Annotated in this window: 59 protein-coding genes (2 of these 59 running past the window's edge); 29 read left to right on the top strand and 30 right to left on the bottom strand. The window is 71.3% G+C overall.

Annotated features, from left to right (window positions below; all coding sequences use genetic code 11):
- Positions 1-856, bottom strand: the 5' portion of a protein-coding gene (locus DFH01_RS09165) for a hydantoinase/oxoprolinase family protein (protein WP_109870148.1). Its footprint begins 1,190 nt before the window's first position; only the first 856 of its 2,046 coding nucleotides appear in the window; it begins with the start codon at positions 854-856; its stop codon lies beyond the left edge, outside the window.
- A 128-nt stretch (positions 857-984) separates the two neighbouring features.
- Here DFH01_RS09165 and DFH01_RS09160 point away from each other — a divergent pair, with 128 nt between their 5' ends.
- The gene (locus DFH01_RS09160) at positions 985-1,890 is read left to right on the top strand and encodes a dienelactone hydrolase family protein (RefSeq protein ID WP_109870147.1); all 906 of its coding nucleotides are present in this window, start codon (positions 985-987) and stop codon (positions 1,888-1,890) included.
- 10 nt (positions 1,891-1,900) lie between these two features.
- Here the strand turns inward: DFH01_RS09160 and DFH01_RS09155 are convergent, their stop codons facing one another.
- Positions 1,901-2,623, bottom strand: coding sequence for an aspartate/glutamate racemase family protein (locus DFH01_RS09155; protein WP_109870146.1), 723 nt, complete (start codon positions 2,621-2,623; stop codon positions 1,901-1,903).
- Between the two features lie 109 nt (positions 2,624-2,732).
- Between DFH01_RS09155 and DFH01_RS09150 the strand changes: the two genes are divergently transcribed.
- Positions 2,733-3,845 (top strand): S-(hydroxymethyl)glutathione dehydrogenase/class III alcohol dehydrogenase, encoded by a 1,113-nt coding sequence (locus DFH01_RS09150; RefSeq protein WP_109870145.1) that lies wholly within the window; start codon positions 2,733-2,735, stop codon positions 3,843-3,845.
- A 14-nt stretch (positions 3,846-3,859) separates the two neighbouring features.
- Entirely contained in the window at positions 3,860-5,284 is a 1,425-nt protein-coding gene (locus DFH01_RS09145; RefSeq protein WP_109870144.1) for a M20 family metallopeptidase, read from the top strand.
- A 47-nt stretch (positions 5,285-5,331) separates the two neighbouring features.
- On the opposite strand, the gene DFH01_RS09140 is transcribed toward DFH01_RS09145, so the two are convergent.
- Genes DFH01_RS09140 through xylF form a run of 3 tightly spaced genes read right to left on the bottom strand, consistent with a single transcriptional unit; the run spans position 5,332 to position 8,425 of the window.
- Positions 5,332-6,099: an ATP-binding cassette domain-containing protein gene (locus DFH01_RS09140; RefSeq protein WP_442899693.1), complete on the bottom strand. Its 768-nt coding sequence runs from the start codon at positions 6,097-6,099 to the stop codon at positions 5,332-5,334.
- Positions 6,096-7,367 carry a sugar ABC transporter permease gene (locus tag DFH01_RS09135; protein WP_233256046.1) on the bottom strand — a complete coding sequence of 424 codons (1,272 nt, stop codon included), beginning with the start codon at positions 7,365-7,367 and terminating at the stop codon, positions 6,096-6,098. The genes DFH01_RS09140 and DFH01_RS09135 overlap by 4 nt, the downstream gene beginning before the upstream one ends.
- Before the next feature lie 11 nt (positions 7,368-7,378).
- Positions 7,379-8,425 (bottom strand): D-xylose ABC transporter substrate-binding protein, encoded by a 1,047-nt coding sequence (xylF, locus tag DFH01_RS09130; protein WP_109870141.1) that lies wholly within the window; start codon positions 8,423-8,425, stop codon positions 7,379-7,381.
- Between the two features lie 176 nt (positions 8,426-8,601).
- On the opposite strand from xylF, the gene DFH01_RS09125 reads away from it, so the two are divergent.
- Complete coding sequence (locus DFH01_RS09125) at positions 8,602-9,141, top strand: DUF1003 domain-containing protein (protein WP_109870140.1); 540 nt, start codon at positions 8,602-8,604, stop codon at positions 9,139-9,141.
- Positions 9,128-10,081 (top strand): glycosyltransferase family protein, encoded by a 954-nt coding sequence (locus DFH01_RS09120; protein ID WP_199231183.1) that lies wholly within the window; start codon positions 9,128-9,130, stop codon positions 10,079-10,081. Before DFH01_RS09125 ends, DFH01_RS09120 begins: the two co-directional genes overlap by 14 nt.
- Here the strand turns inward: DFH01_RS09120 and DFH01_RS09115 are convergent.
- Genes DFH01_RS09115 through DFH01_RS09085 form a run of 8 tightly spaced genes read right to left on the bottom strand, consistent with a single transcriptional unit; the run spans position 10,039 to position 18,917 of the window.
- Entirely contained in the window at positions 10,039-11,055 is a 1,017-nt protein-coding gene (locus tag DFH01_RS09115) for a UDP-glucuronic acid decarboxylase family protein (protein ID WP_233256045.1), read from the bottom strand. The two genes, DFH01_RS09120 and DFH01_RS09115, sit on opposite strands and share 43 nt — an antisense overlap.
- A 26-nt stretch (positions 11,056-11,081) precedes the next feature.
- Positions 11,082-12,167, bottom strand: coding sequence for a CgeB family protein (locus DFH01_RS28470; protein WP_199231181.1), 1,086 nt, complete (start codon positions 12,165-12,167; stop codon positions 11,082-11,084).
- Complete coding sequence (locus DFH01_RS09110; protein ID WP_109870139.1) at positions 12,164-13,258, bottom strand: CgeB family protein; 1,095 nt, start codon at positions 13,256-13,258, stop codon at positions 12,164-12,166. The genes DFH01_RS28470 and DFH01_RS09110 overlap by 4 nt, the downstream gene beginning before the upstream one ends.
- On the bottom strand, positions 13,255-14,361 hold the full coding sequence (locus DFH01_RS09105) for a CgeB family protein (protein WP_109870138.1): 1,107 nt from the start codon (positions 14,359-14,361) through the stop codon (positions 13,255-13,257). Before DFH01_RS09105 ends, DFH01_RS09110 begins: the two co-directional genes overlap by 4 nt.
- Positions 14,358-15,464, bottom strand: a complete 1,107-nt coding sequence (locus DFH01_RS09100; protein ID WP_233256044.1) for a glycosyltransferase family 4 protein — start codon at positions 15,462-15,464, stop codon at positions 14,358-14,360. The genes DFH01_RS09105 and DFH01_RS09100 overlap by 4 nt, the downstream gene beginning before the upstream one ends.
- Positions 15,461-16,750, bottom strand: coding sequence for a TIGR04295 family B12-binding domain-containing radical SAM protein (locus DFH01_RS09095; protein ID WP_109870137.1), 1,290 nt, complete (start codon positions 16,748-16,750; stop codon positions 15,461-15,463). Before DFH01_RS09095 ends, DFH01_RS09100 begins: the two co-directional genes overlap by 4 nt.
- Complete coding sequence (locus tag DFH01_RS09090) at positions 16,747-17,808, bottom strand: SDR family NAD(P)-dependent oxidoreductase (RefSeq protein WP_233256043.1); 1,062 nt, start codon at positions 17,806-17,808, stop codon at positions 16,747-16,749. The genes DFH01_RS09095 and DFH01_RS09090 overlap by 4 nt, the downstream gene beginning before the upstream one ends.
- A complete protein-coding gene (locus DFH01_RS09085; RefSeq protein ID WP_109870135.1) occupies positions 17,805-18,917 on the bottom strand; it encodes an NAD-dependent epimerase/dehydratase family protein in 1,113 nt (370 codons plus the stop codon). The genes DFH01_RS09090 and DFH01_RS09085 overlap by 4 nt, the downstream gene beginning before the upstream one ends.
- A gap of 203 nt (positions 18,918-19,120) precedes the next feature.
- On the opposite strand from DFH01_RS09085, the gene DFH01_RS09080 reads away from it, so the two are divergent.
- From DFH01_RS09080 to DFH01_RS09065, 4 genes are read left to right on the top strand one after another with little or no spacing between them, the layout of a single operon-like run.
- The gene (locus tag DFH01_RS09080) at positions 19,121-20,191 is read left to right on the top strand and encodes an inositol-3-phosphate synthase (RefSeq protein WP_109870134.1); all 1,071 of its coding nucleotides are present in this window, start codon (positions 19,121-19,123) and stop codon (positions 20,189-20,191) included.
- Positions 20,191-20,799 (top strand): histidine phosphatase family protein, encoded by a 609-nt coding sequence (locus DFH01_RS09075; protein WP_109870133.1) that lies wholly within the window; start codon positions 20,191-20,193, stop codon positions 20,797-20,799. The genes DFH01_RS09080 and DFH01_RS09075 overlap by 1 nt, the downstream gene beginning before the upstream one ends.
- Complete coding sequence (locus tag DFH01_RS09070; RefSeq protein ID WP_109870132.1) at positions 20,796-21,566, top strand: TIGR04290 family methyltransferase; 771 nt, start codon at positions 20,796-20,798, stop codon at positions 21,564-21,566. Before DFH01_RS09075 ends, DFH01_RS09070 begins: the two co-directional genes overlap by 4 nt.
- Positions 21,563-22,447 carry a glycoside hydrolase 5 family protein gene (locus DFH01_RS09065; protein ID WP_109870131.1) on the top strand — a complete coding sequence of 295 codons (885 nt, stop codon included), beginning with the start codon at positions 21,563-21,565 and terminating at the stop codon, positions 22,445-22,447. Before DFH01_RS09070 ends, DFH01_RS09065 begins: the two co-directional genes overlap by 4 nt.
- Positions 22,448-22,468: 21 nt before the next feature.
- On the opposite strand, the gene DFH01_RS09060 is transcribed toward DFH01_RS09065, so the two are convergent.
- Positions 22,469-22,771: a hypothetical protein gene (locus DFH01_RS09060; RefSeq protein WP_109870130.1), complete on the bottom strand. Its 303-nt coding sequence runs from the start codon at positions 22,769-22,771 to the stop codon at positions 22,469-22,471.
- A 61-nt stretch (positions 22,772-22,832) separates the two neighbouring features.
- Here DFH01_RS09060 and DFH01_RS09055 point away from each other — a divergent pair, with 61 nt between their 5' ends.
- The 12 genes from DFH01_RS09055 to DFH01_RS09000 all read left to right on the top strand — a co-directional run bounded on the left by DFH01_RS09055 (position 22,833) and on the right by DFH01_RS09000 (position 34,416).
- Positions 22,833-23,942 (top strand): DNA topoisomerase IB, encoded by a 1,110-nt coding sequence (locus DFH01_RS09055; RefSeq protein WP_109870129.1) that lies wholly within the window; start codon positions 22,833-22,835, stop codon positions 23,940-23,942.
- A 39-nt stretch (positions 23,943-23,981) separates the two neighbouring features.
- Positions 23,982-25,067, top strand: a complete 1,086-nt coding sequence (locus DFH01_RS09050; protein WP_109870128.1) for a CgeB family protein — start codon at positions 23,982-23,984, stop codon at positions 25,065-25,067.
- A gap of 2 nt (positions 25,068-25,069) precedes the next feature.
- Positions 25,070-25,849: a sugar phosphate nucleotidyltransferase gene (locus tag DFH01_RS09045; protein WP_109870127.1), complete on the top strand. Its 780-nt coding sequence runs from the start codon at positions 25,070-25,072 to the stop codon at positions 25,847-25,849.
- A gap of 17 nt (positions 25,850-25,866) precedes the next feature.
- On the top strand, positions 25,867-26,916 hold the full coding sequence (locus tag DFH01_RS09040) for a glycosyltransferase (protein ID WP_199231180.1): 1,050 nt from the start codon (positions 25,867-25,869) through the stop codon (positions 26,914-26,916).
- Positions 26,900-27,904: a GNAT family N-acetyltransferase gene (locus DFH01_RS09035; protein WP_109870125.1), complete on the top strand. Its 1,005-nt coding sequence runs from the start codon at positions 26,900-26,902 to the stop codon at positions 27,902-27,904. The genes DFH01_RS09040 and DFH01_RS09035 overlap by 17 nt, the downstream gene beginning before the upstream one ends.
- Positions 27,901-29,034, top strand: a complete 1,134-nt coding sequence (locus DFH01_RS09030) for a phosphopentomutase (RefSeq protein ID WP_109870124.1) — start codon at positions 27,901-27,903, stop codon at positions 29,032-29,034. The genes DFH01_RS09035 and DFH01_RS09030 overlap by 4 nt, the downstream gene beginning before the upstream one ends.
- Positions 29,004-29,882, top strand: a complete 879-nt coding sequence (locus DFH01_RS09025; RefSeq protein WP_109870123.1) for a class I SAM-dependent methyltransferase — start codon at positions 29,004-29,006, stop codon at positions 29,880-29,882. The genes DFH01_RS09030 and DFH01_RS09025 overlap by 31 nt, the downstream gene beginning before the upstream one ends.
- Positions 29,883-29,924: 42 nt before the next feature.
- On the top strand, positions 29,925-31,007 hold the full coding sequence (locus DFH01_RS09020) for a hypothetical protein (RefSeq protein WP_109870122.1): 1,083 nt from the start codon (positions 29,925-29,927) through the stop codon (positions 31,005-31,007).
- 32 nt (positions 31,008-31,039) lie between these two features.
- Positions 31,040-31,966, top strand: a complete 927-nt coding sequence (locus DFH01_RS09015) for an FkbM family methyltransferase (RefSeq protein ID WP_109870121.1) — start codon at positions 31,040-31,042, stop codon at positions 31,964-31,966.
- Between the two features lie 86 nt (positions 31,967-32,052).
- Complete coding sequence (locus tag DFH01_RS09010; protein ID WP_233256042.1) at positions 32,053-33,261, top strand: MFS transporter; 1,209 nt, start codon at positions 32,053-32,055, stop codon at positions 33,259-33,261.
- Positions 33,262-33,296: 35 nt separating this feature from the next.
- Complete coding sequence (locus DFH01_RS09005) at positions 33,297-33,779, top strand: hypothetical protein (protein ID WP_233256041.1); 483 nt, start codon at positions 33,297-33,299, stop codon at positions 33,777-33,779.
- A gap of 4 nt (positions 33,780-33,783) precedes the next feature.
- Positions 33,784-34,416: an aspartate/glutamate racemase family protein gene (locus DFH01_RS09000; protein WP_109870119.1), complete on the top strand. Its 633-nt coding sequence runs from the start codon at positions 33,784-33,786 to the stop codon at positions 34,414-34,416.
- Here DFH01_RS09000 and DFH01_RS08995 read toward each other — a convergent pair.
- The 5 genes from DFH01_RS08995 to DFH01_RS08975 form a co-directional block, all read right to left on the bottom strand.
- The gene (locus DFH01_RS08995; RefSeq protein ID WP_109870118.1) at positions 34,310-35,479 is read right to left on the bottom strand and encodes a M48 family metalloprotease; all 1,170 of its coding nucleotides are present in this window, start codon (positions 35,477-35,479) and stop codon (positions 34,310-34,312) included. The two genes, DFH01_RS09000 and DFH01_RS08995, sit on opposite strands and share 107 nt — an antisense overlap.
- Before the next feature lie 4 nt (positions 35,480-35,483).
- Entirely contained in the window at positions 35,484-36,041 is a 558-nt protein-coding gene (locus DFH01_RS08990; RefSeq protein ID WP_109870117.1) for a LemA family protein, read from the bottom strand.
- 153 nt (positions 36,042-36,194) lie between these two features.
- Positions 36,195-36,848 carry a DsbA family oxidoreductase gene (locus tag DFH01_RS08985; RefSeq protein WP_109870116.1) on the bottom strand — a complete coding sequence of 218 codons (654 nt, stop codon included), beginning with the start codon at positions 36,846-36,848 and terminating at the stop codon, positions 36,195-36,197.
- 11 nt (positions 36,849-36,859) lie between these two features.
- Positions 36,860-38,026: an aminotransferase gene (locus tag DFH01_RS08980; protein WP_109870115.1), complete on the bottom strand. Its 1,167-nt coding sequence runs from the start codon at positions 38,024-38,026 to the stop codon at positions 36,860-36,862.
- Positions 38,023-38,616 carry a DNA-3-methyladenine glycosylase family protein gene (locus tag DFH01_RS08975; protein ID WP_158287678.1) on the bottom strand — a complete coding sequence of 198 codons (594 nt, stop codon included), beginning with the start codon at positions 38,614-38,616 and terminating at the stop codon, positions 38,023-38,025. The genes DFH01_RS08980 and DFH01_RS08975 overlap by 4 nt, the downstream gene beginning before the upstream one ends.
- Positions 38,617-38,938: 322 nt before the next feature.
- Here DFH01_RS08975 and DFH01_RS08970 point away from each other — a divergent pair, with 322 nt between their 5' ends.
- Together DFH01_RS08970 and DFH01_RS08965 are read left to right on the top strand one after the other, a co-directional pair.
- Positions 38,939-39,673, top strand: a complete 735-nt coding sequence (locus DFH01_RS08970; protein ID WP_109870113.1) for a response regulator — start codon at positions 38,939-38,941, stop codon at positions 39,671-39,673.
- 6 nt (positions 39,674-39,679) lie between these two features.
- Positions 39,680-41,014, top strand: a complete 1,335-nt coding sequence (locus tag DFH01_RS08965; protein ID WP_109870112.1) for an ATP-binding protein — start codon at positions 39,680-39,682, stop codon at positions 41,012-41,014.
- Positions 41,015-41,053: 39 nt separating this feature from the next.
- On the opposite strand, the gene DFH01_RS08960 is transcribed toward DFH01_RS08965, so the two are convergent.
- The gene (locus DFH01_RS08960) at positions 41,054-41,257 is read right to left on the bottom strand and encodes a hypothetical protein (RefSeq protein ID WP_109870111.1); all 204 of its coding nucleotides are present in this window, start codon (positions 41,255-41,257) and stop codon (positions 41,054-41,056) included.
- Positions 41,258-41,412: 155 nt separating this feature from the next.
- On the opposite strand from DFH01_RS08960, the gene DFH01_RS08955 reads away from it, so the two are divergent.
- Entirely contained in the window at positions 41,413-42,135 is a 723-nt protein-coding gene (locus tag DFH01_RS08955; protein WP_109870110.1) for a hypothetical protein, read from the top strand.
- 25 nt (positions 42,136-42,160) lie between these two features.
- Here the strand turns inward: DFH01_RS08955 and DFH01_RS08950 are convergent, their stop codons facing one another.
- The 6 genes from DFH01_RS08950 to DFH01_RS08925 are packed head-to-tail and all read right to left on the bottom strand — an operon-like array spanning position 42,161 to position 48,345.
- Positions 42,161-42,754 (bottom strand): cysteine peptidase family C39 domain-containing protein, encoded by a 594-nt coding sequence (locus tag DFH01_RS08950; RefSeq protein ID WP_109870109.1) that lies wholly within the window; start codon positions 42,752-42,754, stop codon positions 42,161-42,163.
- Between the two features lie 44 nt (positions 42,755-42,798).
- The gene (locus tag DFH01_RS08945) at positions 42,799-43,842 is read right to left on the bottom strand and encodes an ABC transporter ATP-binding protein (RefSeq protein ID WP_109870108.1); all 1,044 of its coding nucleotides are present in this window, start codon (positions 43,840-43,842) and stop codon (positions 42,799-42,801) included.
- Complete coding sequence (locus tag DFH01_RS08940) at positions 43,839-44,828, bottom strand: ABC transporter ATP-binding protein (RefSeq protein WP_109870107.1); 990 nt, start codon at positions 44,826-44,828, stop codon at positions 43,839-43,841. Before DFH01_RS08940 ends, DFH01_RS08945 begins: the two co-directional genes overlap by 4 nt.
- Positions 44,829-44,833: 5 nt before the next feature.
- The gene (locus tag DFH01_RS08935) at positions 44,834-45,754 is read right to left on the bottom strand and encodes an ABC transporter permease (RefSeq protein WP_109870106.1); all 921 of its coding nucleotides are present in this window, start codon (positions 45,752-45,754) and stop codon (positions 44,834-44,836) included.
- A gap of 1 nt (position 45,755) precedes the next feature.
- On the bottom strand, positions 45,756-46,727 hold the full coding sequence (locus DFH01_RS08930) for an ABC transporter permease (protein WP_109870105.1): 972 nt from the start codon (positions 46,725-46,727) through the stop codon (positions 45,756-45,758).
- A gap of 19 nt (positions 46,728-46,746) precedes the next feature.
- Positions 46,747-48,345, bottom strand: coding sequence for an ABC transporter substrate-binding protein (locus DFH01_RS08925; protein ID WP_109870104.1), 1,599 nt, complete (start codon positions 48,343-48,345; stop codon positions 46,747-46,749).
- Positions 48,346-48,493: 148 nt separating this feature from the next.
- Between DFH01_RS08925 and DFH01_RS08920 the strand changes: the two genes are divergently transcribed.
- Positions 48,494-50,059, top strand: coding sequence for an ABC transporter substrate-binding protein (locus DFH01_RS08920; protein ID WP_109870103.1), 1,566 nt, complete (start codon positions 48,494-48,496; stop codon positions 50,057-50,059).
- Between the two features lie 33 nt (positions 50,060-50,092).
- Here DFH01_RS08920 and DFH01_RS08915 read toward each other — a convergent pair whose 3' ends face one another.
- Positions 50,093-50,557, bottom strand: coding sequence for an Lrp/AsnC family transcriptional regulator (locus tag DFH01_RS08915; RefSeq protein ID WP_109870102.1), 465 nt, complete (start codon positions 50,555-50,557; stop codon positions 50,093-50,095).
- Positions 50,558-50,746: 189 nt separating this feature from the next.
- Here DFH01_RS08915 and DFH01_RS08910 point away from each other — a divergent pair, with 189 nt between their 5' ends.
- Entirely contained in the window at positions 50,747-50,929 is a 183-nt protein-coding gene (locus DFH01_RS08910) for a hypothetical protein (RefSeq protein WP_109870101.1), read from the top strand.
- 58 nt (positions 50,930-50,987) lie between these two features.
- Here the strand turns inward: DFH01_RS08910 and DFH01_RS08905 are convergent, their stop codons facing one another.
- The 3 genes from DFH01_RS08905 to thiS all read right to left on the bottom strand — a co-directional run bounded on the left by DFH01_RS08905 (position 50,988) and on the right by thiS (position 53,624).
- A complete protein-coding gene (locus tag DFH01_RS08905) occupies positions 50,988-52,118 on the bottom strand; it encodes a type III PLP-dependent enzyme (RefSeq protein WP_109870100.1) in 1,131 nt (376 codons plus the stop codon).
- A gap of 488 nt (positions 52,119-52,606) precedes the next feature.
- Complete coding sequence (locus tag DFH01_RS08900) at positions 52,607-53,401, bottom strand: thiazole synthase (RefSeq protein ID WP_109870099.1); 795 nt, start codon at positions 53,399-53,401, stop codon at positions 52,607-52,609.
- Positions 53,402-53,405: 4 nt separating this feature from the next.
- Positions 53,406-53,624: a sulfur carrier protein ThiS gene (gene thiS, locus DFH01_RS29110; protein ID WP_233256040.1), complete on the bottom strand. Its 219-nt coding sequence runs from the start codon at positions 53,622-53,624 to the stop codon at positions 53,406-53,408.
- A gap of 118 nt (positions 53,625-53,742) precedes the next feature.
- On the opposite strand from thiS, the gene aroQ reads away from it, so the two are divergent.
- The 3 genes in view from aroQ to accC are tightly spaced (at most 1 nt apart) and all read left to right on the top strand, a layout consistent with a single transcriptional unit that may run on beyond the window.
- Positions 53,743-54,198, top strand: coding sequence for a type II 3-dehydroquinate dehydratase (gene aroQ / locus DFH01_RS08890; RefSeq protein ID WP_109870097.1), 456 nt, complete (start codon positions 53,743-53,745; stop codon positions 54,196-54,198).
- On the top strand, positions 54,198-54,656 hold the full coding sequence (accB, locus tag DFH01_RS08885) for an acetyl-CoA carboxylase biotin carboxyl carrier protein (protein WP_109870096.1): 459 nt from the start codon (positions 54,198-54,200) through the stop codon (positions 54,654-54,656). The genes aroQ and accB overlap by 1 nt, the downstream gene beginning before the upstream one ends.
- A 1-nt stretch (position 54,657) precedes the next feature.
- Positions 54,658-54,722, top strand: the 5' portion of a protein-coding gene (accC, locus tag DFH01_RS08880; RefSeq protein WP_109870095.1) for an acetyl-CoA carboxylase biotin carboxylase subunit. It continues 1,288 nt past the right edge of the window; only the first 65 of its 1,353 coding nucleotides appear in the window; it begins with the start codon at positions 54,658-54,660; its stop codon lies beyond the right edge, outside the window.

Raw genomic sequence — 54,722 nt, 5'->3', positions numbered from 1 at the left:
GGATCGGATCGAGCCCCAGATAGCCGCCCAGCGTCTGCGCGGCGGTGACGCCCGCCGCCGGGCCGGAGAGCAGCGTGTGGATCGGCAGGCGCCGCGCCTCCTCGGCCGACATCACGCCGCCATTCGACTTGGTGATGTAGAGCCGCGCACGCGGGAAGCGTTCGCGCAGGAAGCCGTCGATGCGGCCGATATAGTCCGCCATCAGCGGCTTCACATAGACGTTCAGCAGCGTCAGCACGGCGCGCTCGTATTCGGATTGCTGCGGCCAGACCTCGTGCGAGGCCATCACCTCGAGGCCGGGGAACTGTGCGCGGATCAGCGCCAGCGCCTCGCGCTCATGGGCGGAGTTGCGGTGGGCATGCAGGAAGCAGACGGCGATCGCGGTCGCGCCGCGCTCCAGCGCCGTGCGCGTCGCGGCCAGCAGCGCCGCCTCGTCCAGCGGCTGGTCGACGCTGCCGTCTGCCAGCATGCGCTCGCGCACGGGAAAGACGCGCTCGCGCGGCACCAGCGGCACGACGCGCCGGTTGAACAGGTCCACCGGCTTGTCGAGCCTGAGCCGCGCGATGCCCAGGATGTCCCGGAAGCCCTCCGTCGTGATCAGCGCCACCGGCGGCTGCGACCGCTCGATCACCGCATTGGTGCTGACCGTCGTGCCATGCACCACCAGGATCGGGTCATCCGCTCCAACCCCGGCCTCGGCCGCGATCTCGGCGATGCCGCGCGTCACTGCCTCCGACAGGTCGGGGCGGGAGGTCGGCGCCTTGCGGCTGCCGATCAGCACATAGCCATCGCCCTCGTTCCGCCAGATGGCGAAGTCGGTGAAGGTGCCGCCGATGTCCACGCCGATCCTGAGCATGCCCGCCCCGCCTCTGCCGGCCGGCAGCGAAAGGGCGACGCCCGTCGCTGTCAATATCGCAAGGCCGCTGGCAAGCCGCTGCGGCGCCGATTAGCCTTCTCGCCCGATCCCCTGACGAAAGGCCCAGCATGACCGACGGACTCGTCCCACCGCCCGCGCCGCCGCTGACCCAGGCCGACATCGACCAGCGGATCTTCGACCTCTATGACGAATACTGCCACGGCCGGATGGATCGCCGCGCCTTCCTCCAGGCCGCCGGCGCCATCGCAGGCGGACTCGCGATGGCCGAGGCGCTGATCCCGAACTACGCGCGCGCCCAGACCATCTCCTTCACCGATCCGCGCATGCGGGCGCGCTATGTCGAGTATCCCTCTCTGGGCGGCAATTCCGGCGCGATGCGGGGCTACCTGGTGCAGCCGAGCGGCAACGGCCCCTTCCCCGCCGTCCTCGTCATCCACGAGAACCGCGGCCTGAACCCCTACATCGAGGACGTGGCGCGGCGGCTGGCGGTGGAAGGCTTTCTCGCCCTGGCACCCGACGGGCTGGCGCCCCTCGGCGGCTATCCCGGCAACGACGACGACGGACGCGAGATGCAGACGCGGCTGGACCAGGCGAAGCTGCGCACGGACATGCTGAACGGCGCGCGCTTCCTGAAGGCGCATGCGCTGTCCTCGGGCAAGCTCGGCGTCACCGGCTTCTGCTGGGGCGGCGGCACCACGAACTGGTTGGCGACGGAACTCGGCGCGGAGATGCAGGCCGGCGTGCCCTTCTATGGCGCCGCGGCGCCGGCCGCCGCCGTGCCGGCGATCCGCGCCGCGCTGCAGATCCACTATGCCGAGAACGACCCGCGCATCAACGCGATGTGGCCCACCTTCGAAGCCGCGCTGAAGGCGAACAATGTCCGGCACGAGATGCACATCTATCCCGGCACGCAGCACGGTTTCCACAACAACTCCACGCCCCGCTACGAGGAGGCTGCGGCGAAGCTGGCCTGGGACCGCACGCTGGCCTTCTTCCGCCAGCACCTCGCGTGAAGCGACGCTGCTAGCCGAGCAGGCGCGCGAGCGCGGGCGAAAGGCCGACGGTCTCCACCGGCGTATGCGGCACCAGCCCGGCCGGCTTGCCGCCGAGGGCTGTGATCGCCTCCCGCACGCCCGCCTCCACGGAGCAGATCACCGGCACGGGTACACGGTCGGCCAGCCGTCCCGCCATGCCGGCGAGCCCTGCGCCGCCAAGGATCACGGCGCCGGCGCCATCCTGCTCGGCGCTGGCCCTGCAGGCCGCGGCGAGCATCGCCAGCGCACCCTCCGGGTCGCGCGCGATCTCCCCGCCAGAGGGCGCGACCGTGCGCACCCCGGCCAGCTGCGCCGCATGGCCGCGCGCGGCGAAGAACTCCTGCAGCATCGGGCCCCAGGCTACGCCGCCCGTCACCACGCCGAAGCGCGGCGCGAGGCGAAGCGCCGCCGCCGCCGAGGCATCCGCAAGCCCCAGCACCGGCACCGGCGCCACTTCGCGCAGCGCATCCAGGCCGGGATCCCCGAAGCAGCCGATCAGCACTGCATCCGCGCCCGCGCCGTGCTCGGCATAGGAATCGAGCACCGCGTGCGCCGCAACGGCGGAGGCGGCACGGGAGGCGATGTAGCGCGCGCCGAATCGGGCCGTGGCGCCCTCAAATGTCACGCCGGACGGCGCCAGACGCTGCGCGATGGCGACCAGCCTGGTGGTGATGGCCTCGGTGGTGTTGCCGTTGATCAGCAGGATCCGCATGCGCCCTGCATCGCGCCGCGCGCGTCCCGGCGCAAGCCGCAGCCCGGGTCAAGACCGTGACGGCGGGCGCGAAGCGGCGCAAACTGCGGCCAAGGCAAGGAGAATCCCCATGAAGACGCGCGCGGCGGTGGCCTGGGCGGCTGGCAAGCCCCTGGAGGTCACGGAGGTGGAGATCGCCGGCCCGAAGGCGGGCGAGGTGCTGGTGGAGGTGATGGCGACCGGCCTCTGCCACACCGATCTCTACACCCTGTCCGGCGCCGACCCCGAGGGCCTGTTCCCCGCCATCCTCGGCCATGAGGGCGCGGGCATCGTGCGCGAGGTCGGCACCGGCGTGACCAGTGTGAAGCCGGGCGACCATGTCATCCCGCTCTACACGCCCGAATGCCGGCAGTGCAAAACCTGCCTGTCCCGTCGCTCGAACCTGTGCACCGCGATCCGCGCGACGCAGGGCAAGGGCGTGATGCCGGACGGCACCAGCCGCTTCTCCTGCGACGGAGCGCAGGTCATGCACTACATGGGCTGCTCGACCTTCGCGAACTTCACCGTCCTGCCCGAGATCGCGGTGGCGAAAGTCCGCGAGGACGCTCCGTTCGAAAAAATCTGCTACATCGGCTGCGGCGTGACCACCGGCATCGGCGCGGTGATCAACACCGCGAAGGTCTGGCCCGGTGCGAATGTCGCGGTGTTCGGGCTCGGCGGCATCGGCCTCAACGTGATCCAGGGCGCGCGCATGGTCGGCGCCGACAAGATCATCGGCGTGGACATCAACCCCGCGCGGGAGGAGATGGCCCGGAAGTTCGGCATGACGCATTTCGTCAATCCGAAGGAGATCGGCGACGACAAGGTCGTGCAGGCCATCGTGGACCTGACCGGCGGCGGCGCCGATTTCAGCTTCGAATGCGTCGGCAACGTAAAGCTCATGCGCCAGGCGCTGGAATGCTGCCACCGCGGCTGGGGCGAGAGCATCATCATCGGCGTCGCCGGCGCCGGGCAGGAGATTGCGACGCGCCCCTTCCAGCTCGTCACCGGCCGCGTCTGGAAGGGCACCGCCTTCGGAGGGGCGCGCGGACGCACCGACGTGCCGAAGATCGTGGACTGGTACATGGAGGGCAAGATCGACATCGACAGCCTGATCACCCATGTGATGCCGCTGTCGGAGATCAACCACGGCTTCGAGCTGATGGAACGTGGCGAGAGCATCCGCTCCGTGGTCGTTTATTGAGCAAGGGAAACCCCATGCAGAACGAAGAAGAGATCTGGCGCCTGGTGGATGCAAAGCGCGCCGAGTACAACGCGCTCGCCGATCGCGTCTGGGCCACGCCTGAGCTCTGCTACGACGAACACCGCTCCGCCGCCGAGCACAAGGCGATGCTGGAGCGCGAAGGCTTTCGGGTCACCGACAAGGTCGCCGGCATCCCGACCGCGGTGATGGGCGAAGCCGGCGAGGGCGGGCCGGTCATCGCCATCCTCGGCGAGTACGACGCGTTGCCCGGCCTGTCGCAGGAGGCCGGCATCGCCGAGCCGAAGCCCATCCCCGGCGAGACGCGCGGGCATGGCTGCGGCCACAACCTGCTCGGCGCCGGCGCGATGCTCGCCGCCTCCGCCGTGAAGGACTGGCTGGCGGCGAACGGCATGAAAGGCCGCGTGCGCTACTATGGCTGCCCCGCCGAGGAAGGCGGCGCGGCCAAGGGCTTCATGGTGCGCGACGGCGCCTTCGACGACGTGGACATCGCCATCACCTGGCACCCGGACTATTTCGCCGGCGTGATCGAGGCGCTGAGCCTCGCCAACACGCGCATCGACTTCACCTTCACCGGCCGCGCCGCGCATGCCGCCGCCTCGCCGCATCTCGGCCGCTCGGCGCTGGACGCGGTGGAACTGATGAATGTCGGCGTGAACTACATGCGCGAGCACATGCCATCCGACGCCCGCATCCACTACGCCTATCTCGATGCCGGCGGCATTGCGCCCAACGTCGTGCAGGCCCGTGCCAAGGTGCGCTACCTGATCCGCGCCGCCAGCGTGCTGGAGCTGCGCGGCCTGGTCGAGCGCGTGCGCAAGATCGCCGACGGCGCCGCGCTGATGACCGAGACGCAGGTCGAAACCGAGGTGGTCTCGGCGGTCTGCGAGTTGCTCGGCAACACGCCGCTGGAGCAGGCAATGCAGCGCAACCTGGACCGGCTCGGCCCGCCCGTCTTCGCGGAATCCGACCGCGCCTTCGCGCAGGCGATCCAGGACACGCTGACGGATGCGGACATCGCCGCCGCCTATCGCCGCCACGGTTTGCCTGCCAAGCGGGGCAACCCGCTGCACGACGCGCTCGTGGCGCCGGCGGAGAAGAGCGTCGCGATGGTGGGCTCCACCGATGTCGGCGACGTCTCGCAGAAGGTGCCGACGGTGCAGGCCCGCGGCGCCACCTGGGCGGTCGGCACGCCCTTCCATTCCTGGCAGGCGGTGGCGCAGGGCAAGTCGCCGGCCGCGCATGCCGCAATGGCGCATGTGGCGAAGGTGATGGCCGGCACGGCGCTGGACGCCCTGCGCGACCCCGCGCTGATCGCCGCGGCGAAGGAGGACCTGCGCCGCCGCATGGGCGGCCGCCCCTATGAGAGCCCGTTGCCGGCGGATGCGAAGCCGGCGCTCGGCATGTCCACGGCATCGTAGGACACGCCCCCACCCCGACCCTCCCCCGAAAGCGGGGGAGGGAGAGGTCAGTTCATCGCCCCCGGCCCGGGAATCGCGCCGGGCGGGCATTTGCCCAGGATGATCATTCCCAGCGCCTCGTCCTTGGTGATGTCCGCGACGCGGGCGGTGCCGACCAGCCGGCCGTTCTTCATCACGCTGATCCGGTCGGCCAGGTCGAAGACGTCGTGGATGTCGTGGCTGATCAGGAAGATCCCGATCCCCTGCGCCTTGAGCTGCTTCACCAGCTCGCCCACTTGGCGCGTCTCGGCGGGGCCGAGTGCCGCCGTCGGCTCGTCCATGATGAGGATCCGCGCGTCGAAATGGATGGCGCGCGCTATGGCCACGGATTGCCGCTGCCCGCCTGACAGTGCGCGCACCGGTTCCTTGAAGCGCCGGAAATGCGGGTTGAGGCGTCCCATCACCTGGCGCGTCGCGGCCTCCATCGCCGCGTCGTCCAGCGTGCCCCAGGCGGTCAGCAGCTCGCGGCCGAGAAAGATGTTCGCCGCGGCGTCCAGATTGTCGGCGAGCGCCAGCGTCTGGTAGATCGTCTCGATGCCGTAGCGGCGGGCATCGCGCGGCGAGTGGATGTGCGCAGGCTCGCCGCGCACCCGGATATCGCCGGAATCCGCGCGATACGCACCCGACAGCACCTTGATCAGCGTGGACTTGCCGGCGCCGTTGTGGCCGAGCAGCCCGACCACCTCGCCTTCGTGCAGGTCCAGGCTGGCGCCATCCACGGCCTTGATGCCGCCGAAGGCCAGGTGGATGTCGCTCATCTCGACGAGGGGTGTCACCGCATGCGTCCCCGATAGACGGTGTCCAGCCAGACGGCGAGGACCAGCACGAGCCCGACTACGATGTTCTGCATCGGCGCATCCACGCCGAGCAGCACCATCCCCGACTGCAGGCTCTGCATCACGAGCGCGCCGAGCATCGCGCCCGCGATGGTCCCGGCCCCGCCCGCCAGCGAGGTGCCGCCGATCACCGCCGCGGCGATCACATAGAGCTCGTCAAGCGATCCCGCGGCATTCGTCGCCGCGTTCAGTCGCGCCGTGGCGATGCAGGCCGCGACGCCGCACAGCGCCCCCATCAGCCCGAAGACCAACATGATCGTCCGGCGCGTGTTGATGCCCGAAAGCTCCGCCGCCTCCGGGTTGCCGCCGATGGCGAAGACCGCGCGGCCGAAGCGGGTGCGCAACGCCAGCACCGTGATGACGATGCCCACCCCGATCGCCACCAGCACCGGCACGGCGAGGCCATGCGGAATGAAGGTGCCCGGCACCCAGGTGCCGCCTGCCTCCTCGATCACGCGCCGCGCGATGCCGGCGGGCAGCGGATAGGCATTCGCGACGGCGACCGTGCCCAGCACCGCGCCCACCGCGAGGATCGCCACGGTCGCCTCCGCCCAGAGCGGCCGCACCGGAAAGCCGAAGCGCAGGCGCCGACGCCGGGAGGCCAGCAGCGCCGCAAGGATCGCCGCGCAGGCAAGGCCGCCGAGGATCCAGGAGGCCGTCGCACCGATAGCGCCTTCGATGCCACCGCCGAGCATGCGGAAGCGCCCGTCCATCGGTGCGACCGTCTGCCCCTGCGTCACCCACCAGGCCGCGCCACGCCACACGAGCAGGCCGCCCAGCGTCACGATGAAGGAGGGAATGGCGAGCCAGGCGATCAGCGCGCCCTGCAGCAGGCCGATCGCCCCGCCCACCAGCACCGCCGCAAGCACGGCGATCAGCCAGGTGGCCGGGTGCTCCAGCCCGAGCAGTTCCGGCAGCAGCCGCGCCTGCAGCACGCCGATCACCATGCCGGTCACGCCCAGGATCGCGCCGACCGACAGGTCGATGTTGCGCGTGACGATCACCAGCACCATGCCGCACGCCATCACCGCGATGGAGGCGGTCTGCACCGACAGGTTCCACAGGTTGCGCGGCGTCAGGAAGGCGCCGCCGGAGAGCAGGTCGAAGCCGAGCCAAATCGCCAGCAAGGCACCCAGCATGCCGACCAGTCGCGGATCAACCTCGAGCGCGCGCAGCGCGGCCCCGGAGCCTTGCCCGAGGCCGCGCATCGCCGAGGCACTCATCCGCAGGCCGGCACGCGACCCGCGGGAACGCCCTGGCAGACCGCGCCGCGCGGTGCCCAGCCGCCTTCGATCACCAGGGCGAGGTTCTCGCGCGTGATCGGCTGCGGGCGCAGGAACAGCGCCGTCATGTTGGCGCGCGACGGCCCCTGGTTCCACTGCACGGCGCCGGGGACCTCGTTCAGCCGCGCGCCGCCCGCGAGCCGCACCGCGATCTCGCCGGCCGCCTTGCCGAGTTCCCGCGCATCCTTCCAGATCGTGACCGTCTGGGTGCCGAGAGCGATGCGGTTCAGCGCCGCGCGGTCGGCATCCTGGCCGGAGACCGGCACGCTGCCCGCCATGCCCTGCGCCGCCAGCGCGGCGATGGCGCCGCCCGCGGTGCCGTCATTGGCGGCGATCACCGCATCCACGCGGTTGTTGTTGCGTGTCAGGATCTGCTCCATGTTCCTCTGCGCGTTCGCTGGCAGCCAGCCATCGGTGAAGGCCTCGCCCACGTTGCGGATGCGCCCGGCATCGATGGCCGGCTTCAGCACCTCCATCGAGCCCTGGTAAAGGAAGTTGGCGTTCGGGTCAGCGCTGCTGCCCTTGATGAAGGCGTAGTTGCCCTCCGGCTTCGCCGCCTGGATCGCGCGCGCCATCATCCGGCCGACCTCGACATTGTCGAAGGTCAGGTAGAAGGCGCGCGGGTTCTCGATCAGGCGGTCATAGCCGATGACGGCGACGCCCTCGTTCAGCGCGCGCTCCACGGCCGGGCGCACCGCCTGCGCGTCCTGCGCCAGCACGATCAGCGCCTTCACGCCGCGGGCCAGAAGGCTCTCGATGTCGGCAAGCTGTTTCGTCGGGTTGGACTGCGCATCGGCCGAGAGATAGGTCGCGCCACCTGCGCGCAGCGCCGCCTGGATGGCCGCCTCGTCCGTCTTCCAACGCTCCTCCTGGAAGTTCGACCAGGAAACGCCCACCGCCGTGCCGCGCTGCGCGCGCGCGAGCCCCGGAAGGGCGAGGGCCGGCAGGCCCAGCCCAGCCGCCAGAAGGTTGCGACGATGCATCCGGATAGCTCCTCCCCAGGGCCGCGCAGCGACGTTCCGCGCTGCGTCCCGCAAATGGAGGCAAGAACCATTACTGCTCGTCAAGGTTTAATTGCGGCCGGGCTGGCTCACGTTTCGGCGTGACCCGGCGCCGCTCGGGCGCCCACCGCGTTGCCGCGCAGGACGCCGGAGGACGCATGCAGGGCGAGGTCTCGCCACGGCGCGTGGCGCGCAACATCGAGGAAGTGGTGCGGCTGGAGGAGGAGGAGAGGCGGCGCCGGCCGCCTTCATCCCGCATCGCGGATATCGTCGCGCGCGCGGCCGGAACGCCGCAATTCGTCCTGTTGCATGCGGCGGGGATCGCGCTGTATGTGGCGGCCAATGTCGGGCTGGTGCCGGGGGTGCCGGTGTTCGACCCCTTCCCCTTCGGGCTGCTCGGAGGCTTCTTCTCGCTGGAGGGGGTGCTGCTGGCGGCCTTCGTGCTGATGAAGCAGAACCGCGCCGATGCGCGCGACGAGGAGCGCGCGCATCTCGACCTGCAGGTCAGCCTGCTGGCCGAGCAGGAGGTGACCAAGGTGATCCAGATGCTGGAGCGCGTCAGCGCCGCGCTCGGCATCGAGCGCGAGGTGATGGACCGCGAGGCGCGCGAACTGGGCGAGACCACGGCCGTCGGCGACCTCGCGGCGACGCTGCACCGCCAGCTGCACCCGGAGGAGCGCCCGGGTGGACCTGCCTGAGGAGCCGGGCGAGCGCTGGATGGCATTGATGCGCCAGGGCGCCTGGGAGCAGGCGTGGCAGCTTTCCGATGCGGCGCTGGCGGCGCGCGGCAGGCATCGGGACTGGACACTGCCGCGCCACCTGCAGACGGTGTGGGACGGCACGCCGCTGGCCGGCCGGCGCGTGCTGGTGCGCTGCTACCACGGGCTCGGCGACACCATCCAGTTCATCCGTCTGGTGCCGCGGCTGCAGGCGATCGCGCGCGAGGTGATCGTCTGGGCACAGCCGGCGCTGATCCCGCTGCTCGCCACGCTTCGGCCGAGCCCGCGCCTGCTGCCCCTGCATGACGGCACGCCGGAGGCGCGCTTCGACACCGACATCGAGATCATGGAACTGGCGCATGCCTTGCGCATCACGCCGGCAGGACTGGACACCACGGTGCCCTACCTGCATCCGCCACGATTCCGGCGCACCACCGGCGAGGCATTGGAAGTCGGCCTCGTCTGGCGCGCAGGGGATTGGGATACGAGACGCTCGGTCCCGCTCTCCCTCCTGCAGCCGCTCGGCAGGAGGCCGGGTGTCGCGCTCCGCATCCTGCAGCGCGGGCCGGCCCTGGCCGAGCGCGACAGCGGCTTCGGCACGGATATCGGCAGCGACGACGCGCTGACGGCGGCGTCCCGAATCGCCGCGCTGGACCTGGTGATCAGCATCGATTCCATGCCGGCGCATCTCGCCGGCGCGCTGGGCGTGCCGGTCTGGCTGCTGCTGCCGGAGCCTGCCGACTGGCGCTGGATGGAAGGCCGCGACGACAGCCCCTGGTATCCCGGCATGCGCCTGTTCCGGCAGGACCGGCCCGGCGACTGGACGGCACCCGTGACGCACATGCTGCAGGCACTACGCCTGCTCATGCGGCGGCGTCAGTCGCGCGCGCGCAGCCCCGTCACCAGCACACGCCGCTGACCGGCATCGTCATTCGCGGCCGGTCGTTCCAACTCGGCCCAACGGCATTCGTCGGCGAACCAGGCGATCGTCGCCTTCAGCCCGTTCTCCAGCGGGGTCTGCGGCTCCCACGCAAGCAGGCGCCGGGCCAGCCCGATATCGGGCCGCCGCCGCTGCGGATCGTCAACGGGCAAGGGGCGGCGCACCAGGTTGGAGCGCGAGCCGGTGATCGCCAGCACGCGCCGCGCGAGCTCCGCCACCGTCATCTCCACCGGATTGCCGAGATTGACCGGCCCTGGCGGCCGCTGCTCCACCGCGGCAAGCCGCAGCAGGCCCGAGATCAGATCGTCCACGTAGCAGAAGGAGCGGGTCTGCCGCCCATCGCCGTAGAGCGTGATGTCCTGCCCCGTCAGCGCCTGCGTGACGACGTTGGAGACGACGCGCCCGTCATCGGCGCGCATCCGCGGACCATAGGTGTTGAAGATGCGCGCGACGCGCGCCTCCACGCGCCCGGCGCGCAGGAAGTCGAAGGCGAGCGCCTCTGCCGCCCGCTTGCCCTCGTCGTAGCAGGCGCGCGGGCCGGTCGGGTTCACGCAGCCGCGGTAGTCCTCGCGCTGGGGGTGCATCTCGGGATCGCCATAGACCTCGCTGGTGGAGGCCTGCAGGAAGCGCGCCCCGCTACGCTCAGCCAGGCGCAGCAGGTGCCGCGTGCCGAGCACGCACGTCATCAGCGTGTGCTCCGGATCCGCCTGGTAGTGCGGCGGGGAGGCGGCGCAGGCCAGGTTGAACACCGCATCCACGCGCGCGCGCTCCAGCGTCGTCGGCAGCGGATCGCACACATCCGCCTCCACCAGATCGAAGCGCGGATCGCGAGCCAGATGCTGGATGTTGCGCTGCCGGCCCGTCAGGAAGCTGTCCAGGCAGAGCACATGCGCGCCCTCGGCGATCAGTGCATCGCATAGATGCGAGCCGAGAAAGCCGGCGCCGCCGGCCACCAGCACCGTCCTGTGCCTGCCGTTCCTCACAACGCCATCTCGCGCTTGCCGGCCTCGCGTGCCGCGGCACCGAGATAAGCCTCGAGCTCTGCCGCCCGGTGCGCCGGCGTATGCGCCGCCAGCACGCGCGCGCGAGCCGCCGCCGCGATGGCGCGGCGCCGCGGGTCCGCCGTGCCCTGCAAGGCGGCCAAGACCTCTTCGCCGGTCTCCGCCTGCAGGATCTCCTCCCCGGGCCGGAACAGCGCGGTGAGGCCCGGCCAGGTGTCGGAGATCACCGGCGCGCCGCAGACCGCGGCCTCGAACAGGCGCACGCTCGGGCTCCAGCCGGCGCGGCGCATGTCCGCTCGTGTCAGGTTCAGCGTGAAGCGGCTGGCGGCGTAGAAGGCCGCGTGCTCCGAGGGCGGCACATGCTCGATGCGCTCGACATTCGAGGGCCAGGCAATGTCGGCCGGATACTGCGCGCCCGCCACGACGAAGCGCAGCCCCGGCGCGCGGCGCGCCGGCTGCAGCAGCAGACGGTCCAGACCGGGCTGCCGATCCTCGCTCCAGGTGCCGAGATAGGAGAGATCCCATCGCAGCGGCACGGCTTGCGGTACGCCGCCTGCCGGATCGGCCGAGCAGTACAGCACGCGCGCCATGCGCACGCCGTATTGCCGCTGCAGCAGGTCGAGCAACGGGCCGCCGGTGAAGGAGAGATAGAGATCGTAGCCGCGCATGACCTCCGGCGAGAGATAGTCGTGCTCGCCGCGCGCCAGCCGCGCCAGCGTCACCGGCGTGTCGATGTCGTAGAACGCCACCACGCCCCGCGCCCATTCCTGCACCAGCCGCCCGACCGCCACGCCATCCGGCACGAAGGAGCCGACGATGACCGCGTCCGCCGCCGCAATCTCGCGCCGCCAGTCGCGCAGATCGGCAAGATCGGCATACAGTTCGAGACGGCAGAAATCCGGATCCGCCAGGTCGCGATGGTCGGCATACCAGGGGACGTCGCGCTCCAGGAACAGGATCTCGTGGCCGCGCGCCGCCAGGGCCCGCAACAGCGCGCGCCAGGTCGTCGCATGCCCATTGCCCCAGGAGGAGGAGAGGCTGAGGCCGAGGACGACGACCCTCATGCGACGCGCGCCTCGCGCCGGCGTTCCTGCATCTCCGCCAGCAGCGCCGCGACCTGTGCACCGCGGCGGGCATAGGTGTGCGCCCCGCGGATGCGCGCGCAGGCGGCGGCACCGATCGCGCGCGCCCGCATGGGCGTCAGCGCCGCGACATGGTCGGCGACGTCGCGGCCGTCCCGCGCCACCAGGATCTCCTCGTCTGGCTTCAGGAACAGGTCGATGCCGCGCCAGGCATCGGTGATGAGGCACGCCCCGGCCCCGGCGGCCTCGAAGACGCGCGTCGCCGGCGAGAAGCCGACATCGGCCATGCTGTCGCGCGCCACGTTCAGCACGGCAAGCGACGAGCAATTGAAGGCGTTGTGGTCGGCTGTGCCGACATGCCCCAGCCTGGCCACGTTGGATGGCATCGGCTTGTCCTCCCAGCCGCTGCCGCCGAGCAGGAAGCGCCGGTCCGGCAGGTGATGCGCCGCATTCAGGAAGAATGCCTGCACGCGCGCCTCGCGATCCGGCAGCCGGTTGGCCAGGAAGTTCAGTGCCGATGTGAAGCGCGGCTCCGGAGAGACCGGATGATGCGTGTCCGGGTCGAGCGCGTTGTAGACCGGCACGCAGCGCCGCGCGCCGAGGGCCTCATACGCCGAAACCACCGGCGGCCCACCGCCATAGGTCAGCACCAGGTCGAGCCGCGGCAGCGCGCGACGCAGCGGATGCGCGGGGTCCTGGCGCAGCGTCGCAAGCGTCGCCGGCGCGTCCACGTCCCAGAAGACCCGGATCGCCTCCGGTCGCGCCGCGCGCATCACGCCACCCAGGAGTTCGTCGTCGAACACGCCGACGCCGCTGGCCTTCACGACGACATCCGCCTGCGCCGCCTCGGCCAGCGCCTCGCGCAGCCCGGTCTCGTCCGCCGTCCAGACGCGCACGCGCGCCCAGGGCGGCGGCTCCATGTCGCGGTTCTGCTGCCGGCCGAAGGCGTCGGGCTCGCAGAAGACAATGTCGTGGCCATGCGCGGCAAGCGCGCGCAGCATGCCGCGGTAGTAGGTCGCCGCGCCATTCCAGTAGGCGGAGAGCAGGCTCGATCCGTAGAAGGCGATCCTCATGCCGGCTGCTCCACCCGCGCGCCAAGCCGCGCGAGATGCGCCAGCAGTTCCGCCGCACGATGTTCGCAGCTGTGGCGCGCCCGGACCCTGGCGAGGCCGCTCGCCGCCAACGCCTCGCGCAGCCCAGCGTCGTCGCGCAGCGCACGGAGATGGCCCGCCATCGCTGTCTCGTCGCGCGCGACCAGGAAATCCTCGCCGGGTCGGAACAGGCCTTCGCGATCCTCCCAGGGCGCGGAGACCAGCGGGATGCCGCAGGCCAGCGCCTCGAAGACGCGGATCGTCGGGATGCCGGGCAGCAGCCGAACGTAATGCCGCCGCGGCACATGCACCGTCAGCAGATGCCTTGCGAACACCTCGGGCACCGCTGCATTCGCGACCCAGCCACGATAGACGGCGCGATGCGCCGCAAGGGCGCGCAACGCATCGGCCGGGTAGCGGACGCCATGCACATCCAGCGGCAGGCCGACCGCCGCCGCGGGCCGCAGGAGGAAGGATTCGAGTTCCGCGCTACGCTCGCCATCGCCCCAGTTGCCGATCCAGACGGCGCCGCGGCGCACGCCTTCGTCCTTTGGCGGCCGGAACAGCGTGGTGTCGGCCGCCTCATGCCAGGTGATGGCCCGCTCGCCCCAGCCCCAGCGCCGATAGACCTCCGACAGCGCCTCGCCGAAGGCGAGCACGCCATCATAGCCGGAGAGGTCGAAGGCACGGATCGCCTGAGGGTCGCTGACGGCGCGATGGTGCGTGTCATGGAACAGCAGCGTGAAGCGCGCACCGCGCCGGCGCAGCGTGCCGAGGAGCGCAACGAGCCAGGGATCGTTCCATTCGTGAACGACGACCGCATCCGCGCCCTGCACCAGCCGCTCCACATCGGCGGGGCCGGCATGGCTGGCCCAGTTCAGGTCGGGATAGCCGGCCTCGAACGCCGCGAGACCCGGCGCGCCCTGATCGCGCAACAGGTTCTCCAGGCTCCATCCCGCCGCCGGCTCGCAGGCGAGCGTGCGGTGTCCCTTCGCCTGCAACGCACGCAGCACGCCGCGCAGGAAATGCGCATTGCCATGGTTCCAGCAGGATCGCAGCGAGTGGGTGAACCAGACGACATTCAAGCGGCGGCGCTCCTTCCCGGACTTCCGGCCGACATCCCGCGGAGCCGCGCATGAATGGCCGCCATGCGCCGCGCCATCGCCTCGACCCCGTAGCGTCGGGACCGATGCAGGGCGGCAACGCGCACGCTTCTTCTTTGTTCCCCGTCGCGCGACAGCGTGCCGATCGCCGCCGCGAAGCCCGCATCATCACCCGGCGGCACGAACAGCGCCGCGCCGTCCCACAACTCGCGGAAGGTCGGAATATCCGAGAGCACCAGTGCGCAGCCCGCCTGCGCGGCTTCCAGCACTGCAAGCCCGAAGGGCTCGTATCGCGCGGCCGAAGCAAAGATCGGCCCGCGGGCCAGCCAGGCACGCAACGCCGCCTCGTTCAGCGAACCGAGCGCGCGCGCATGGCTCAGCGAGATGCCGTCACCATGTGGCCCGACCAGCGCCCCGGCGGCGAGAAGCGGCAGGTCGAGCCGCGCCGCCGCGCGGTCCAAGGTTGCAACGTCCTTGCCCTCGTCCCACAGGCGGCCCGCCGTGAAGACGAAGGCCGCCATGCCCTGCGCGCGCGCCCCCTTTGCCCGCCCGTTGTGGACAACCGATGGCGGCAGCCGCAGCGCATGAGCCTGTGCGGTCGCGACGGCGAAGGCATGACTCGGCGCGACCAGCACGTCGCAGCCCGCATATCCCTGCGTCAGCAGCGTGCTGCGCCAGGCGAAGTCCGGCGGCATCGGTCCGCTGCGCACGGCCCCCCACCAGGTCGCCAGGCAGGAATGGCAGGCGCCGAGCACCGGACAGGGCATGGCGACCACGGCAAGCGCCGGGCTGTTGAGATGGACGATCTCAGCCCCGCAATGCGCGGCCAGCGCCGCCACCGCCTCTCCGGCGCGCCGGAGCTCCGCCTCGCTGCCGGCCAACCAGTCGAGCGCCCCGCCGAGCTCCACGAGGTCGAGGCCCAGGCCCTCCGCCTGCTCGCGCTGCGCGCGATCCGGCGGCGGCCCCAGCACCGCGAGAGTCGTGGCGACACCGAGCGGCGCCATCGCCGCGGCAAGGTCGCAGGCGTAGGTCCAGACCCCGCCCACCGCATCCGTCGTCATCAGCACGCGGTGGGGTCGACTCACCCCGCGCAGGCCTCCTCGAGCGCCGAAAGCGGCAGCGGCCGCTCCTCCTGGATCTCGCTGAAGCCGTCGAACTGCGCGAGATAATGCGCATGCGCACGCTCCCAGGCCCGGTCGTCCGGCGCGCCCCACAGCCGGCGATAGTCGGGGGAGGACGGGTATGGATAGAGCGGCACCGGATCATTCGCCCAGACGCCCGCCTTCGCCAGCCGCTCCCGCCACGCAGCGACGCGCGCCGCGTCATCGCCGTCCATCCGGATCAGGTTCGCCTGCACGAAGGGCACGAAGCGCCGCGCATGCACAAGGCGTTCCGTCAGCGCCTCCGTGTCCAGCCGGCAATCCTTCTCCAGCGCGGCGCGGCCCTCCTCGGTCAGGCTCTCCACGCCAGCCTCGATCGAGACGCAGCCGGCGCGCCCGAGCAGTTCCAGCATCTCCGGCTTCCACAGATCGAGCCGCGTCTGCACGCCGAACTTCAGCCCGCGCCCCACCATCGCCTCCAGCAGCGCGCGGTTCGGCAGGAAGATCTCGTCGATGAAGTAGAGATAGGTGACGCCTTGCGCGCGCAGCGCGTCCACCTCCTCCAGCAGCGGCGCCAGGTCGCGCCGGCGGTAGCGGTCGCGGAAGTCGATCTTCGCGCAAAAGCTGCAGTGGTAGGGACACCCGCGCGAGGCCTCCACCTCGGCGCCGGGGCCGTCCGGCGGCGCGTCGAAGCGGTGATGGTGGTGGGTGTGGCGCCGTATCCATCCCGCCGGCCAGCGCAGCGCGGGCAGGTCGGTGAACCGTGTCGCCGCCGGCTCTCCGGTGATTCGGATCCCCCCAGCGGCGCGGTGGGCGACGGAGGGCACGCGGGAGAGATCGCATGCCTCGGCCAAAGCCGCGACCACTTCCTCGCACTCGCCGCGCACCACCACGTCGCAACCCAGCTTGCGCAGCGTGGCGCCCGGCGTGGCGGAGCCATGCGGCCCCACCGCAACAGTGCGACCGCCGCGGTCGCCGAGCGCCACCAGGAATTCCCGCGGCACGCGCAGTTCCGGCGGCGCACAGCGCCAGAACAGATAGGTGGGTGCGGTCGTGACCACGGTCATGGCGGGCGCGAAGCCTGCCACGTGATCGGCCGCCTGCGCCTGGTCGAGCCCGCAGAGATGCGCATCCAGCATCAGCACCTCGTGCCCGCCGCGCTCCAGCAGCAGTTGCATGCAGCCGAGTTCCAGCGGCAGATGCGGCTCGCGGCAGCCGAAATAGATGCTGCCGGCGTAGTCCCAGGCCGGGTTGACCAGCGCCACCCTCATGTCGCCGCCTCCAGCCTCCGTGGCGCCGTTGCGACCGCGCCGTCGCGCATCAGCCACGCCGCGAGATCGCGCAGCCCGTCCCGCCAAGCGATCGGCGCCGGCAGCTCCAACGCCTCGCGCGCGCGGCGCGCATCCGCGACGAACCAGCGCTGGTCGCCGCTGCGCAGGGCTTCGTGCGCGATCTTCACGGGGCGCCCGGTGATGGCACCGATCTCCTCCAGCATGCGCAGCAGGCTGACCGCGTTGCGCGGCCCGCCCCCGAGGTTGAAGGCCTGCCCGGCGACGGCGCCGATGCGCTGCCACGCCGCGATCCAGGCCGCCACCGCATCATCCACATGCAGCACGTCGCGCACCTGATACCCGTCGCCGAAGATCGTCACGGCTTCGTCGCGCAGCGCGCGAATCAGGAAATGCGCGACCCAGCCCTGGTCCTCCGTGCCCATCTGGCGCGGCCCGTAGATGCAGCTCATCCGCAGCACCGCGAAGGGCAGGCCGTAGCTGCGCGCATAGTCCAGAACGTATTGGTCCGCCGCGCCTTTCGAACAGCCATAGGGCGTGTGGAAGTCCAGCGGCTGCGCCTCCGCCACGCCGTGCAGGCGCAGTTCCGCCGCGCGCGGCTGCCAGCCCGCCGCGCCGCACTCCTTCGGGATGGCGCCCAGGTCGCCATAGACCTTGTTCGTGCTCGCGAAGATCAGCGGGCAGGCACCGCCCTTGCGGCGCCGCAGCGCCTCCAGCAGCGCGAAGGTGCCGTGCAGGTTGATCCCGAAATCCTCGGCCGGATCAACGAGGCTCGTCGTCACCGCAACCTGCGCCGCCAGGTGGAAGACGGCCTGCGCATCGCGCAGGGCCTCCGCCATCGCAGCCGGATCCCGCACATCCGCGACCAGGCTCGCCACCCGCCCCGGATGGCGCCGGCGCAGCCACTGCAGGTTCGTCTCCACGCCCGGCCGGCGCAGCGCGTCGAGCACCAGCACCTGATGTCCTTCCGTCGCGAGCCGGTCGGCGAGGTTGGCGCCGATGAAGCCGGCGCCGCCGGTGACCAGCAGATGCCCGCTCACGCGACCAGCCCCCGCGCCTCGAGCTCCCGCCGCGCCTGCGCCGTGCGATCCTCGGCCTGCTGCTCCGCGACCCATGCCGCGAGTTCCACCAGGCCTTCCCGGAAGCCGCGCCGCGCGACGTAGCCGAGCTTCGCCTCCGCCAGCGAAATGTCCGGCACGCAATGCCGGATGTCGCCGGCGCGCGCCTTCTGCGTGATCTCCGGCGCAATGCCGTCGCGCCCCATCGCCTCGGCCAGCAGCGACGCGACATCCGCGATGCTGCGCTGCTCGCCGCTGCCGATGTTGAACACGCCACCCGCCGCTTCCGGGCGCTGCAACGCCAGCACGAAGGCTTCCGCGACATCGTCCACATGCACGAAGTCGCGCTGCTGCGCGCCATCCTCGAAGACCAGCGGCGGTTGGCCGTGATGCAACCGCGCAGCGAAGATCGCCAGCACGCCCGTATAGGGATTGGACAGCGCCTGCCCCGGCCCGTAGGCGTTCCACAGCCGCAGCGCCACGCCCTCCATGCCGTAGGCCGGCGCGAGCGTCAGCGTCAGCCTCTCCTGCACATATTTCGTGATGGCATAGACCGAGGCGAGGGCCGGCCGCTTCGTCTCGGGCGTCGGCACCGGCCGCAGCGGCCGACCTTCGGCATCCAGCGGATCCCAGGACCCCGTCGCCGCGCGCGGCATACGCGTGACGCCCTCATGCACCTGGCCGTCGGCGTCGCGATAGAGCCCCTCTCCATAGATGCTCATGGAGGAGGCGACGACCACGCGCGCCACGGGCCGTTCGATCAGCGCCTGGAACAGCATGGCCGTGCCGAGGTCGTTGACCGCGACATAGCGGTCCACCGCATACATGCTCTGCCCGACGCCGACCTCCGCAGCGAGGTGGACGACCTTGTCCACGCCCACCAGCGCGCGGTGCAGCATCGCCGCGTCCCGCACGTCGCCGATGATCGTCTCCGCATCCCGCGGCAGGTCCGGCGGCAGCGCGCCGGCCGGGTGCACCTGCGGCAGCAGGCTGTCGAGGATGCGCACGCGATGCCCCGCCTGCAACAGCAGCGATGCCACCCGGCGTCCGATGAAGCCGGCGCCGCCGGTGATGAGAAACCTCTCGGCCAAGCCTGTCCTCCGAACCCGGTCCCGGCCGGGGCCAGCGGCCTCCAACCGCACGCGGAACGCAACGCCGCGCCACCGGTGCGCGCGGCGACAGCGTCACAATTCCTTGTCTCACCTCCTTCCGCGGACCTGGGCGCGGAACGAAGGCGCGCCGGCGGGGTTCCGGCTGCGCAACGCGTCGCGGACGAGGCGAGAGGAGGGGTGCATTGGCAAGCGGTTCGCTCAGGGTCGGCATCGTCGGCGTCGGCAACTGCGCCTCCGCCTTCGTGCAGGGGCTGGCGCGCTATCGCGAGTCCACGGCGCCGGAACCGGGGCTGCCGCATCCCGATCTTGGCGGCTACCGCGTGGCCGACATCGTGCCCTCTGCGGCCTTCGACGTGGCGGAGGGCAAGGTCGGGGCGGATCTCGCGGCCGCCATCCTCGCACCGCCCAACAACACCGCCATCTTCGCCGAGGTGCCGGCCTGCGGCGTGCCCGTCCGGCGCGGCCCGACGCTGGACGGCCTCGGGCGCTACCTGACCGGCACCGTGACGGAATCCGACGCAGCCGTCGTGGACGTCGCCGATGCGCTGCGCGGCACCCGGACCGAGGTGCTGGTCTCCTGGCTCCCGGTCGGCTCGGAGGCCGCCACCGCCTTCTATGCGGAGGCCGCGCTCGCCGCCGGCTGCGCCTTCGTCAACTGCATCCCGTCCTTCATCGCCTCGGACCCCGCCTGGGCGTCGCGCTTCGCGGCGCGCGGGCTGCCGCTGATCGGCGACGACATCAAGAGCCAGGTCGGCGCGACGATTCTGCACCGAACCCTGGTCGATCTGTTCCGCGACCGCGGCGTGCGGCTCGACCGCACCTATCAGCTGAACTTCGGCGGCAACACGGACTTCCTGAACATGCTGGAGCGCGACCGCCTCGCCTCCAAGAAGCTGTCGAAGACGCGTGCGGTGACCAGCCGCATGGCGTCCGCGCCGCGCGATGCGGATGTGCATGTCGGTCCCAGCGATTTCGTGCCGTGGCTCGACGACCGGAAATGGGCGCATATCCGGCTGGAGGGCACGGCCTTCGGCGACCAGCAGCTGAACATCGAGGTGAAGCTGGAGGTCTGGGACAGCCCGAATTCGGCCGGCATCGTGATGGATGCGGTGCGCTGTGCGCGCATCGCTCTCGACCGTGGCATCGGCGGCCCGTTGGAAGCGCCCTCCGCCTGGTTCATGAAGTCGCCGCCCCGGCAGATGGACGATCACGGCGCGCGCGAGGCGACGCTCCGTTTCGTCGCCGGTCGCTGATGGCCACCAGGCTGCTGCTGGCGCGCCACGCGGCGCATGCCGAAGTCGGCCGTGTACTGTCCGGCCGCACTGACCGTTGCGGACTGAGCAGCGAGGGAGAAGCCCAGGCCGCGCGCCTTGCCCGCCAACTGCGCGACTGCCGCCCGACGACCCTGCCGACGAGCCCGCGGCGGCGCGCGCGAGAGACGGCCGCAATCCTCGGCAAGGCGCTCGATCTGCATCCCGCGCAGGAACCGCTGCTCGATGAGATCGATTTCGGCGCCTGGACCGGGTGCGCCTTCGCGTCGCTCGAGGATGATCCGGCCTGGCGAAGCTGGAACACGCAGCGCGGGACGGCGATGCCGCCCGGCGGCGAGACGATGGCCGAGGCCGCCGCACGCGTGCTGCGCTGGATCGGCACGCTGCCGGCGCGCTTCCCGGACGGCACGCTTCTCGCGGTCACGCATGCCGACGTGATCAAGGCGGCGCTGCTCGTCCATCTCGGTGCCGGCCTCGATGCCTATTGGCGGCTCGAGATCGCGCCGGCTTCGATCAGCGAGCTCGAACTCTGGCCCGGCGGCGGGCGCGTGATCCGAATCAACCATTGCGCGGGGGACATTGCGGCATGAGCAGCAGCGACGTAGCGGACCGCGAGGCGATCCGGCGCCGGGCCGAGGCGCTCGGCCCCTGGTTCCACAACATCGAGCTGGCAGGCGTGCGCACGGCGCCCGACCACTTCCTGGGCGACTACCCGGCCGTGAAATGGCAAGGCTTCCGCCACGCGCTGCCGACGGATCTCGCAGGACGCAGCGTGCTCGACATCGGCTGCAACGCCGGCTTCTACAGCATCGAGATGAAGCGCCGCGGCGCCGCGCGCGTGCTCGGCATCGATTCCGACGAAGGCTACCTCGCACAGGCGCGCTTCGCCGCGGAGATCACCGGCCAGGAAATCGAGTTCCGCAACCTCTCGGTCTACGATGTCGGGCTGCTGGGCGAACGCTTCGACATCGTTCTCTTCATGGGCGTGCTCTATCACCTGCGCCACCCGCTGCTCGCGCTCGACCTCATCCACGAGCACGTCGCCGGCGACGTGCTGGTCTTCCAGTCAATGCTGCGCGGTTCGGCCGAGGTCGCGCCGGTCTCGCGCGACTACGACTTCCGCGAGACCGCGCCCTTCGACCAGCCAGGCTGGCCCCGCCTGCATTTCGTCGAGCACAGCTACGCGCATGACTGGACGAACTGGTGGGTGCCGAACCGCGCCTGCGCCGAAGCCATGCTGCGCGCCGTGGGCTTCGCCATCACGGCCCAGCCGGAGGAGGAGGTCTTCATCTGCTGCCGCACCGCGGCGCCGCACGGCGCCGGCGCGGCCTATCCGGCGGGGGGCCCGCGCGCATGATCGAAGCGGCGATGATCTGGAACGAGCCGAACAACAAGTCGCACTGGGACCCCGAGCTCGACCCTGACTGGAGCCGCTTCGCCGAGACGGCGATCGCCGCCGGCCGCGCCATCCGCGAAGCGCATCCGACGCTGCCGCGCGTGCTGGGCGGCATGTCTCCGATCGATCCCGCCTTCATCCGCAACATGCAGGCGAAGGGCGTGCTGGACCAAGTGGATGCCGTCGCGGTGCACGGCTTCCCGCTGGACTGGAACCTGTGGCCCATCCACGACTGGCCGGCGAAGCTCGCCGAGATCCGGGCGGTCACCGACAAGCCCCTCTGGGTCAGCGAGGTCGGCGTCTCATCCTTCGGCGCGGAGGAGGTGCAGGAATGGGGCCTGGCGCGCACCGCCGCGCTGCTGAAAGGCCGCGCAGAGCGCATCCACTGGTACAGCCTGCACGACCTGCCGCGCAGCTGGGGCGCGACGACGCGCCACAAGGAAGCGGAGGGCAGTTCCTACTACCGGCACTTCTACATGGGCCTGGTGCGCGAGGATGGTGGGCGAAAGCCCGCCTTCGCCGAGTTCGCGCGGCACACGCCCGATCTCGGCCTGTGCCAGTGGTTCCATTTCGAGGATCACCGCCTCGCGCAGTCGGTGGCGCTGATGAAGGAGCTCGGCGTAACCTATCTGCGCACCGGCCTGTCCTGGGCGGACTACTACCGGCCGGACGCGCTCGCCTGGTTCGACCGGCAGATGGAGGCGCTGCGGGACTTCCGCGTGACGGTCACATTCTGCTTCACGCCGGAGCACAAGGGCCCGGGCCGGCATCACACCAGCCCGCCCGACGATCCGGCCGAATTCGGCGGCTTCTGCGCCGAGATGGTGCGCCGCTATGCCTGAACGCGCGATACCGCACGATGCCTAGCGATGCGCGTCGTGCTCGCCCTTGGCGCGCCGGTCCGCCGTATCGCGGCCAATGATCTTGTTGAACATGCTGTCGGGCTCGTAGAGCAGCGCGAGCCCGGATTCCTCGAACTGGCGGAAGAATTCCTCCCAGGAGATCTCCACCAGCGCGCCATGCTCCGATTGCTGCGCACCCGGGAACATCAGCCGGATGATGCCGGTGTCCTCGCCCTGATGGGTGCGGTCCACCGCGGCGGGCTTGCCGCCCTTCCCTTCCGCCCAGCGTCGGATGGTGTCGTGGTCCGTCGTCGTCTCGGCCATCGCAAGAACTCCCCTTGCACGTGACCGTTGAACCCCGCCGGCGGTCGCGGGTTCTGCCCGCATGCCCTTCGACGACGACGCCGCGCCGGTCGTCGATCCGCGCGACGCCGCGGAAGAGGCGGGATTGCGCTACGTCTCGGACGAGCGGCCCGGGATCACACGCAGACGTGTCGGCAAGGGCTTCTCCTACCGCACGCCGCAGGGCGGGTTGCTGCGCGATGCGGCGACGCTGCTGCGCATCCGCGCCCTCGCCATTCCCCCGGCCTGGACCCGGGTCTGGATCTGTCCGCAGGCTGACGGGCACATCCAGGCGACCGGGCGCGACGAGCGCGGCCGCAAGCAGTATCGCTACCATGCCCGCTGGCGGCAGGTGCGCGATGCCGCGAAATACGATCACCTGCTCGACTTCGCCCGCGTCCTGCCGGCCATCCGCGCGCGCATCGAATCCGACATGGCTCGGCCAGGCCTGCCGCGCGAGAAGGTGCTCGCCACAGTCGTCCACCTGCTGGAGACCACGCTGATCCGCGTGGGCAACGACGACTACGCAAGGCAGAACAGCAGCTTCGGCCTCACCACCCTGCAGGACCGTCACGTGCGCATCGAGGGCAGCGAGTTGCGCTTCGCCTTCAAGGGCAAGGGGGGCAAGGTCTGGCGCCTCGGCCTGCGAGATCGCCGCATCGCGCGCATCGTGCGTGCCTGCCAGGACCTGCCCGGCCAGGAGCTGTTCCAGTACCAGGACGAGGCGGGCGAGACGCGCGATGTCACCTCGGCCGACGTCAACGCCTATCTGCGTGAGGTCACGGGCCGCGACATCACGGCCAAGGACTTCCGCACCTGGGCCGGCACCGTGCTCGCCGCCATCGCGCTGCGCGAGTTCGAGCGCGTGGACAGCCGCGCCGCGGCGCAGCGCAACATCCGCCGCGCCATCGAACGCGTCTCCGCCCGCCTCGGCAACACGCCGACGATCTGCCGGAAATGCTACGTCCACCCGGCGGTGCTCGACGGCTATCTCGATGGCGGCCTCGCCGAGGAGATCGAGGCCGAGGCGGTCGCGGCGCTCCGCGACGACCTCGCCGAACTGCCGCCCGAGGAAGCCGCCGTGCTCGCCCTGCTCGCCACACGGCTGCGCGAGGCGGATTCGCGCGGGCGCGCCCCGAACGATCCCGAGTAGCTGCGCGTTGCAGGCAGGTCCGGCTGCGCGGGAACCTGGATGAAGCTCGTCGTCTTCGGCCTGTCCATCACCTCCTCATGGGGCAACGGCCATGCGACCCTGTGGCGCGCGCTGTGCCGCGCGCTCGGCGAGGCACGCCACCGCGTGCTGTTCTTCGAGCGCGATCGCCCTTGGTATGCCGAGACACGCGAGACGCTGGACATCCCCGGCCTCGCCAGCGTCGTCCATCCGGACTGGGCCGCGGCGCTGGCGCGGGCCGCGGAGGAGCTGCGCGGCGCGGATGCCGCGATCGTCACCTCCTACTGCGCCGATGCCTGCGCCGCGGCCTCGCTGCTGCAGGACGCCCCGCGCGTGATCAGCGTCTTCTACGACCTGGACACGCCAGTCACGCTCGCGCGCCTCGCCGCGGGGGAACGCCCGGACTACATCCCGCCCGATGGGCTCGGCGGCTTCGACCTGGTTCTGAGCTACACGGGGGGCGAAGCGCTGGCGCAGCTTCGCGATGCGCTGCACGCACGGCGCGTCGTTCCGCTCTATGGCAGCGTTGACCCTGCGACGCACCACGCAACAGCCCCGGTGCCGGCCTTCGCCGCGGATCTCTCCTATCTCGGCACCTATGCCGCGGACCGCCAGCCCGCGCTTGAACGCCTGATGCTGGAACCCGCGCGACGCCGACCGGAACGGCGCTTCGTCATGGGCGGCGCGCAGTATCCGCAGGACTTCCCCTGGGAGCAGAACATCCACTTCGTGCGGCACCTGCCGGCATCGGAGCATCCCGCCTTCTTCTCTTCGTCTCGGCTCACGCTGAACGTGACGCGCCGCGACATGGCCGCCCTCGGCTGGTGCCCGTCGGGGCGGCTGTTCGAGGCCGCAGCGTGCGGCACGCCGGTGCTGAGCGACCGCTGGGACGGGATCGAGAGCTTCTACACGCCGGGCGAGGAGATCCTGCTGGCCGACGACACGGAGGGCGCACTGGAAGCGCTCGACATGGACGAGGCGGAGAGGCTCCGCATCGCGCGCCGCGCCCGCGAACGTACCCTGGCCGAGCACACCGGGGCGCAACGCGCGCGCGAATTGCTGGCTGCGCTCCAGGCGGCTCGGGCACCGGCGCCGGTGGAGGGCTGATCATGTGGGGCATCATTCCTGCCGCCGGCATCGGCAGTCGCATCCAGCCCCTCGCCTTCTCCAAGGAATTGCTGCCGGTCGGCAGTCGTCTTGAAGGCGGCGTCGAGCGGCCGCGCGCGGTCAGTGAGCACCTGATCGAGCGCATGCTGGCCGCCGGCGTGGACCGGCTGTGCATCGTCATTTCGCCGGGCAAGGGCGATATCGTGAACTACTACGGCGCCCGCATCGGCGCCGCGCGCATCGCCTATGTCGTACAGGCCGAACCTGCCGGGCTGTGCGACGCGATCTTCTCCGCGGCCCCGTTCATCGCGCCGGATGAGGACGTCGCGATCGGCCTGCCCGACACGGTCTGGTTCCCGCGCGACGGGCTAGCGCGCCTGCCCGCCGGTCTCCTCGCCTTCCTGCTTTTCCCGGTGGCGCATCCCGAATTCTTCGATGCGGTCGTCACGGATGCGCAGGATCGCGTGCGGGAGATCCAGGTGAAGCAGCCGGACGCCGCGTCCAACTGGGTCTGGGGCGCCTTCCGCATGCCGGGAAGGGTGCTGCATGATCTGCACGCGCTGTGGCGCGAGCCCGGGCGCGGCGACGAGTATGTCGGCACCCTGGTGAATGCCTGGATTGCGCGGGGCGGCCACGCGGTCGGGCTGCGCGCCGGCACCACCTATGCCGATGTCGGCACGCTGCATGGCTGGCGCGAGGCAGCGGCGTTGCTCGGCCAGGCGGCTTCGGCGGAAGCGCCGGTCCTTCCATTCCGCGCCGTGCAGTCGGCCCGCCGCGCATGAGAGGCGGCCGGCTGCGCGTGCTGCAGGTCGCCTACCCCTTCGCGCCGGTCGGGCCGGACGCGGTCGGCGGCGCCGAGCAGGTTCTGTCCGCGCTCGATCGCGGCCTTGTCGCGGCGGGCCATCGCAGCATTGTGCTCGCCGCCGAAGGGTCCGAGATCGCGGGCGAGCATGTCGCGATCCCACGCGTCCCCGGCCAGATCGGCCCGGCCGATATCGCCGCGACCCATGCCGCGCTGCGCAACGCGCTGGCCAAGGCCGTCGCGCACCACGCGCCGCATCTGCTGCATTTCCATGGCGTGGACGTGCTGGACTACCTGCCGCCTTCGGGAATCCCGGCGTTGATCACGTTGCACTTGCCGCCCGCCTGGTATCCGCCAGACCTTTGGCGCCTCGCGCGCCCCGACACCTGGCTGCACGCCGTCTCCGCCAGCCAGCACGCCACCTGCCCGCCCTCTCCAAACCTTCTCCCGCCACTGCCGAATGGCATCGACGTGGAAGCCCTGACGCTGCGCATCGGAAAACGCGACTTCGCGCTCTGCCTCGGGCGCATCTGCCCGGAGAAGAACCAGCACCAGGCGCTGGATGCCGGCAGCTGCGCGGGCATTGCGGTGCTGCTCGGCGGTCAGGTCTTCGGCCATGCCGCGCATGAGGCCTATTGGCACGGGCAGGTCGTACCGCGGCTGATGGCAGGTCCGCACCGCTTCCTCGGCGCGGTCGGCCTCGCCCGAAAGCGACGCCTGCTCTCCGCCGCGCGTTGCCTCGTCTCCGCCAGCCTGGCACCCGAGACGAGCTCGCTCGTCGCCATGGAGGCGCTGGCCTGCGGCACGCCGGTCGTCGCCTTCCCCTCCGGCGCGCTGGCCGACATCGTCGAGCACGGCGTGACCGGCTTCCTGGTGCGCGACGTGGCGGAGATGGCGCAGGCGATGCGCGCGGCCGCACGTCTCGATCCCGAGGCCTGCCGGCTGGCTGCGCGCACGCGCTTCTCCGGCGCCGCGATGGTGGCGCGCTACCGCGCGGCCTATGCCGCGCTGGCGCGCCGCACGGTGACGCATGGCGCCGCAAGCTGAACAGGTCGCGACGCTCGAGCCGCTGCGCGAGGAATGGGCCGCGCTCTGGGAAGCCGTGCCGGATGCCACGCCCTTCCAGCATCCCGACTGGCTGATCCCATGGTGGCGCCACCTGGGCGTCGGCGAATTGCTGACCCTCGCGCTGCGCCATGCGGGGCGTCTGGTCGCCCTCATGCCGCTGTGGATCCACGCGCCGGACCGGGCGCTGCTGCCCCTCGGCATCGGCACGACGGATTGGCTGGACGCGCTGGTCGCGCCCGGCCATGCCGAGGCCGCGATGGCGGCCGCCTTCCGCGTGCTGCACGCCCGCCGCGACCGCTTCCACCGCAGCGAATGGCCGCAGCTTCGCCCCGCCTCACCGCTTCTGCTGGGACAGGCGCCGCCCGGCTGGCGCGACGCGGTGGAGCCCGCGGAGCCCTGCCCCGCCCTCATGCTGCCAGATTGCATGGAGGGCTTGCGAGAGCGCGTCTCCACCAAGACGCTGCGCGACCTGCGCGTGGCGCAACGCCGTGCGGCGGAAGCGGGCGTCACCTGCGAAAGCGCGACGCCGGACACGCTCAATGAATTCCGGGACGCGCTCTTCGGCCTTCATGCTGCGCGCTGGCAGCAGCGCGGCGAGGCCGGCGTGCTGGCGCCCGCTGCGGTGCAGGCCATGCACCGTGAGGCGATGCCGGCCCTGCTGCGCGCCGGCCTGCTGCGGCTCGTCGCGCTGCGGCTGGAAGGCCGCATCGTCGCCGTGCTGCATGCGTTGGCCGATCCGCCAGGCCGCGCACCGCGCACCCTCTACCTCTATCTCCAGGGCTTCGACCCGGCCTGCGAGAAGTTTTCCCCCGGCCTGGTCCTGCTCGGCGCCGTGGCCGAGCAGGCGATCGCCGAGGGTTTTGGCATGCTGGATTTCCTGCGCGGGCAGGAACGCTACAAGCGCTTCTGGGGCGCGGTGGACCGGCCGGCATTCCGCCGCGTGCTGATCCCGCCGGAGGATGCATGACCGACCGTGCGCTGATCATCGTGCTGGATGGCGTGGGCGTCGGCGGCGCGCCGGATGCTTCGCGCTACGGCGATGCGGGCGCCGACACGCTCGGCCATGTGATCGCGGCCACTGGGGTCCTCTTGCCGAACCTCGCCGCGCTCGGGCTGCTCCGGGTGATGGGCCTTGCCGATGCGCCGGCGCCGCGCGCGCTGCATGGCCGCATGCGCGAGCGCTCCGCCGGCAAGGACAGCACGACCGGCCATTGGGAGATCGCGGGCATCGTGCTGCAGGATCCCTTCGCCACCTTTCCACGCATCCCCGATCCGCTCGTCGCCGCCATCGAGCGGGAGGCGGGCATCCGCTTCCTTGGCAATCGCGCAGCCAGCGGTACGGCGATCATCGAGGAGCTCGGCGCCCAGCATCTCCGCACTGGCGATCCCATTCTCTACACCTCCGCCGATTCCGTGCTGCAGATCGCAGCGCACGAGTCGGTCATCCCGCTGCCGCGCCTGCACGCCATCTGCGAGGTCGCGCGCCGCCACGCAGACGCCTACCGCATCGGCCGCGTCATCGCCCGCCCCTTCACCGGCGCGCCGGGTGCCTTCGCGCGCACCGCCCATCGGCACGACTACGCCATGCCGCCGCCCCGCAGCGTGCTGGACGGGCTGGCCGAGGCCGGGATCCCGGTGACCGGCATCGGCAAGGCGGCGGATCTCTTCGCCGGGCGCGGCTTCGACGCCTCGCACCCCACGCGCGACAATGCCGAAGGCATGCGCCGCATCGCGGAATGCTGGCGCGGCCTGCGCCGAGGCCTGCTCTTTGCCAACCTCGTGGATTTCGACACGGAGTTCGGCCATCGCCGGGACGTCGCGGGCTTCGCGGCCGCGCTCGCCGCCTTCGATGCCTGGCTCGCCAGCTTCCTGCCGCAGGTCGCGCCGGACGATCTCGTCATCATCACCGCCGACCATGGCTGCGACCCTGCCCATGCGGGCACCGACCACACGCGGGAGGAAGTGCCGCTTCTGGCGCTGCATCGCGGCCGCGCCGATCCGCTCGGCACGCGCGACGGCTTCGCGGATGTCGCCGCCACGCTCGCCGCCTGCTTCGGGCTGCCGTCATGGCCGACCGGCCGCGCCTTCCTCCCCTGAACGCGGCGGCGCGCGATACGCTCGACCGGCACGCGTCGGGCGAGATCCCGGACGCGGTCGCGCTGATGCGCCTCATCCTCGCCGGCACGCCCGTGGCTGACTTGCCGTCACTGCTGCATGCGGCGCCGCGCCTCGCAGCGCTCGCGGCACGGCATGCGGAGGGCCTCGCGCTGCTCGAGCGCATGGTTCGCGCCGGCGCCGATCATGCCGCCCCCACCAGCCTCGATGCGCAGCGCGCCCTGTTCGACCGGCTGGCCGCCATCAGCCCCGAGGCGAGCGTCGCCGCCTACAGCCTGGGCGATCCCGCGCTGCTGGCCGCGGCGACAGAGGAGCTCGTCGCCTGGCTGCGCCGGCACGGGCTCCTCGCCGGGCGGCCGCGCGTGCTGGACCTCGGCTGCGGCACGGGCCGCCTTGCCGCGGCGGTGGCGCCCGAGGCGTCCGAGACACTGGGCTTCGATCTCTCCCCGATGATGATTGCCGAGGCGCAACGCCGGCACGGCGCCATTCCCCGGCTGCGCTTCGCCACGACCGGCGGCGGCGACCTTGCCGGAATACGGGATGCCGGCTTCGACCTGGTGCTGGCGGTCGATGTATTCCCCTATCTCGTCCAGGCCGGCGGCACCCTGGCTGAGGATATGCTGACGGAGATCGCGCGCGTGCTGCGGCCCGGCGGGCGACTCGCCCTGCTGAACTTTGCCTATGGCGAAGATGGGACGGCCGATCCGTGCGATCTCGCCGCGCGCTGCGGTCTGTCCATCGAGGCCGCGCCGGAGCGGCCCTTCCGCCTGTGGGACGCCACCGCCTTTCGCCTTCGGCGGGTCGGGGTTGCTGGCGGGCTCGCGCTGTGATGGAAACCCGGCGGGCGCCGCGGGCGGCGCCGGAGGAGTTGGATGTCGGAGCAGCAAGGCGACCGCCCCGCCGCGCCCGAGGCGCGCGACGCGGCGCCGCCGAAGGGTGTGACGCGCGAGGCCGTTGACTGGGGCTTCAAGCTGCTGGCCGGCCGCGCGCCGGTCAGTCCCGCCGAGTTCGAGGCCTTCAAGGCGCTGCCCAACCTGAATGCGCTGCGCCGCGCCTTCACCAACACCGAGAGCTTCCACGAGTTCTTCGATTCGATCCTGAACGGCTACCCCAGCTACACGGTGCCGCTGTTCCTGATCCGCCCGCCCGCCACCGCGGCGCTGGATTGGCGCTTCGCGCCGCCTGACCTCGAACACCCCGGCTCGCAACTCTGCACCGCCGCGCAGTTCGCCGATCCAGCCTTCTCCGAGATCATCGAGGCGATGGGCCTCCGCCCGGCGCGCACGCGCGCGAAGTGGGAGCATGCCTGGATGGTCTCCGTGCTCGCCACGGCGGGGCTGATCGAGCCCGGGCGCCGCGGGCTCGCGATCGACGCCGGACGCGAGCGGGTCGCCTCGCTCGTCGCCTCGCGCGGCGTGGAGGTGCTGGCCATCGGCAGCGAGACCGGCGACGAACGCTCCATCGAGGCGCGACGCAGCCGGCTCTTCTACCCCGAGATGGTCCATATCGAGGAGTTCGACCGCCTGGTGCGCTTCGCGGCCTTCGAGCCCACCGCGATCGGCAGCTTCCCGGCCGCCAGCATGGATTTCTGCTTCTCCTTCGGCATGCCGGGCAGGCTGCGCTCCATCGAGGCGACGCTCGCCTTCCTCGAGGCCAGCCTCGTGCCGCTGCGCCCGGGCGGCCTGGCGCTGCACTGCCTCGACTTCAACCTCTCCTCCGACAAGACGACCTGGGAATTGCCGAACCTGGTGATCCTGCGCCGCTGCGACATCGAGGCGCTGGCCGAGCGCCTGGCGCCAGCGGGCCACAGCATCCTGACCTTCAACACCCATCCGGGTGCCGAGCAGATGGATGAGCAGGTGAGCGCGCCGCCGACCAGCACGCGCGGCCATCGCCAGCGCCACGGCCTCGTCGTCGCCACCTCCTTCGGCCTTGCCATCCGCAAGGCCGGCTGACCGGACATGCCCCAACCGGACCACGGGACAGGATGCTGAAACGAATCCTCCGCAGGCGCCGCCCCCCCGCGCCGGCGACCGCCGAGGCCGTGGTCGGCATCGCGCGCCGGATGGAGGAGGGCTTCGCCCATCTCGCCGGGCGCAGCAATCCGTTCCACTACACGGCCACCGCCTATCTCGGCGACAACACGATCCTCGCCCTGCTGCACGGCCGGATCATGATGTATCTCGACACGCGCGGGACCGACCTCGCGCCGCACATCATGATGTTCGGCATCTGGGAGCCGAACTACACACAGCTCTTCCAGCGCCTGATCCGCCCGGGCGACACCGTCTTCGACATCGGCGCACATCTCGGCGTCTATGCGCTGCTCGGGTGCGTCTCGGCGGGAACGACGGGCCGCGTGCACGCCTTCGAGCCGAACCCGCGCTTCGCCGGCCTGCTCGGTCGATCCCTGGCCGTGAACGGCTTCAAGGGCTTCGCGACGGTGCACAACCTTGCGGTCGGCGCGGCGGAGGGAACATCGCAGCTCCGGTTCTCCTGGGAGTATTCGGGCGGCGGCCACCTCGCCACGCCGCGCGGCCGCGTCGCGCCGGGCATCGAGATCGTGCCCTGCCGCGTCGCCGCCCTCGACGACCTGTTCCCCGACCCGGCCTTCACCGTCGACGTGATGAAGATGGATGTCGAGGGCACCGAGACGCAGGCGGTGCGCGGCATGGCCGGCCTGCTCGCCCGCTCGCCGCGTGTCCGCATCCTGTTCGAATTCGCCCCCGGCCTGCAGAAGGCGCATGGGTCGAGTGCCGCCGAATTGATCGGCCTCCTCGAGGGCATGGGCTTCTCCTTCTGGACCGTCGGCGACGATTCCGGGATCACGCCCGTGCCGGCGGCCGATCTCGCGGCGCGCACCGGCGACATCGTCAACATCCTGGCGGCGCGCAGCGATCCCTTCGCCGCGTAGGAGCCATGCGCGCCCGCGCGGCACGGATGCGTTGAAGCGGCACGCGGCCGATGGAAAGGTGGCCCCGAACGATGATGGAGCCGCTCATGTCCGTGAGGTCCGCGCCGGCGGCGGCTGGCGTGCTGATTGCGTTCGGCGTCCTCGCCGCCGCGCTGGCGACGGGGCTGCGCCAGTCCTTCGGCCTGTTCCTTGCGCCGATGACGGCGGAGCATGGCTGGACCGCCTCCGGCTTCGCCTTCGCCATCGCGCTCTCGGTGCTGCTGAACGGGATGTTCCAGCCGATCTGCGGCCAGATCGCGGACCGCATCGGCGGCCGTGCCGTGGTGATGGGCGGCGCCGTGCTCTACGCCATCGGCATCCTCGGCATGGCGCTGGCGGACGGCATGGCCCTCTTCACCTTCTTCGCCGGGGTGGTGATGGGCCTTGCGGTCTCGGCCGCCGGAATGCCGGTGATCATCGCCTCCCTCACGCGGCTGCTGCCCGAAACCCAGCGCGGCCGCGCGGTCGGGCTCGGCACCGCCGGCTCCTCCTTCGGGCAGTTCCTGGTCGTGCCGCTGGCCGGCTTCGGCATCGCGGGCCTGGGCTGGCAATGGACGCTGCTGGTCATGGCCGGCGTGGCCCTGCTGATGATCCCCCTGGCGGGGCCGCTCAACGACCGCCCCGCACCGAAGACCGCCGACACGGAGGAGACGGCTCGGCAGGCGCTGGCGCGCGCCTTCCGCACGCCGAGCTTCTGGTTCCTCTTCTTCGGCTTCTTCGTCTGCGGCCTGCATGTCTCCTTCCTGACGGTCCACCTGCCGGGCTTCGTGCATTCCTGCGGCCTGCCCGTGGCGGTGGGCGCGGGCGCGATCGGGCTGATCGGCCTCTTCAACATCGCGGGATCGCTCGCGGCCGGGGAGCTCGCCCAGCGCTGGCGCCGGCGCGAGTTGCTCGTGCTGATCTATGCCGCGCGCGGCGTGCTGATGGCCGTGTTCATGGCGCTGCCGAAGACGACCGAGTCGGTGCTGCTGTTCTCCGCGCTGATGGGCATCCTGTGGCTGTCCACCGTGCCGCCCACGGTCGCCCTGGTCGCGCGCAACTTCGGCACGCGCTGGCTGGCCACGCTGTTCGGCCTGGTATTCCTCGGCCACCAGATCGGCGGCTTCACCGGCGCCTGGCTGGGCGGGCTGATCTTCGACCGCACCGGCTCCTACGACCTGATGTGGACCATCGGCATCCTCGCCGCCGCCTTCGCCGCGCTGATCCACCTGCCGGTGAAGGACCCGGCGCCCGCCGCCATGCCGGCGCGCGCATGATCCCCCGGCGGTGGCCCTCGCGGTCGGAGGGCGGTATGACGGACGCTGCGGATCGCGGGGGGCATGGCATGCGACGCTGGATGCTGGTGGCGGCTCTGGTGCTGGCGGTCGGCGGCAGTTCGACCGCCCAGCAGGGCGGTCTGCCGCCGCATGCCTGGGTGTTCGGCTCCTGGACCGGCGGGATCTTCCCCCCCGGCGACGGGGTCGGGCCGCGCTGCTTCGGCCAGCCCACGGTGATCTTCATGCGCGACGTGGTGCTCCGCGCCTCGCCGCTCGACATCGCCTATCGCCAGCGCCTGCTCGAGACGGTGGCCGCCGAGCCCGATGCGCTCGAGATGCGCTTCCTGCCCGCGCAGCCGCAGAACACCCCCTTCGGCGCCCGGGTTTCGCCCGATGTCGGCTTCGGCTGCCCCGGCGGACCGAACACGCTGCGCGTGGAGCGCCGGGGCCCGAACGAGATCGTCTTCCCCGACTGCGCGGAATTCCCCTCCCCGCTCCGACGCTGCATTCCGGAGTGAGACCATGCGCATCGCGCTGATCCACGCGCTGCGGCACTCGCCGCCGCCGATCGAGGCCGCCTTCGCCGAGATCTGGCCCGAGGCGCGGCTGATGAACCTGCTGGACGACAGCCTCGCGGCCGACCTCGCGCGCGAGGGGCGCCTGACGGAGGCGATGACGCAGCGCTTCCTGACGCTCGCGCGCTATGCCGCCGGCACCGGCGCGCGGGGCATCCTTTTCTCCTGCTCCGCCTTCGGGCCCTGCATCGAGGCCTGCGCGCGCGACCTCGCGCCGATGCCCGTGCTGAAGCCGAACGAGGCGGCGATCGAGGAGGTGGCCGGGCTCGGCCGCCGCATCGGCCTGCTGGCGACTTTTCCCGGCACGCTCACCTCCATGCCGCCGGAATTCCCGCCGGGCGTCACGGTGGTGCCCTGTCTTGCGGAGGGCGCGATGGCCGCGCTCGACGCCGGCGACCCGGAGCGGCACGACAGGCTGGTGGAGCAGGCGGCGCCCGCGCTGCGCGAGTGCGACGCCATCCTGCTCGGCCAGTTCAGCCTGGCCCGCGCGGCCCCCATGGTCGCCAGGGCGACCGGGCGGCCTGTGGTGACGACCCCGGGGAGTGCGGTCCGGAAGCTGCGCCGCCTGCTGCAGGGCTGACCGGGTCGGTCCAGAGTGGCCCCTCGGCCGCGGCCTGCGCCGGCTCGGGCGGAAGGTCCGGCAGCTTCCCGGGATCGTGCCCGCCGGCATAGCGCACCAGTGCCGCGACGCGCGCCTCCACCGGCGGATGCGTCGCGAACCAGCCGACGGCCCGCGACAGCTTCGCATCATGCAGGAACAGCGCGCGCACCTGCTCCGGCACCTCGGCGAGGCCGGGGCGCTGCTCGACCTTGCGAAGCGCGGAGATCATCGCGTCGGGATCCTGCGTGAGATCCACGGCGCCGGCATCGGCCAGGTATTCCCGGTTGCGCGACAGCGCCATGCGCAGGACCAGCGCCAGCAGATGCGCCAGGACCGCGATGAGGATGGCGATTGCCACCAGCGCCAGCACCACCAGCCCGCCGCCGCCGCGGTTCGACGAGGAGGAGGAGCGGCTGCGCCCGCCGATGCGCGTGAAGCGCATCACGCGGAGCCCCTTCCAGACGGAATCCGTGACCAGCGTGATCACGCCGACGAAGACCGCCGCGACCACGCCGAGGCGCGCATCGCCGTTGCGGATATGCGCCAGCTCATGTCCGATGACGGCGGACAGCTCGCGGTCGTCCAGCGCCTCCATCAGCCCGCGCGTCACCGTCACGCCGGCCTTCTTCGGCGTGAGGCCGGAGGCGAAGGCATTGCGCGCCGGCGTCTCGATCACCGCCAGCCGCGGCATGGTCATGCCGCGGCTGATGCAGAGCGCCTCCGCCAGCTTCCACAGCCGCGGCTCCTCGCGCGGGTCTGTCACCCGCTTCGCACCGGTGACGAGGTCGAGGATGCGGTTGTGACTGAACCAGGCGATGGCGAACCAGATGGCCGCGACAAGCAGCGCGAGCGGAATGATGCTGGGCAGGAGATGCGCGGCGCGCCGCAGCCCGTCCTGCACCGTCGGCGCGTCGCCGGCGACGAGCAGCAGCGCGAGCGCATAGCCCATCATCGCCAGCAGCAGCGGGAAGCCCGCCAGCAGCAGGATGGAGCGGAGCGCGGTGTTCCAGGCGTGGGTGCGAAGTCCCGTCGCCGGGAGCATGGCGTCAGAACTTCACGCTCGGCGGGGTCTGCACGGCGGCGCGCTCATTCGCCTCCAGCTCGAAGAAGCCCTTCGGCGTGAAGCCGAGGCTGCCGGCGAAGAACACCGCGGGGATGGACTGGATCGCCGCGTTGAACTCCGCGACCGCGTTGTTGAAGAAGCGCCGCGCCGCCGCGATTTTCGTTTCGAGCGCCGACAACTCGCCTTGCAAAGAAAGAAAATTCTGATTCGCCTTCAGGTCGGGATAGGCTTCCGAGAGCGCGAACAGGCGCGACAGCGCGCCGGTGAGCTGGCCTTCCGCGGCGGCGGCGGCTTCCGGGCCATGCGCGTTGACCGCGCTGTTGCGCGCCTGGATCACCGCATCGAGCGTGCCGCGCTCATGCGCCGCATAGCCCTTCACCGTCTCGACCAGGTTGGGGATCAGGTCGTGGCGCTGCTTCAGCTGCACCTCGATATCGGCCCAGGACTGCCCGACGGTCTGCCGCAGGCTGACGAGGCGATTGTAGATGACGACAAGCCACAGCAGCAGCAGGACGATCAGGCCGAGAATCACCCATTCCATCTTTGTGGTCCCCCCGGTGGTTGGTGTGCGTCAGCTTCGGATCCTGCGCGGACGGTCGTGCCCCCACCCCGACCAGCCTCCCGCCTCCGACGCCCTTGGCGTCGAAGCCCCCGCTGCGCGGGAGAGGGAGCAGGGCGCGACCGGCCTTCGCCGTCACGCCGCCTTCTCGCGCTCCGAAAGAATCGCATCCGCCTGCCGGAAGGCCTCCGCCATGCGCGGCCCCGGCATCGCGCCGCTGAACAGCAGGTGGCGGTCCATCAGGAAGCTCGGCACGCCATTGATGCCGCCGCGCCGCGCGGCCATGTCCTCGGCCAGCACGGCGTCGCGATGCGCGTCGCTCGCGAGCATCGCCGCCATGCCCGGCAGGCCTGCGTCGGCGGAAACCTCGTCCAGCACCGCCGCGTCGCCGATGTCGCGACCCTCCTGGAAATAGGCCCGGAACAGCGCGTCCACGACCGGCTGCTGCACGCCCGCCTGCTCCGCCGCGCGGATCACGCGATGCGCCGCGACGGTGTTCGGCGTGCGCAGCATCAGGTCGTGGCGGAAATCGAGCCCCGCCGCGCGGCCCGCCTCGGCCACCTGCGCATCCAGCTCCTTCCCGCGCTCCACCGAGCCGAATTTGGCGGCGCGATACGCCGCGCGTTCCACGCCCTCCTCCGGCATGTCTGGGTTCAGCTGGAAGGGCTTCCAGCGCACGCGGAAGTCCAGGCCGTCGCGCGCAAGCTCGGCCAGCGCGGCGTCCAGATGCGCCTTGCCGATCCAGCACCAGGGGCAGATGGCGTCGGAGATCACGTCGATCGTTCGCATGGGGTTCTCCGTCATGAGAAGGCGCCAAGCCGCGCCGGCACCTGCGCCAGCACGGGCTCGGCGGCATTGGCGAAGGCCAGCCGCAGGTGGCGGTCCTGGCCCGGCCCGAAGAAAGGGCCGGGCAGCGTCATCAGCCCCTGCTCCGCCGCCAGGATCTCGGCCGCGCGCATCGCGTCCGGCGCGGCCTCCGGCAGGCGGAGGAAGGCGAAATAGGTGCCGATGGCATCCAGTCGCCAGCCCGGCAGCTGGGAGACGGCATCGCGGAAGAAGGCGGCGCGCTCGGCCATCAGGGCGCGGTTGCCAGCACGCCACTCGGTCAGCGCCGGGATCGCCCAGGTCAGCGCCGCCTGCGGCGGCCGCGGCGGGCAGATCTGCATGGTGTCGAGGGCCTTCTCGAGTTCCGCCATCACCGCCGGCCCGGCGACCACCGCGCCGACGCGATGCCCCGGCACGCAATAGGCCTTCGAGAAGGAATAAAGGTGCAGCAGCACGTGGCCCCAATCCGGGTCGTCGAACAGCGCGTGCGGCGGCACGCGACCGGCGGGCAGGAAGTCGCGATAGGTCTCGTCCAGCACCAGCAGCGCGCCATGGCGGCGACAATCCGCCGCGACCTGCTCGATCACCGCGGCCGGGTAGATCGCGCCGGTCGGGTTGTTCGGCGTCACCAGCACCACGGCGCGCGGCTTGTGTTCGACCAGCAGCGCGGCGATGCGCGCCGGGTCGGGGATGAAGCCGTCCTCGGGCCGCGTCGGCACGGGGATGGTCCGCACGCCCTGCATGGTCAGCGCCATGTGGTGGTTGAAGTACCAGGGAGTCGGCAGCAGCACCGCCTCGCCCTCCGCCGCCAGCACCTGCATCGCCATGGCGAAGGCGAGGTTGCAGCCGGCGGTGATCGCCACGGACCCGGCCGGGACGGGCGCGCGATAAAAGGCCGAGATGTCGGCCGCCAGAGCCTCCCTCAGCGCCATGTCGCCGGCGATGGGGCCGTAGCCGGCGCTTGTGGCGCTGCCCGCGGCCTCGCCCAGCCTCGCCAGAAGCTCCGGCGGCGGCGGGTAGCCCGGCACGGCCTGCGTCAGGTCGAGCGCCGGGCCGGCGCGGCCGTCATAGCGCGCCGCCCAGGCGCGGGCGGCCGGGATGGGCGGGACATCGGTGGCGCGGATGCGGCTCGACAGGATCATGCGGGGTCCACCGTCGCGCGTTTCGTGTGATGCAGCCAGTGGTGCCAGAGCAGCCGGGCGGCGATGGAGCGCCAGGGCGCCCACTCCGCCGCCATCGCCTCCATGGCCCGGGCGTCCGGCCGCGCCGGCAGGCCGCGCAGCTGCGCCGCCGCCGCCTGCAGCGCCAGGTCGCCCACCGGGAACACGTCCGGCCGCTCATGCGAGAAGAGCAGGTGGACCTCGGCGGTCCAGCGCCCGATCCCCTTGACCCGGCAGAGCGCCGCCACCGCCTCGGCGTCCGGCAGCGCCTCCAGCCGATCGAGGGGCAGCGACCCGTCCAGGATCGCCTCCGCCAGCGCCCGGGCATGGCGAACCTTCTGGCGCGTCAGCCCGCCTTCGATCCCGGCGCGCTCCGGGTCGAGCGCCAGGAAGCCCTCCGGCGTCGTCGCGCCGGGCAGCGCGGAGACGCGGCGCCAGATGGCGAAGGCGGCCTCGTTGGAGACAAGCTGGGCGCAGATCGCCCGAAGCAGGCCGGGGAATCCCTTGGGCCGCAGGATCCAGGGCAGCGGCCCGGCGCGGTCCTCGATGCCGGCGAAGACCGGATCGCGCATGGCGAGTTCCTGCGCCGCGGCGCGGGCCCAGTCGGGCGGGTGGGGAAAAGGCGGCGGCGGGGACGGGTGGGAGTGCATCCCCGCCGCCAGTACACGAGGCCGCCCCGGGGCAGGAGGGGGGTCGTTTCGCCGCGGCGATCAGTCTGCCGCGGCCCGAGGCGGCCCGTGTTGACAGGAGAATGGGCTCGCAACGTAACCGGCCGAAGGGCCGGCCGGTGAGCAAGTGCAACAGCATGTTGCAGACGCGACCATCGTGACGGCGCGAAACAATCGGGGGCGGAACCGGCCTTCGGCGGCGGCCCGGCCGCGCTATGTTACAGACATGGACGCCAACGCGCACCCGCACATCCTGGTCGTGGACGACGATCGCGAGATCCGCGACCTGCTCGCCAAGTTCCTGGAGAAGCAGTCCTTCCGCGTCACCACCGCGCGCGACGCGCGGGAGGCGCGGAAGCTCTGGCCGCTCGGGCGCTACCACCTGGTGGTGCTGGACCTGATGATGCCGGGCGAGTCGGGGCTGGACTTCGCCCGCTGGCTGCGCAGCCAGTCCGAGGTGCCGCTGGTGATGCTGACCGCCATGGGCGAGGAGACGGACCGGATCGTCGGGCTCGAGCTCGGCGCCGACGACTACGTCGCCAAGCCCTTCAACCCGCGAGAACTCCTGGCGCGCATCCGCGCGGTGCTGCGCCGCGCCACCACCGACAGCTCCACCGGCTCGCCCTCCGGCGAGCCGCCGGCCAAGCAGATCCACTTCTCCGGCTGGATCCTGGAGCCGGCGCGCCGGCGCCTCGTGAATCCGCAGGGGGTCGAGGTGCCGCTCACGGGCGGCGAATACGAGCTGCTGATCGCACTGGTCGAGCGGCCGAACCGGGTGCTGACCCGCGACATGCTGATGGACCTGCTGCGCGGCCGCCAGGCCGGTCCCTTCGACCGCGCCATCGACGTCGCGGTCAGCCGGCTGCGCCGCAAGCTGGAGGATGACGGGCGCAACCCGCAGCTGATCAAGACCGTGCGAGGCGGCGGCTATGTGCTGGCGACCTCCGTGGAACGGGGCTGAGGCCGCGTGAAGCGCCTGCTGCCCCGCTCCCTCGCCGGGCGCACCGCGCTGTTCCTGTTGCTCGGCCTGGTGCTGGTGCAGGTGGCGGGGCTGACGATCCATGCGCTGGACCGCGTGGACCTGCAGCGCTTCCAGCAGGGGCGCGAGGTGTCGCAGCGCAGCTACGCTGCCTGGCGGGCGCTGCTGGCGACGCCGCCGGATCGCCGCGCGGCCGTGCTGGCTGATCTCGATCTGCCGCAGGGCCTGCGCGCCACCTACGACGCCGAGCCGATCGCACGCCTCGGCAACCCGCCACCGCCGGTCCCGGTCAACCGGCTTCTCCGCGTGGAATCGGTGATGTCGGCGCCGCCGCGGCTGCGCCCGCGGGAGGTGATCGTCTCCGGCTCCTACCGGCCCGGGGTGCTGCTCGCGAGCCTGCGCTTCCAGGACCAGGGCTGGCTGAACCTGCGGATCGAGCTGCCGCCGCCCCGCCCCTGGCATTCCGAGACCTTCCTCGCCTCCTTCCTGCTGATGACCCTGGCCGCGGGGGGCCTGACGCTCTGGGCGGTGCGGCGGCTGACGCGGCCGGTGCGCGACCTGGCGGATGCGGCCGACCGGCTCGGCCGCGACGTGAACGCGCCGCCGCTGCCGGAGAACGGGCCGACGGAGGTCGCGACCGCCGCCCACGCCTTCAACACCATGGCCGAGCGCATCCGCCGCTTCGTCAGCGACCGCACGCAGATGCTGGCGGCGATCGGGCACGACCTGAAGACGCCGATCACCCGGCTGAAGCTGCGCGCCGAGCTGCTCGACGACGACGAGCAGCGGCGGAAGATCATCGCCGACCTCGAGGAAATGGAGGCGATGATCGCGGCGACGCTGGCCTTCGCCCGCGACGACGCGGCGGCCGAGCCCTCCGTGCCGGTGGACCTCGCGGCGCTGTGCCGCACCGTGCTGGACGAGGCGGCGGACGCCAATCCCGAGCTTGCCGAGCGCATCACCTTCGCGGGACCCGAGCACCTCACGGTGCGCGCCCGCCCTGTCGCGATGAAGCGGGCGCTGGCGAACCTGGTGGGCAATGCGATCGCCTATGGCGGATCAGCGCGGCTCAGCCTGCAGCAGGCGCCGCCCGGCCAGATCCGGATCGCCGTCGACGATGACGGGCCGGGCGTGCCGGTGGAGGAGCTGGAAGGGGTGTTCCAGCCCTTCCGCCGGCTGGAGAGCAGCCGGAACCGGGAGACGGGCGGCACCGGGCTCGGCCTGCCGATCGCCCGCAACATCCTGCGCGCCCATGGCGGCGATGTGGTGCTGAGCAACCGCCCCAGCGGCGGGCTCACCGCGCTGGCCACCATGCCGGCCTGACCGTCGCGGCGGGCTTCGGACAAATTCATCCGCCCCGCGTCAGGGCGCCAGCAGGCGCAGCGTGACCTCGCCGGCCGCCCAGCTTGCGGTGAGCCCGGTCAGGGACCAGCGCATCGCCTCCCGCCACCAGGGTGCGGGTGGCGCGGCGGGGATCCAGCGGAAATTCGGCGGCGCGGGGATGCGCAACTCGAAGGGGATTTCGGCGGCCTCGGCCGGGCCGTTGGCGGTCAGCGGCTGTCTCATGGCGACGATTAGAACAAAACAAGAACTTTGATGCAAGAGGGGATGCAAGACGGATCGCAGGACCGATATCCGCGCCGCACGGCTCGCCGGATCGGCTTTCCTCTGGACGGGCCCGCCAAGGCGCAAGAACATGGCGCGCGAGGAAGGAGCCCCAGATGGCCGATGACCCGATGCGCTCGCCCCTGCGGCGACGTCTGCTCGTGCTGCGGCTGGCGGCGCTGGGCGGCGCCTCGGCGCTGCCCGGGGTCGCGGTGGCGCAGGGGACGAAGTCGGGCGGTGGCGGGGTCCCGGATTCGGGCACGAAGGGCGGCGCGGCGCCCCCACGCCCAGCCCCCCCGCCCCGCGCCCCAGCCCGCAGCGGCCTGACCGACAACGATCCTTCGGACGAGCCGGGTAACGGCCGGGGAGGTAGCCAGCGCGCACCGCAGCAGGGCGGCGCCAGCGACAATGATCCCTCCGACCCGCCGGGACAGGGCCGCGGCGGTGGACAGCGCGCGCCGCAGCAGGGCGGCGTCAGCGACAACGACCCCTCCGACCCGCCGGGACAGGGCCGCGGCGGTGGACAGCGCGCGCCTCAGCAGGGCGGCGTCAGCGACAACGATCCCTCCGACCCGCCGGGACAGGGCCGCGGTGGCGGGCAGCGCGCGCCGCAGCGGGGCGGGGTCAGCGACAACGACCCCTCCGACCCGCCCGGCCAGGGCCGCGGCGGCGGGCAGCGCGCGCCGCAGCAGGGCGGCGTCAGCGACAACGATCCCTCCGATCCGCCCGGCCAGGGACGTGGCGGCGGGCAGCGCGCGCCGTCGGGCCCAACCGACAACGACCCGACCGACCCGCCGGGGCGCGGCCGCGGCCGTGGGCCGGACACCAAATCCACCTGAAGCCGGCGGCGGCAGGCCGGGGCGATCAGCCTATGTGGATCCCCCGGCCGGCGAAGAACCGGCCGAAGCTGTCCGGCGCCAGGCGGGCATCGGCGCGGCTTTCGGGCGTGTCACCCGAAGGGTTGTGGAAGCGCAGCCGTCCGGCTTCGTCCGTGCCGAACACCAGCACCAGGTGCCCGCCGCGCCGCGGCGGCTCACGATCAGGCCAGCGGATCGTCCCGTGCACCGAGGCGATGAACAGCCCGCCCCCGGCGACCAGCGCCGGGATCTCGCCCGGCTGCACGTCGAGGGCGATGCGCGCTTCGAGGCCAAGGCCGGCCAGCCACGCGACCGCGCCGGCATAGATCAGGCCGCGGATCGTGCCGTCCGGTTCCACGACGTAGCCGCCCTGCCCTTGGACCGCGCGGCGGATGACGTGGATCGGCGGCACCGGGCGGCCGCGCGCGCCGAGCGCCATCTGCAGGCAGGCGCAACCGCAGAGATGGTCGGCCCACAGGGCGTAGTCGGCCGCGCTGGCCGCCCCGGAGCCGTACCAGAGCGGATCGCTGGCGGGATCGCGGCCGGCGAGGAACTCCGCCACGAGATCGACGGATTCCCATTGCGCCCGATACGGGGGCACCTTTCCCGCCGCGTCGCCCGCGCCAAGCCCGGCGGGTGCGGGCGTCAGGCCGCGTCGTTCAGGTGGCACGCGCTGCGGTGGCCGGGGGCGACCTCCCGTAGCGCCGGCGCCTCCGCCTTGCAGCGGTCGAAGGCGAGCGGGCAGCGCGGATGGAAATGGCAGCCGGTCGGCGGGTTCAGCGGCGAGGGAATCTCGCCCTTCACCACGGTGAAGGCGCGCTTGCGGTTCTCGATCCGCGGCACGGAATCGAGCAAGGACCGCGTGTAGGGGTGGTTGGCGCGCCGGAAAATCGTCTCCGTCGGCGCCTCCTCCACGACACGGCCGAGATACATGATCACGACCCGGTCGGAGAGATGCTCCACCACGCTGAGATCGTGGCTGATGAAGAGGTAGGTCAGATCCAGCTCGCGCCGCAGGCGCATGAACAGGTTGAGGATCTGCGCCTGGATCGAGACATCGAGCGCGGCGACCGCCTCGTCGCAGACGATGAATTCGGGCTGCACCGCCAGCGCGCGCGCGATGCCGATGCGCTGGCGCTGGCCGCCCGAGAACTGGTGCGGGTAGCGGCGCTTGAAGGCGGGATCGAGCCCGGCGCGGCGCATCTGGTCGTCCACATAGGTGTCGAACTCGGAGCGCCGCGTCAGGCCATGCACCAGCGGCGCCTCGCCCACGATGTCGGCGACGCGCATGCGCGGATTGAGCGAGGCGTAGGGATCCTGGAAGATCATCTGGCGCTGCAGCTTGGATTGCCGCGCCGCCTCTCCCGTGAGCGTCCCGACTTCCTGGCCCTTCCAGAACACCTCGCCGTCCGATTGCGGCAGGATGCCCGCGACGATGCGCCCGAGCGTGGACTTGCCGCAGCCGGACTCGCCGACCAGGCCGACCACCTCGCCCTTCCGGACGCGCAGGTCCACCTTGTCCACCGCGTGGACGACTTCCTCCTTCACGTCGGCGCCGAGCTTCCTTGCAAGCTTCGCCGCGAGGTCGAGCTTCTTCGCGAAGCGGCGGCTGACGCCGCGCAGCTCCACCATCGGCGTCTCGGTGTCCGAGAAGGTGCGCGGGGCGTGCTCGGCGAGGCTGGCGCTCATGCCGCTTCCTCCCGGGGCTCGAGATGCGGGTGGTGGCAACGCGCGAGGCGGCCGGGCATCCAGGCGTGGAGTTCCGGCATCTCGGCGCAATCCTCCTGCGCGCGGGGGCAGCGGGCGCGGAAGGCGCAGCCAGGCTTGAGCGACAGCAGCGAGGGCGTCATGCCCGGGATCTGGCGCAGCGGCTCGCCGCGGCGGTTGCGGCTCGGCACGCTGCCGATCAGGCCGTGGGTGTAGGGATGCAGCGGATGGTCCAGCACCTCGCCCACATCGCCCTGCTCCACGATCTTGCCGGCGTACATCACGGCGATGTCGTCGGCGAGGCCCGCGACGACGGACAGGTCGTGCGTGATCCAGATCAGCGAGGTGCCGGTGGTGGCCGCGAGCTTCTGGACCTCCGCCAGGATCTGCCCCTGGATCGTGACGTCGAGCGCGGTGGTGGGTTCGTCCGCGACGATCAGGTCGGGGCGGTGCAGCAGCGCGATCGCGATTGCGACGCGCTGGCGCATGCCGCCCGAGAACTGGTGCGGGTAGGATTTCAGCCGCTCCTCCGGGGAGGGGATGCCGACCATGCCGAGCGCGTCGCGGGCGCGGGCGCGGGCTTCGGCCTCCGGCACCTTCTCATGCGCGAGCACGGTCTCGATCATCTGGGTGTCGACGCGCAGGACCGGATTGAGCGTCATCATCGGATCCTGGAAGATCATCGCGATCCGGTTGCCGCGGAGCTTGCGCATCTCCTCGTCGGAGAGCTTCGCGAGGTCCTGCCCCTTGAACAGGATCTGACCGTCCACGATGCGGCCCGGCGGGTCCACGAGACCCATGACGGAGAAGCCGGTGACCGACTTGCCCGAGCCGGATTCGCCCACCAGGCCCAGCACCTTGCCGCGCGGCACGGTGAAGGAGACGTCGTCCACCGCCTTCACCACGCCCGCGCGGGTGAAGAAGTGCGTGCGGAGGTTGCGGACCTCCAGCGTGGGGGTTTCGGTCACGCGCGCTACTTCTTGAGCCTTGGGTTCAACACATCCCGCAGATGGTCGCCCATCAGGTTGATGCTGACGATGGTGACCAGCAGCGCGATGCCCGGATAGAAGCTGATCCAGTACTTCCCGCTGAGCATGTATTCGTAGCCGTTCGCGATCAGCAGGCCGAGCGAAGGCTCGGTGATCGGCACGCCGAGGCCGAGAAAGGACAGCGTCGCCTCCAGCGCGATGGCGCGGGCCACCTGCATGGTGGCGATGACGATCAGCGGCGGCAGGCAGTTCGGCAGCAGGTGGCGGAACAGGATGCGGTGCGTCGGCAGGGCCAGGCATTGCGCCGCCTCGATGTATTCGCGCCGCCGTTCCACCAGCGCGGTGCCGCGCACCGTGCGCGCGTAATACGCCCATTCCACCACGACGATCGCGATGACCACGTTCATCACCGACTTGCCGAGGAAGGCGAGGATCATCAGCGCGACGAGGATGGCCGGGAAGGACAGCTGCAGGTCCACCACGCGCATGATGGCGCTGTCCGTCCGGCCGCCGACATAGGCCGCGAGCAGGCCGAGCGAGGCGCCGACGATGGCGGCGAGCAGCGCCGAGCCGGCACCGACCGCGAGCGAGATGCGCAGGCCGTACATGATTGCCGAGAGCATGTCGCGGCCCTGGTCGTCCGTGCCGAGCCAGTAGGTCATGTCGTCGGCGCCGTTGCGCGCGCCGGGCTCGAGCCGGCCGTCCATGATGTCGAGCACGGCGAGGTCGTAGGGGTTCTGCGGCGCGATCCAGGGGGCGAGGATCGCGACCAGCGCGATGACCGTGAACACCGCGAGGCCAAGCAGCGCCAGCTTCGATTCGGCGAATTCCGAGATGAATCGGCGGAACGGCGTCTCGACGCGGTCCCGGACGGGCGCCGCGGGCGTCTGGAGGGCGACGCTCATCTCACTTCCCCTCCAGCCGGACGCGGGGGTCCAGCAGCGAATAGGTCAGGTCCACGATCAGGTTGATGGTGATGAAGAGCAGCACGATGATCATCAGGTAGGCGACGATCACGGGGCGATCGAGCACGTTGATGCTGTCGATGATCAGCTTGCCCATGCCCGGCCAGGCGAAGATGCTCTCCGTCACCACCGAGAAGGCGATGGTGGAACCGAATTCCAGGCCGGTGACCGTGACGACCGGGATCAGGATGTTCTTGAAGACGTGCACGAAGGTGACGCGGAAGGGGCTGAGGCCCTTGGCGCGAGCGAACTTCACGTAGTCCATCAGCATCGTCTCGCGCACGCCCGCGCGCGTCAGGCGGATGACCAGGCTGATCTTGAACAGTGCCAGGTTCAGCGCGGGCATGAGCAGGTGCGAAAGCCCGTCCAGCGTCAGGAAGGACCATTGCAGGCCGAGGAACTCCGCCGTGTCGCCCCGCCCGGTGGAGGGCAGCCAGCCGAGCTGCACGGCGAAGACCATGATCAGCATCAGCCCGACCCAGAAGGTCGGCAGCGAGAAGCCGAGGATGGAGCCGGCCATGATCGCCTTGGAGCCGACGCTGTTCGGCCGGAGCCCGGCATAGAGGCCGAGCGGCAGGCCGATCAGAACGGCGCCGAAGGTGGCGGCGATGGCGAGCTCCAGCGTCGCGGGCATGCGCTGCAGGATCAGCTGCAGCGCCGGCTCGTTGAAGACGAAGGAGTTGCCGAGGTCGCCGCGCAGCGCCTTGCCGAGGAACACCAGGTATTGCTGCCAGAGCGGCAGATCGAGGCCGAGCGCGCGCACCGCGCGCTCGCGCTCGATCTGGTCAGCGTCCGGGCTGATCAGGATCTCGACCGGGTCGCCGATCGCGTAGACGCCGATGAACACGATCACCGACATCGCGAAGACGACCCCGAGCGCCTGGATCAGCCGCCGCAGCAGATAGACGCTCATCGGCCGGGTCCTGCCAGGGTCAGCGCGCGGCCGCGGGGCGGACGTCCTGCGCCCGGGTCAGCTCGTCCACGCGCGCGGCATGCGTCAGGTTCCGCCGCATCGCCCAGATGTTGGTCTGGATGTGGATCGGGATCACCGCCACGTCCTCGGCCGCCATCCGCTGGATGCGGATGAGCATCTCCTCGCGCTTCTTCTCGTCGAGCTCGACCAGCGCCTGGTCCAGCAGCGCATCGAGCTCGGGGTTGGAGTAGCGGCCGCGGTTGGAGGCGCCCCAGCCCTTCTCGCGGCTGACGGTGCCGATGATGTTGCGCATCGGATGGCTGCCATCCGGGTTGGACCCCCAGCCGATCAGGAAGGCGGAGTATTCCTGCCGCCCGGCGCGGCCGACGAACGTGGCCCAGGTCTGCGCCTCGACCGCGGTGCGAACGCCGACGCGCGTCCACATCTGGCCGACCGCCTGCGCGATGCGGGCGTCGTTGATGTAGCGGTCGTTCGGGCTGTTGAGCTGGATGCGGAAGCCGTTCGGATAGCCAGCCTCGGCCAGCAGGCGGCGGGCACCGTCCGGGTCGTAGGCGGGCGCCTGCACGTCCGGCACGTGGCTGAAGGTGCCGGGCGGCAGGAACTGGCCGGCGGGCGTCGCCGCCCCTTCCATCAGGCGGCTGGTGATCGCCGTGCGGTCGATCGCGATGGAGAGCGCACGGCGCACCCGCACATCCTTCAGCGGGTTGCGGCCCAGCGGGCGGCCATCGTTGTCGGTGATCAAGGGGCTGTTCTCGTTCGCCGCGCGCAGGTGGTCGAGGCCGAGGAAGATCAGCCGAAGGCCGACGGTCTCGCTGATGTTCAGCCGCTGGTCGTTGCGCAGCCGCGCAAGGTCGGTGGTCGGCACCTGGTCGATGAAGTCGAGGTCGCCGGCCAGCAGCGCCGCGGTGCGCGCGGCGTCATTGGTGACCATGCGGTAGCTCACGCGCTCGAAGGGGGAGACGCCGTCGAAATACTCGTTGTTCCGCTCGAACTCGATGCGGTCGCCGCTGCGGTGCTGCACCACGCGGAAGGGCCCGGTGCCGATGGCGAGCTGGCCGGAGTTGAAGCCCTCGGTCGTCGCATTCGCATGGGTCTGCGCGTCGATGATGCGCACATTCGTCATGTCGAGCGGCAGCAGCGGATAGGGGCTTGCGGTGTGGAACCGGATGGTCAGCGGATCCACGATCTCCATCCGCACGATCGGCCGCGAATAGGCCGCGAAGGAGGAGGGCGAGTTCGGCACGTTGGGCAGCCGCTGCAGCGTGAAGACCACGTCCTCGGCCGTGAAGGCGCTGCCGTTGTGGAAGCGGACATTCGGCCGCAGCTTGAACTCCCACACGGTCGGGCCGACCGCGCGCCATTCGCTGGCGAGGCCCGGCTGCATGCGCGCCTTGTCGTCCGTCTCGACCAGCTTGTCGAAGATCATGTCCGACACGGCGTTGTTCGGCGACAATTGGTGGTAGTGCGGATCGAGGGAGGTGACCGGCGAGCCCACGCCCATCGTCAGCGTCGTCGGCGCCTGCGCCATCGCGCCGCCCGCCGCCAGCGCCCATGCGGAAATGGCGGCGATGCCCGCCGCGCGGATGCTCTTGCCCAAGGCCTTCTCCCTTCGGTCCCTGATCTCCCCGAACGCATTCTGTAGCAGCCCGGCCGGGACGAGGCTAGTTTGCCGCCGGGCCGCCTTGGCGCTTGACGACCCCTTGCGCCGCACCGGTAGCATGCATCCCGCATCCCGGGAGTGTGCGATGACCGCCCTGCGCCTTGCCGCCGCGCTGACCGCCTGCCTTGCCGCACCCGCGCTCGGGCAGACCCTGACCATCGCGACGGGCGGGTCCATCACCTCGCTCGATCCGCATTTCTTCAACGCCGCGCCGAACAACGCGATCGCGGAGCACATCTTCGGCCGGCTGGTGGACCGCGACGCGCAGGCACGCATCAAGCCGGACCTGGCGGAAAGCTGGCGGCTGATCTCCGACACCGAATGGGAGTTCAAGCTCCGCCGCGACGTCACCTGGCATGACGGGCGCCCCTTCACGGCCGACGACGTGCTGTTCACGCTGAGCCGCGCGCCGAACGTTCCGAACAGCCCGGGCGGCTTCGGCGCGACGCTGCGCAGCGTGAAGTCGGCGAGCGCGCCCGATCCCTACACGCTGCGCATCGTGACGCATTGGCCGAACCCGGTGCTGCTGCCGGAACTCGCCAGCGTATTCGTGATCTCCCGCCACGCCGGCGAGGGTGCGTCCACCGAGGATTACAATGCCGGCCGCGCGGCGATCGGCACCGGCCCTTACCGCGTCGCGAGCCATCGCATGGGCGACCGCACGGAGCTTGCGCGCAACGAGGGCTACTGGGGCGGCGCCGAGCCCTGGGCACGCGTCTCCTACCGCTTCGTCGCGGCCGACCCCGCCCGCACCGCGGCGCTACTCGCCGGCGACGTGGACCTGATCGACCAGGTCTCGCCGGCCGACCTGCCGCGGCTGCAGCGCGACCAGCGCGTGACGCTCAGCCAGATCCAGTCGCTGCGGCTTGCGCATATGGGGCCCGACTTCTCGCGCGCCGGCCCCCTGCCCTTCGTGACGGACAACGAGGGGAAGCCGCTTGCCGCCAACCCGTTCATGGATGTGCGTGTCCGCCGCGCGCTGAACATGGCGATCAACCGCACCGCCCTGGCGGAGCGCGCGATGGACGGGCTGGCGAGCCCCGCGGGCCAGTGGCTGCCGCCCGGCGCGTGGTCGCACGACGCCGCGACGCAGCCGCCCGCCTTCGATCCCGATGGCGCGAAGCGCTTGCTTGCGGAAGCGGGCTTCCCCAACGGCTTCCGCATGACCCTGCACACCATGAACGACCGCTTCCCGAACGATGCGCGGCTGTCGCAGGCCGTGGCGCAGATGTGGAGCCGGATCGGCGTTCAGACGGCGGTGGAGGCGCTGCCCTGGGCGACTTATTCGGGTCGCGCGGCGCGGCAGGAATTCTCGATGTCGCTCGGCAGTTGGGGCAGCACGACGGGAGAGGGCCTTTCCTTCGCGAAGAGCGTGCTCGCCACCTTCGACCGGCAGCGGCGCACCGGCTCGGCCAACCACCGCCGCTTCTCCTCGGCGGAATTCGACGCGCTGCTGGAGCAGGCCGAGACCATCATGGACGAGGAACGGCGCGAGCAGGCGATCTTCGGACTGGTGCGGTGGTCGGCGCAGAACGTGCCGATGTTCCCGCTGGTCCATCTGAGCAATGTCTGGGCGCTGAAGCGCGGCCTGGTGCATGACGCGCGGATGGACGAGCGAACCCTGGCGATGGGCGTGCGGCCGGCGCGGTGACGACGTGGAGGGGTTGGCGCGCGCCTCGCGCGCCTATTCCTCCTGCGCGGGCGCCACGGGGAGGATCTGCGTCTCCTTCGGGCTGGCCAGGGCCAGGATCGTCTCGGTGCGCTCCACGCCCGGCTGGCCGCGCACCTCCTCCGAGACGAAGCGCTCCAGCGCCGCGACATCGGGCAGGCGCAGCTTGACCAGGTAGCACCAGGCGCCGGTGACGGTGTGGCATTCCAGCACCGCCTCCTGCTTCTTCATCGCCTTGATGAAGGGCGTATCGTCGCGCCCGGGGCGCATCGCGACGAAGACGAAGGCCAGCAGTGGGCAGCCGGCGGCGACCGGATCGAGCTCGATGCGCCAGCCGCGGATGACGCCCCGCTCCTCCAGCCGCTTCACCCGCTCCGCCGTGGCGGAGACGGAAAGGCCCGCCGCCTTCGACAGATCCGCGAGCCCCGCCGCGCTGTCCTGCTGCAGGGCGAGGATGAGGTTGCGGTCTATCTCGTCCATGGCGGCGCAGTGTAGCGCGTCGCCGGCCGAAAAAGGAACGGCCGAAACTTCGAATCACCGGAACTTCGTGGCGCGCCCTGCGCCGGCGCCCGCGGAACACACGAAACACGATCGCGACCGGCGCGACGCAAGGCCGAAACGCTGATTCGCCATACTGCCCCGGAGCGGCAGAGGACGAAGGAGGCGGCCATGCAGGGCGCTTGGGGGACGGCCACGGTGGATCGGACTGGCACAAGCGAACCGAGGGAGGAGGCGCCGGCCGCCTCGCTCTGGCTGCGCCATGTCCGCAGCTGGCTCGAGACGCTCTCCTACCGCCCGGAGCGGCGCTACATGCGGGGCGAGAAGGATACGGCGCCGGCCATTCGCGGCTGAGCGACCCGATACCGGGTCACCTGGCCCGCCCCCGCGTCACGGGGGCGGGCGAGGCGCTTCAGATGTAGTGCTCCGCCAGGGGCCGGAAGCCGTTGAAGGCTTGGCTGGCATAAGTGGTCACATAGGCGCCGGTGGAGAGAAGCTGCACCCGGTCGCCGCTCTCCAGCGCCAGCGGCAGGCGGTAGTTGGACTTCTCGTAGAGCGTGTCCGTGCTGTCGCAGGTGGGGCCGGCGATGGTCACCGGGCCTTCCTCGCCGCCGTCATGCGGCGTGCGGAAGGCGTAGCGGATCGCCTCGCCCTCGGTCTCCGCCAGGCCGCCGAAGCGGCCGATGTCGAGATAGACCCAGCGCACCGGATCGTCCTCGCCCTTGCGGGAGACGAGCACGACCTCGCTCTCTACCACGCCGGCGTCGCCCACCATGAAGCGGCCCGGCTCGATGACGATCTCGGGCAGGGCGTTGCCGAAATGCTCGGCCATCGCGCCCATGATCGCCGCGCCGAAATCGTCGATGCCCGGCACCTCGGCCCGGTAGCGCACCGGGTAGCCGCCGCCGAGATTGACCATGCGCAGCGTCACGCCCGCGTCGCGCAGGTCGCTGAAGATCATCGCGACCTGGCCGATGGCGGCCTGGTAGGCGTCGGTGCGGGTCTGCTGCGAGCCGACATGGAAGGAGATGCCATAGGGGTCGAGCCCCCATTCGGCGGCCTTCTTCATCAGCTCCACGGCCATCTTCGCCTCGCAGCCGAACTTCCTCGAGAGCGGCCACTCGGCCCCTTTGTTCTCGACGAGAATCCGGCAGTACACCCGCGCGCCCGGCGCGGAACGGGCGAGCTTGCGCAGCTCAGGCTCGGAGTCGAAGGCGAACATGGTCACGCCGGCCTCGAAGGCGGCCTTGATGGCGCTCTCCTTCTTCACGGTGTTGCCGTAGGAGATGCGGTCGGGCGCGGCGCCGGCGGCGAGGCAGGCCTCGATCTCCTCGAAGGAGGCGGCGTCGAAGGAAGAGCCGAGGGAGACCAGCCGGTCGAGGATGGGCGCGGCGGGATTGGCCTTCACGGCGTAGTAGACGCGCGCGAGCGGCATCGCGCCCAGCAGGCGGCGATAGTTCTGCTCCACGGTGTCCACGTCCAGCACCAGGCACGGCGTGGCCGGTGCGTGCGTGCACAGGAAGGCAGCGATCTTCGGGTTCATCGCGCCCCACTCCCCTTCGATAGTCGGAGACCGCCCGAGACAGGCGGCGGCCCCACAGTTGACGAAACGGTCCAACGAACCAGCGAAATTGGCCCTCGGGGTCGCCCCCTCGGGTGCCGGAACGCTTGACGTCGTTGCGTAAACCTTGCGCCGCGGTGACCTGGGTCCGGGTGCGCTCCTTATCGGGGGAGCGGCCGGCGGTTCCGTGGGCCTGGGGCCAGAGGCACGTGCGTACTGCGTCTGGCGGCGCATCTAGACGCGGGGGGCGGGGGTCGCAAGGGGAAAATCCGCCAGGGCGTAGATTTTTTCCCGAACAATGTAGAAGCCGCCGGAAAGAGGCCCGGAACCGGCCGGGGCGGCCGGCGGGTCATCCGGCGGGACGCGGGGACGGCAGGCGAATCCGCTTGCCGCGGCGGCGTGGACTCGCCGAGGCAGGTTGCGCGGCCCCCGCCCCGACCCTCCCGCGCACGCGGCGGAGGGAGATCAGGCTAGCGGATCAGGCCGGCCGTCGGGCTGGAGGCGTCGGCCCTGTAGTCGCGGTTCATCCGGCCCGCGAGGAAGGCCTCCCGCCCCGCGATCACCGCATGCTTCATCGCCACCGCCATGCGCACCGGGTCGCTTGCATGGGCGATGGCCGAGTTCAGCAGCACCGCGTCGCAGCCGAGTTCCATTGCCAGCGCCGCATCGGACGCCGTGCCGATCCCCGCATCCACCAGCACCGGCACCTTCGCCTGCGCCTTGATCGCCTTGATCATGTAGGGGTTCACCACCCCCATGCCGGAGCCGATCGGGGCGCCGAGCGGCATGATGGCGACGCAGCCCATCTCCTCCAGCCGCTTCGCCGCAACCGGGTCGTCGGCGCAGTAGACCATCACCTCGAAGCCGTCCTTGATGAGGGCCTCGGCGGCTTCCAGCGTCGCGCGCATGTCGGGGTAGAGGAAGGGCGGCGGGCCCAGCACCTCGAGCTTGACCAGGTTCCAGCCGCCCGCCTCGCGCGCCAGGCGCAGGGTGCGCACCGCGTCCTGCGCGGTGTGGCAGCCGGCGGTGTTGGGCAGGTAGGTGTAGCGGTCGGGCGGCACGTAGTCCTGCAACATCGGCGCGGACGAATCGGAGAGGTTCACCCGGCGCACCGCGACGGTGACCATCTCGGCGCCCGAGGCCTCGATGGCGCGGGCGGTCTCCTCCAGGTCCTTGTAGCGGCCGGTGCCGACCACGAGGCGCGAGCGGAAGCGGCGTCCGGCGACGGTCCAGCCCTCGTCGGCCTGCGGGATGCCGTCGGGCATGGCTTCAGCCCCCTCCGATGAAATGGACCACTTCGAGCCGGTCGCCTTCGGACAGCGGCGTGGCGGCCCAGGCGGAACGCGGCACGATTTCCAGGTTCCGTTCCACCGCGACCTTGGGCGCGGCGAGGTTCAGCAGGGCGAGCAGGTCGGCCACGCTGGCGCCCTCCGGCACCTCGCGCGGCTCGCCATTCACTTCGATGCGGAGCATGGCCGTGGTGGACATGCGGGCAAGATGGCGAGGGGCCAGGGCGGGGGCAAGCCGGGCAGCCCGCGGCGCGCGCTTCCCCCGGCTCGCGGATACGTGCTATGCGCCCGACCCCGCTGCGTAACGGGCCAATCCCTTGACACCGCCGCTCATCGCCGTCCTGAACGGCCCGAACCTGAACATGCTCGGCACCCGCCAGCCGGAGGTCTATGGCAGCGCGACGCTCGACGACGTCGAGGCGCTCTGCGCCGAGACCGCCGAGGCGCTCGGGCTCGCCATCGATTTCCGCCAGACCAATGGCGAGGGCGAGCTGATCACCTGGGTGCAGGAATGCCGCGGCCGGGCCGTGGGCATCATCATCAACCCGGCGGGGTACTCGCATACCTCCATTGCGCTGATGGACGCGCTGAAGGCGGTGGACCTGCCGGTGATCGAGGTCCACATCAGCAACATCCACCGCCGGGAGGAATTCCGGCATCTGAGCTACGTGTCCAAGGCCGCGACGGGCGTGATCGCCGGGCTTGGGATCCAGGGCTACGCGCTGGCGCTGCGCGCCATGGCCGAGCTGCTGGAAGAGGAAGGAGAGCCCTGATGGCGGGCGTTTCGTTCGATCCCTCGGCAATCCGCGAGCTCGCGAAGATCCTGCGCGAGACGGACCTGACCGAGATCGAGCTGGTCGAGGCCGATAACCGCATCCGCGTCGCCCGGCAGGTGAATGTGCAGGCGGTGGCCGCGGTCGCCGCCCCCGCCGCGCCGCCGGTCGCCATGGCCGCCACGGCGGCGCCGGTCGTCGCCGTCGAGCCCGAGGGGCCGCACCCCGGCACCGTCACCTCGCCCATGGTCGGCGTGGTCTATCTGGCGCCGGAGCCTGGCGCGGCGCCCTTCGTCACGCTGGGCGCGCGCGTGGCGCAGGGCCAGACGGTGCTGCTGATCGAGGCGATGAAGACCTTCAACCAGATCCGCGCACCGAAGGCCGGCACCGTCACGCGCATCCTGGTGGAGAGCGGCGCGCCCGTGGAATACGGCGAGCCCCTCTTGGTCATCGAGTGACATGCCCTTCCGCAAGGTTCTGATCGCGAACCGGGGCGAGATCGCGCTCCGCGTCCACCGCGCCTG

Origin of the sequence: Falsiroseomonas bella, from assembly GCF_003173615.1 — a bacterium.
Lineage (GTDB): Bacteria > Pseudomonadota > Alphaproteobacteria > Acetobacterales > Acetobacteraceae > Falsiroseomonas > Falsiroseomonas bella.
This window is presented reverse-complemented; position numbering and strand designations above follow the sequence as displayed.

Bases quoted from the DNA above. Each gene is read 5' to 3' on its own strand.
- DFH01_RS08990 (WP_109870117.1), bottom strand. From the start codon at position 36,041: ATGGAATGGGTGATTCTCGGCCTGATCGTCCTGCTGCTGCTGTGGCTT.
- DFH01_RS28470 (WP_199231181.1), bottom strand. From the start codon at position 12,167: ATGAGGGTCGTCGTCCTCGGCCTCAGCCTCTCCTCCTCCTGGGGCAAT.
- DFH01_RS09095 (WP_109870137.1), bottom strand. From the start codon at position 16,750: ATGAGGGTGGCGCTGGTCAACCCGGCCTGGGACTACGCCGGCAGCATC.
- DFH01_RS09035 (WP_109870125.1), top strand. From the start codon at position 26,900: ATGGCGCCGCAAGCTGAACAGGTCGCGACGCTCGAGCCGCTGCGCGAG.
- DFH01_RS08935 (WP_109870106.1), bottom strand. From the start codon at position 45,754: ATGAGCGTCGCCCTCCAGACGCCCGCGGCGCCCGTCCGGGACCGCGTC.
- DFH01_RS09015 (WP_109870121.1), top strand. From the start codon at position 31,040: ATGCTGAAACGAATCCTCCGCAGGCGCCGCCCCCCCGCGCCGGCGACC.
- DFH01_RS09060 (WP_109870130.1), bottom strand. From the start codon at position 22,771: ATGGCCGAGACGACGACGGACCACGACACCATCCGACGCTGGGCGGAA.
- DFH01_RS09020 (WP_109870122.1), top strand. From the start codon at position 29,925: ATGTCGGAGCAGCAAGGCGACCGCCCCGCCGCGCCCGAGGCGCGCGAC.
- DFH01_RS09125 (WP_109870140.1), top strand. From the start codon at position 8,602: ATGCAGGGCGAGGTCTCGCCACGGCGCGTGGCGCGCAACATCGAGGAA.
- DFH01_RS08995 (WP_109870118.1), bottom strand. From the start codon at position 35,479: ATGCTCCCGGCGACGGGACTTCGCACCCACGCCTGGAACACCGCGCTC.
- DFH01_RS09025 (WP_109870123.1), top strand. From the start codon at position 29,004: ATGGCCGACCGGCCGCGCCTTCCTCCCCTGAACGCGGCGGCGCGCGAT.
- DFH01_RS08985 (WP_109870116.1), bottom strand. From the start codon at position 36,848: ATGCGAACGATCGACGTGATCTCCGACGCCATCTGCCCCTGGTGCTGG.
- DFH01_RS09065 (WP_109870131.1), top strand. From the start codon at position 21,563: ATGATCGAAGCGGCGATGATCTGGAACGAGCCGAACAACAAGTCGCAC.
- DFH01_RS09055 (WP_109870129.1), top strand. From the start codon at position 22,833: ATGCCCTTCGACGACGACGCCGCGCCGGTCGTCGATCCGCGCGACGCC.
- DFH01_RS09045 (WP_109870127.1), top strand. From the start codon at position 25,070: ATGTGGGGCATCATTCCTGCCGCCGGCATCGGCAGTCGCATCCAGCCC.
- DFH01_RS09150 (WP_109870145.1), top strand. From the start codon at position 2,733: ATGAAGACGCGCGCGGCGGTGGCCTGGGCGGCTGGCAAGCCCCTGGAG.
- DFH01_RS09160 (WP_109870147.1), top strand. From the start codon at position 985: ATGACCGACGGACTCGTCCCACCGCCCGCGCCGCCGCTGACCCAGGCC.
- DFH01_RS09050 (WP_109870128.1), top strand. From the start codon at position 23,982: ATGAAGCTCGTCGTCTTCGGCCTGTCCATCACCTCCTCATGGGGCAAC.
- DFH01_RS09070 (WP_109870132.1), top strand. From the start codon at position 20,796: ATGAGCAGCAGCGACGTAGCGGACCGCGAGGCGATCCGGCGCCGGGCC.
- DFH01_RS09000 (WP_109870119.1), top strand. From the start codon at position 33,784: ATGCGCATCGCGCTGATCCACGCGCTGCGGCACTCGCCGCCGCCGATC.
- xylF (WP_109870141.1), bottom strand. From the start codon at position 8,425: ATGCATCGTCGCAACCTTCTGGCGGCTGGGCTGGGCCTGCCGGCCCTC.
- DFH01_RS08900 (WP_109870099.1), bottom strand. From the start codon at position 53,401: ATGCCCGACGGCATCCCGCAGGCCGACGAGGGCTGGACCGTCGCCGGA.
- DFH01_RS08920 (WP_109870103.1), top strand. From the start codon at position 48,494: ATGACCGCCCTGCGCCTTGCCGCCGCGCTGACCGCCTGCCTTGCCGCA.
- DFH01_RS09075 (WP_109870133.1), top strand. From the start codon at position 20,191: ATGGCCACCAGGCTGCTGCTGGCGCGCCACGCGGCGCATGCCGAAGTC.
- DFH01_RS08980 (WP_109870115.1), bottom strand. From the start codon at position 38,026: ATGATCCTGTCGAGCCGCATCCGCGCCACCGATGTCCCGCCCATCCCG.
- DFH01_RS08975 (WP_158287678.1), bottom strand. From the start codon at position 38,616: ATGCGCGATCCGGTCTTCGCCGGCATCGAGGACCGCGCCGGGCCGCTG.
- DFH01_RS09155 (WP_109870146.1), bottom strand. From the start codon at position 2,623: ATGCGGATCCTGCTGATCAACGGCAACACCACCGAGGCCATCACCACC.
- DFH01_RS09135 (WP_233256046.1), bottom strand. From the start codon at position 7,367: ATGCGCGGCCTCGGGCAAGGCTCCGGGGCCGCGCTGCGCGCGCTCGAG.
- accB (WP_109870096.1), top strand. From the start codon at position 54,198: ATGGCGGGCGTTTCGTTCGATCCCTCGGCAATCCGCGAGCTCGCGAAG.
- DFH01_RS08910 (WP_109870101.1), top strand. From the start codon at position 50,747: ATGCAGGGCGCTTGGGGGACGGCCACGGTGGATCGGACTGGCACAAGC.
- DFH01_RS08945 (WP_109870108.1), bottom strand. From the start codon at position 43,842: ATGAGCGCCAGCCTCGCCGAGCACGCCCCGCGCACCTTCTCGGACACC.
- DFH01_RS08970 (WP_109870113.1), top strand. From the start codon at position 38,939: ATGGACGCCAACGCGCACCCGCACATCCTGGTCGTGGACGACGATCGC.
- DFH01_RS08915 (WP_109870102.1), bottom strand. From the start codon at position 50,557: ATGGACGAGATAGACCGCAACCTCATCCTCGCCCTGCAGCAGGACAGC.
- DFH01_RS08960 (WP_109870111.1), bottom strand. From the start codon at position 41,257: ATGAGACAGCCGCTGACCGCCAACGGCCCGGCCGAGGCCGCCGAAATC.
- DFH01_RS09030 (WP_109870124.1), top strand. From the start codon at position 27,901: ATGACCGACCGTGCGCTGATCATCGTGCTGGATGGCGTGGGCGTCGGC.
- DFH01_RS08905 (WP_109870100.1), bottom strand. From the start codon at position 52,118: ATGAACCCGAAGATCGCTGCCTTCCTGTGCACGCACGCACCGGCCACG.
- DFH01_RS09010 (WP_233256042.1), top strand. From the start codon at position 32,053: ATGTCCGTGAGGTCCGCGCCGGCGGCGGCTGGCGTGCTGATTGCGTTC.
- DFH01_RS09110 (WP_109870139.1), bottom strand. From the start codon at position 13,258: ATGAGGATCGCCTTCTACGGATCGAGCCTGCTCTCCGCCTACTGGAAT.
- DFH01_RS09005 (WP_233256041.1), top strand. From the start codon at position 33,297: ATGACGGACGCTGCGGATCGCGGGGGGCATGGCATGCGACGCTGGATG.
- thiS (WP_233256040.1), bottom strand. From the start codon at position 53,624: ATGTCCACCACGGCCATGCTCCGCATCGAAGTGAATGGCGAGCCGCGC.
- DFH01_RS08955 (WP_109870110.1), top strand. From the start codon at position 41,413: ATGGCCGATGACCCGATGCGCTCGCCCCTGCGGCGACGTCTGCTCGTG.
- DFH01_RS08930 (WP_109870105.1), bottom strand. From the start codon at position 46,727: ATGAGCGTCTATCTGCTGCGGCGGCTGATCCAGGCGCTCGGGGTCGTC.
- DFH01_RS09145 (WP_109870144.1), top strand. From the start codon at position 3,860: ATGCAGAACGAAGAAGAGATCTGGCGCCTGGTGGATGCAAAGCGCGCC.